Annotated in this window: 52 protein-coding genes and 1 tRNA gene (2 of these 53 running past the window's edge); 35 read left to right on the top strand and 18 right to left on the bottom strand. The window is 62.1% G+C overall.

All coding sequences use genetic code 11. From position 1 onward, the window contains the following. The 12 genes from tolB to NHAM_RS17970 all read left to right on the top strand — a co-directional run. A protein-coding gene (gene tolB, locus NHAM_RS18025; protein WP_041358336.1) for a Tol-Pal system beta propeller repeat protein TolB crosses the window boundary here: on the top strand, positions 1-1,246 show its 3' portion. The gene continues 80 nt to the left of window position 1, outside the view; only the last 1,246 of its 1,326 coding nucleotides appear in the window; its start codon lies beyond the left edge, outside the window; the stop codon is at positions 1,244-1,246. A gap of 316 nt (positions 1,247-1,562) precedes the next feature. Next, complete coding sequence (locus NHAM_RS18020; protein ID WP_041359235.1) at positions 1,563-3,893, top strand: EAL domain-containing protein; 2,331 nt, start codon at positions 1,563-1,565, stop codon at positions 3,891-3,893. A gap of 216 nt (positions 3,894-4,109) precedes the next feature. Then, on the top strand, positions 4,110-4,853 hold the full coding sequence (locus tag NHAM_RS18015; RefSeq protein ID WP_011511881.1) for an N-acyl amino acid synthase FeeM domain-containing protein: 744 nt from the start codon (positions 4,110-4,112) through the stop codon (positions 4,851-4,853). A gap of 306 nt (positions 4,854-5,159) precedes the next feature. Then, positions 5,160-5,654 carry a peptidoglycan-associated lipoprotein Pal gene (pal, locus tag NHAM_RS18010; protein ID WP_011511880.1) on the top strand — a complete coding sequence of 165 codons (495 nt, stop codon included), beginning with the start codon at positions 5,160-5,162 and terminating at the stop codon, positions 5,652-5,654. A gap of 324 nt (positions 5,655-5,978) precedes the next feature. Next, positions 5,979-6,947 (top strand): tol-pal system protein YbgF, encoded by a 969-nt coding sequence (ybgF, locus tag NHAM_RS18005; protein WP_041358334.1) that lies wholly within the window; start codon positions 5,979-5,981, stop codon positions 6,945-6,947. A gap of 290 nt (positions 6,948-7,237) precedes the next feature. Continuing rightward, a complete protein-coding gene (gene tilS / locus NHAM_RS18000; RefSeq protein ID WP_011511878.1) occupies positions 7,238-8,275 on the top strand; it encodes a tRNA lysidine(34) synthetase TilS in 1,038 nt (345 codons plus the stop codon). 499 nt (positions 8,276-8,774) lie between these two features. Continuing rightward, complete coding sequence (gene ftsH / locus NHAM_RS17995; protein ID WP_011511877.1) at positions 8,775-10,691, top strand: ATP-dependent zinc metalloprotease FtsH; 1,917 nt, start codon at positions 8,775-8,777, stop codon at positions 10,689-10,691. Between the two features lie 348 nt (positions 10,692-11,039). Then, the gene (ppdK, locus tag NHAM_RS17990) at positions 11,040-13,853 is read left to right on the top strand and encodes a pyruvate, phosphate dikinase (RefSeq protein ID WP_011511876.1); all 2,814 of its coding nucleotides are present in this window, start codon (positions 11,040-11,042) and stop codon (positions 13,851-13,853) included. 307 nt (positions 13,854-14,160) lie between these two features. After that, on the top strand, positions 14,161-15,561 hold the full coding sequence (locus NHAM_RS17985; protein ID WP_011511875.1) for a cell wall hydrolase: 1,401 nt from the start codon (positions 14,161-14,163) through the stop codon (positions 15,559-15,561). Between the two features lie 190 nt (positions 15,562-15,751). Further along, complete coding sequence (locus NHAM_RS17980) at positions 15,752-17,005, top strand: MFS transporter (RefSeq protein ID WP_041359234.1); 1,254 nt, start codon at positions 15,752-15,754, stop codon at positions 17,003-17,005. A 48-nt stretch (positions 17,006-17,053) separates the two neighbouring features. After that, entirely contained in the window at positions 17,054-18,040 is a 987-nt protein-coding gene (locus tag NHAM_RS17975) for an MDR family oxidoreductase (protein WP_011511873.1), read from the top strand. 120 nt (positions 18,041-18,160) lie between these two features. After that, positions 18,161-18,751, top strand: coding sequence for a hypothetical protein (locus tag NHAM_RS17970; RefSeq protein ID WP_011511872.1), 591 nt, complete (start codon positions 18,161-18,163; stop codon positions 18,749-18,751). Between the two features lie 215 nt (positions 18,752-18,966). Here NHAM_RS17970 and NHAM_RS17965 read toward each other — a convergent pair whose 3' ends face one another. The 4 genes from NHAM_RS17965 to NHAM_RS17950 form a co-directional block, all read right to left on the bottom strand. Further along, positions 18,967-21,066: a TonB-dependent receptor gene (locus NHAM_RS17965; protein ID WP_011511871.1), complete on the bottom strand. Its 2,100-nt coding sequence runs from the start codon at positions 21,064-21,066 to the stop codon at positions 18,967-18,969. 9 nt (positions 21,067-21,075) lie between these two features. Beyond that, on the bottom strand, positions 21,076-21,615 hold the full coding sequence (locus NHAM_RS17960; RefSeq protein ID WP_011511870.1) for a hypothetical protein: 540 nt from the start codon (positions 21,613-21,615) through the stop codon (positions 21,076-21,078). Continuing rightward, on the bottom strand, positions 21,563-22,300 hold the full coding sequence (locus NHAM_RS17955) for a hypothetical protein (protein ID WP_011511869.1): 738 nt from the start codon (positions 22,298-22,300) through the stop codon (positions 21,563-21,565). The genes NHAM_RS17960 and NHAM_RS17955 overlap by 53 nt, the downstream gene beginning before the upstream one ends. A 248-nt stretch (positions 22,301-22,548) precedes the next feature. Continuing rightward, positions 22,549-22,633: transfer RNA gene (locus NHAM_RS17950), tRNA-Leu, on the bottom strand. Positions 22,634-23,053: 420 nt separating this feature from the next. Here NHAM_RS17950 and NHAM_RS17945 point away from each other — a divergent pair. Further along, positions 23,054-23,608: a disulfide bond formation protein B gene (locus NHAM_RS17945; protein WP_049769442.1), complete on the top strand. Its 555-nt coding sequence runs from the start codon at positions 23,054-23,056 to the stop codon at positions 23,606-23,608. A 114-nt stretch (positions 23,609-23,722) separates the two neighbouring features. Here NHAM_RS17945 and NHAM_RS17940 read toward each other — a convergent pair whose 3' ends face one another. Continuing rightward, positions 23,723-23,977 (bottom strand): PsiF family protein, encoded by a 255-nt coding sequence (locus tag NHAM_RS17940; protein ID WP_011511867.1) that lies wholly within the window; start codon positions 23,975-23,977, stop codon positions 23,723-23,725. A 252-nt stretch (positions 23,978-24,229) separates the two neighbouring features. Here NHAM_RS17940 and NHAM_RS17935 point away from each other — a divergent pair, with 252 nt between their 5' ends. Beyond that, a complete protein-coding gene (locus NHAM_RS17935; RefSeq protein ID WP_011511866.1) occupies positions 24,230-24,703 on the top strand; it encodes a hypothetical protein in 474 nt (157 codons plus the stop codon). Between the two features lie 6 nt (positions 24,704-24,709). After that, on the top strand, positions 24,710-25,381 hold the full coding sequence (locus tag NHAM_RS17930; RefSeq protein WP_049769371.1) for a DsbA family protein: 672 nt from the start codon (positions 24,710-24,712) through the stop codon (positions 25,379-25,381). A gap of 7 nt (positions 25,382-25,388) precedes the next feature. Here NHAM_RS17930 and NHAM_RS17925 read toward each other — a convergent pair whose 3' ends face one another. Beyond that, the gene (locus NHAM_RS17925; RefSeq protein ID WP_011511864.1) at positions 25,389-25,811 is read right to left on the bottom strand and encodes a group III truncated hemoglobin; all 423 of its coding nucleotides are present in this window, start codon (positions 25,809-25,811) and stop codon (positions 25,389-25,391) included. Then, a complete protein-coding gene (locus NHAM_RS17920; protein ID WP_041358329.1) occupies positions 25,808-26,002 on the bottom strand; it encodes a hypothetical protein in 195 nt (64 codons plus the stop codon). The genes NHAM_RS17925 and NHAM_RS17920 overlap by 4 nt, the downstream gene beginning before the upstream one ends. A gap of 103 nt (positions 26,003-26,105) precedes the next feature. On the opposite strand from NHAM_RS17920, the gene NHAM_RS17915 reads away from it, so the two are divergent. Further along, positions 26,106-26,558, top strand: a complete 453-nt coding sequence (locus NHAM_RS17915; RefSeq protein WP_011511863.1) for an RrF2 family transcriptional regulator — start codon at positions 26,106-26,108, stop codon at positions 26,556-26,558. 75 nt (positions 26,559-26,633) lie between these two features. Here the strand turns inward: NHAM_RS17915 and NHAM_RS17910 are convergent, their stop codons facing one another. From NHAM_RS17910 to NHAM_RS17895, 4 genes are all read right to left on the bottom strand, one after another. Further along, positions 26,634-27,605: a S1C family serine protease gene (locus NHAM_RS17910; RefSeq protein WP_011511862.1), complete on the bottom strand. Its 972-nt coding sequence runs from the start codon at positions 27,603-27,605 to the stop codon at positions 26,634-26,636. A gap of 133 nt (positions 27,606-27,738) precedes the next feature. After that, the gene (locus NHAM_RS17905; RefSeq protein WP_011511861.1) at positions 27,739-28,296 is read right to left on the bottom strand and encodes an HNH endonuclease; all 558 of its coding nucleotides are present in this window, start codon (positions 28,294-28,296) and stop codon (positions 27,739-27,741) included. Between the two features lie 283 nt (positions 28,297-28,579). Next, complete coding sequence (locus tag NHAM_RS17900) at positions 28,580-30,106, bottom strand: PAS domain-containing sensor histidine kinase (RefSeq protein ID WP_011511859.1); 1,527 nt, start codon at positions 30,104-30,106, stop codon at positions 28,580-28,582. 170 nt (positions 30,107-30,276) lie between these two features. Next, on the bottom strand, positions 30,277-30,930 hold the full coding sequence (locus NHAM_RS17895; RefSeq protein WP_011511858.1) for a DNA-3-methyladenine glycosylase family protein: 654 nt from the start codon (positions 30,928-30,930) through the stop codon (positions 30,277-30,279). Between the two features lie 46 nt (positions 30,931-30,976). Between NHAM_RS17895 and gluQRS the strand changes: the two genes are divergently transcribed. Both gluQRS and NHAM_RS17885 read left to right on the top strand, forming a co-directional pair. Then, positions 30,977-31,849 carry a tRNA glutamyl-Q(34) synthetase GluQRS gene (gluQRS, locus tag NHAM_RS17890; RefSeq protein ID WP_011511857.1) on the top strand — a complete coding sequence of 291 codons (873 nt, stop codon included), beginning with the start codon at positions 30,977-30,979 and terminating at the stop codon, positions 31,847-31,849. 121 nt (positions 31,850-31,970) lie between these two features. Next, a complete protein-coding gene (locus tag NHAM_RS17885; RefSeq protein ID WP_011511856.1) occupies positions 31,971-33,227 on the top strand; it encodes an ATP-binding protein in 1,257 nt (418 codons plus the stop codon). Here the strand turns inward: NHAM_RS17885 and NHAM_RS17880 are convergent. Next, positions 33,154-34,047 carry a YihY/virulence factor BrkB family protein gene (locus NHAM_RS17880; RefSeq protein WP_011511855.1) on the bottom strand — a complete coding sequence of 298 codons (894 nt, stop codon included), beginning with the start codon at positions 34,045-34,047 and terminating at the stop codon, positions 33,154-33,156. The genes NHAM_RS17885 and NHAM_RS17880 overlap by 74 nt on opposite strands. 145 nt (positions 34,048-34,192) lie before the next feature. On the opposite strand from NHAM_RS17880, the gene NHAM_RS17875 reads away from it, so the two are divergent. The 5 genes from NHAM_RS17875 to NHAM_RS17855 all read left to right on the top strand — a co-directional run bounded on the left by NHAM_RS17875 (position 34,193) and on the right by NHAM_RS17855 (position 37,922). Beyond that, a complete protein-coding gene (locus NHAM_RS17875; RefSeq protein ID WP_011511854.1) occupies positions 34,193-34,390 on the top strand; it encodes a twin transmembrane helix small protein in 198 nt (65 codons plus the stop codon). Positions 34,391-34,433: 43 nt separating this feature from the next. Continuing rightward, a complete protein-coding gene (locus tag NHAM_RS17870; RefSeq protein ID WP_011511853.1) occupies positions 34,434-35,006 on the top strand; it encodes a cob(I)yrinic acid a,c-diamide adenosyltransferase in 573 nt (190 codons plus the stop codon). A 234-nt stretch (positions 35,007-35,240) separates the two neighbouring features. Then, a complete protein-coding gene (locus NHAM_RS17865; RefSeq protein ID WP_011511852.1) occupies positions 35,241-35,990 on the top strand; it encodes an electron transfer flavoprotein subunit beta/FixA family protein in 750 nt (249 codons plus the stop codon). Next, a complete protein-coding gene (locus tag NHAM_RS17860; protein ID WP_011511851.1) occupies positions 35,990-36,934 on the top strand; it encodes an electron transfer flavoprotein subunit alpha/FixB family protein in 945 nt (314 codons plus the stop codon). Before NHAM_RS17865 ends, NHAM_RS17860 begins: the two co-directional genes overlap by 1 nt. 106 nt (positions 36,935-37,040) lie before the next feature. Continuing rightward, a complete protein-coding gene (locus NHAM_RS17855) occupies positions 37,041-37,922 on the top strand; it encodes a 3-hydroxybutyryl-CoA dehydrogenase (RefSeq protein ID WP_011511850.1) in 882 nt (293 codons plus the stop codon). A gap of 13 nt (positions 37,923-37,935) precedes the next feature. Here NHAM_RS17855 and tlpA read toward each other — a convergent pair whose 3' ends face one another. Continuing rightward, entirely contained in the window at positions 37,936-38,619 is a 684-nt protein-coding gene (tlpA, locus tag NHAM_RS17850; protein WP_041358327.1) for a thiol:disulfide interchange protein TlpA, read from the bottom strand. A gap of 96 nt (positions 38,620-38,715) precedes the next feature. Here tlpA and argH point away from each other — a divergent pair, with 96 nt between their 5' ends. The 4 genes from argH to NHAM_RS17830 all read left to right on the top strand — a co-directional run bounded on the left by argH (position 38,716) and on the right by NHAM_RS17830 (position 42,871). Continuing rightward, complete coding sequence (argH, locus tag NHAM_RS17845; RefSeq protein ID WP_011511848.1) at positions 38,716-40,113, top strand: argininosuccinate lyase; 1,398 nt, start codon at positions 38,716-38,718, stop codon at positions 40,111-40,113. 224 nt (positions 40,114-40,337) lie between these two features. Further along, on the top strand, positions 40,338-40,583 hold the full coding sequence (lptM, locus tag NHAM_RS17840) for an LPS translocon maturation chaperone LptM (RefSeq protein ID WP_245269936.1): 246 nt from the start codon (positions 40,338-40,340) through the stop codon (positions 40,581-40,583). 12 nt (positions 40,584-40,595) lie between these two features. Next, complete coding sequence (gene lysA, locus NHAM_RS17835; protein WP_011511846.1) at positions 40,596-41,861, top strand: diaminopimelate decarboxylase; 1,266 nt, start codon at positions 40,596-40,598, stop codon at positions 41,859-41,861. A 449-nt stretch (positions 41,862-42,310) separates the two neighbouring features. Continuing rightward, entirely contained in the window at positions 42,311-42,871 is a 561-nt protein-coding gene (locus NHAM_RS17830; RefSeq protein WP_011511845.1) for a c-type cytochrome, read from the top strand. Between the two features lie 939 nt (positions 42,872-43,810). Here NHAM_RS17830 and NHAM_RS17815 read toward each other — a convergent pair. Next, positions 43,811-44,218: a DUF59 domain-containing protein gene (locus tag NHAM_RS17815; RefSeq protein WP_011511844.1), complete on the bottom strand. Its 408-nt coding sequence runs from the start codon at positions 44,216-44,218 to the stop codon at positions 43,811-43,813. 707 nt (positions 44,219-44,925) lie between these two features. Between NHAM_RS17815 and NHAM_RS17805 the strand changes: the two genes are divergently transcribed. After that, positions 44,926-45,675, top strand: coding sequence for a hypothetical protein (locus NHAM_RS17805; protein ID WP_011511842.1), 750 nt, complete (start codon positions 44,926-44,928; stop codon positions 45,673-45,675). A gap of 948 nt (positions 45,676-46,623) precedes the next feature. Then, positions 46,624-46,785, top strand: a complete 162-nt coding sequence (locus tag NHAM_RS17800; protein WP_245269935.1) for a hypothetical protein — start codon at positions 46,624-46,626, stop codon at positions 46,783-46,785. 1,085 nt (positions 46,786-47,870) lie between these two features. Here the strand turns inward: NHAM_RS17800 and NHAM_RS17790 are convergent. The 3 genes from NHAM_RS17790 to NHAM_RS26900 all read right to left on the bottom strand — a co-directional run bounded on the left by NHAM_RS17790 (position 47,871) and on the right by NHAM_RS26900 (position 50,028). Beyond that, complete coding sequence (locus tag NHAM_RS17790) at positions 47,871-48,938, bottom strand: CobW family GTP-binding protein (RefSeq protein ID WP_011511839.1); 1,068 nt, start codon at positions 48,936-48,938, stop codon at positions 47,871-47,873. Positions 48,939-49,159: 221 nt separating this feature from the next. Then, positions 49,160-49,432 carry a hypothetical protein gene (locus NHAM_RS17785; protein WP_011511838.1) on the bottom strand — a complete coding sequence of 91 codons (273 nt, stop codon included), beginning with the start codon at positions 49,430-49,432 and terminating at the stop codon, positions 49,160-49,162. A 428-nt stretch (positions 49,433-49,860) separates the two neighbouring features. Then, a complete protein-coding gene (locus NHAM_RS26900; protein WP_198136952.1) occupies positions 49,861-50,028 on the bottom strand; it encodes a hypothetical protein in 168 nt (55 codons plus the stop codon). A 462-nt stretch (positions 50,029-50,490) separates the two neighbouring features. Here NHAM_RS26900 and NHAM_RS17775 point away from each other — a divergent pair, with 462 nt between their 5' ends. Beyond that, positions 50,491-51,759: a hypothetical protein gene (locus NHAM_RS17775; RefSeq protein WP_011511836.1), complete on the top strand. Its 1,269-nt coding sequence runs from the start codon at positions 50,491-50,493 to the stop codon at positions 51,757-51,759. 66 nt (positions 51,760-51,825) lie between these two features. Here NHAM_RS17775 and tsaA read toward each other — a convergent pair whose 3' ends face one another. Beyond that, positions 51,826-52,275 carry a tRNA (N6-threonylcarbamoyladenosine(37)-N6)-methyltransferase TrmO gene (gene tsaA / locus NHAM_RS17770; RefSeq protein WP_157043673.1) on the bottom strand — a complete coding sequence of 150 codons (450 nt, stop codon included), beginning with the start codon at positions 52,273-52,275 and terminating at the stop codon, positions 51,826-51,828. Between the two features lie 827 nt (positions 52,276-53,102). On the opposite strand from tsaA, the gene coxB reads away from it, so the two are divergent. The 5 genes from coxB to NHAM_RS17745 all read left to right on the top strand — a co-directional run. Further along, positions 53,103-53,960: a cytochrome c oxidase subunit II gene (gene coxB / locus NHAM_RS17765; protein WP_011508859.1), complete on the top strand. Its 858-nt coding sequence runs from the start codon at positions 53,103-53,105 to the stop codon at positions 53,958-53,960. An 82-nt stretch (positions 53,961-54,042) separates the two neighbouring features. Next, positions 54,043-55,656 carry a cytochrome c oxidase subunit I gene (gene ctaD / locus NHAM_RS17760; protein ID WP_011508860.1) on the top strand — a complete coding sequence of 538 codons (1,614 nt, stop codon included), beginning with the start codon at positions 54,043-54,045 and terminating at the stop codon, positions 55,654-55,656. A gap of 111 nt (positions 55,657-55,767) precedes the next feature. Next, positions 55,768-56,706 carry a heme o synthase gene (locus tag NHAM_RS17755; protein WP_041358582.1) on the top strand — a complete coding sequence of 313 codons (939 nt, stop codon included), beginning with the start codon at positions 55,768-55,770 and terminating at the stop codon, positions 56,704-56,706. Positions 56,707-56,722: 16 nt separating this feature from the next. Beyond that, on the top strand, positions 56,723-56,887 hold the full coding sequence (locus tag NHAM_RS17750) for a hypothetical protein (protein ID WP_011508862.1): 165 nt from the start codon (positions 56,723-56,725) through the stop codon (positions 56,885-56,887). A 5-nt stretch (positions 56,888-56,892) separates the two neighbouring features. Next, positions 56,893-57,043, top strand: the beginning of a protein-coding gene (locus tag NHAM_RS17745) for a cytochrome c oxidase assembly protein (RefSeq protein WP_011508863.1). 500 nt of this gene lie beyond the right edge of the window; 151 of the gene's 651 nt are visible here — the first part of the coding sequence; its start codon is at positions 56,893-56,895; its stop codon lies off the right edge, out of view.

Raw genomic sequence — 57,043 nt, 5'->3', positions numbered from 1 at the left:
CGGACAGGCGCGGGTGCAGATCGACCAGGGCAATGTGGCGCCGCTCCCGATCGCCATTCCGAATTTCGTTGCAGGCTCGCCGTCGGATAGCGAGGTCGGCGCCGGCGTCGCCAAGGTCATCACCAACAATCTCAAGCGCAGCGGGTTGTTCGCGCCGATAGACCAGGCCGCGTATATCGAGAAGATCACCAATATCGACGTGCCGCCGCAGTTCGCCAACTGGAAGACCATTAACGCGCAGGCGCTGGTGACCGGGCGTATGACGCGCCAGGGCGACGGGCGGCTCAAGGCCGAGTTTCGCCTGTGGGACGTCGCGACCGGCCAGCAGCTCGCAGGCCAGCAATATTTCACGTCGCCGGAATACTGGCGGCGGATCGCGCACATCATCTCGGATCAGATCTACGAACGTCTGACCGGCGAGAAAGGCTATTTCGACAGCCGCGTCGTGTTCGTCGACGAGTCCGGGGCCGCACAACACCGCATCAAGCGTCTGGCGCTGATGGATCAGGACGGCGCCAACGTGCGCTATCTGACGCGCGGCGCCGACCTCGTGATCACGCCGCGCTTTTCGCCCTCGACCCAGGAAATTACCTACATGGAATTCGGGCAGGGCGATCCGCGGGTTTATCTGTTCAACATCGAAACCGGACAGCGCGAAATCGTCGGTAACTTTCCCGGTATGTCATTCTCGCCGCGTTTTGCGCCCGATGGTCAGCGCATCATCATGAGTCTGCAGCAAGGCGGAAACTCGAACCTGTTCGTGATGGACCTTCGCTCGAAGTCGACCACGCGTCTGACCGACACGCCGGCCATCGACACGTCGCCGTCCTATTCGCCCGACGGCGGCCGCATCTGCTTCGAGTCGGATCGCGGCGGCAGGCCCCAAATCTATGTGATGGGGGCGACCGGCGGTGCGGCGCAGCGCATCTCGTTCGGCGAGGGTTCCTACTCGACCCCGGTCTGGTCGCCGCGCGGCGATTACATCGCCTTCACCAAGCAGGGTGGCGGCCAGTTTTCCATCGGCATCATCAAGCCGGATGGTTCGGGCGAGCGGATCCTGACGTCGGGATTTCACAACGAGGGCCCGACTTTCGCGCCGAACGGCCGGGTCCTGATGTTCTTCCGCGACCCCGGCGGCAACAGCGGGCCGTCGCTCTATACGATCGACGTCTCCGGCCGCAATGAATTGAAGGTTCCCACGCCCGGTTTCGCATCCGATCCGGCATGGTCGCCCCTGCTCTCATAGTCCGGCGCGCCGCGCGGGGGCCATGCACACCGGCCCGCGGCCGGAACAGTTTGCCTGGTGGAGTGAATCTGACATTCGTGACCCGCCTGGCCGCGTGTCCGGGACCCGAATGTTAAATCCCTTCGATTCTAACATTTGCAAGAACGCTCGCTGAAACGGGATGCGAACGTAGAATCGGACCGCTAGCCTCCTGATTCAGGAGGCAAATTCGACTTTTCGGCGATCGCCTCAAGGTCTCGCTAACGATGTTCGCTCAGAAAGGCTTCATTAGCAGTCGGTAACACTGTGCGCCCGAGAAAGGATGCGCGCATACCCGATGCAATTGGCCGATCACCATCGCCACACGGATCATACGATGTCGCCAGCGATATATGCGGCGCTCGTGGGTTCGCTATTCCAGAATCCGGCGCCGATGTTCGCCGGCGCGGTTTGTGCGGCGATTGCCGCCGTCATGACCGCGTTGAAGACCGGCAATCATCTGCTGTGGCCGTGCGCGGTGCTTCTGGTCATGATCGGCGCGCTCCGCAGCTTCGACATGGCGAAATACAAGAGCCGCGGTTCGGACCTGACCGTGGCCGAGGCAGCGCGCTGGGAGACCCGGTATCAGATCGGAGCGGTGCTCTACGCGATTGTGCTCGGCGCATGGTGCGCCATCGCGCTTCTGATGACCGACGATGCGGTCGCGCATATGATCTGTATCTCGGTCACCACGGGATACGTGGCGGCTGGCGCCGGCCGCGCTTATGGGCGCCCGTGGATTTTCCACGTGCAAATTCTGCTGACCTGCGGACCGATGGCGGGGGCGATGGTGCTGCACGGCAACCCCTACTACGTGGGGATGGCGCTTCTCACCGTGCTGTATTTCCTCGGCCTCGAGAGGATCACGACGAGACTGCAGGAGATTTTCGTTCGCGCTCTGATCGCACGGGAACGCGAAGCGGCCATAGCCGGCCAGTTCGACACCGCGCTGAACAACATGCCCCATGGCCTGTGCATGTTCGGCGCCGATGGCCGCCTGGGCGTGATGAACTATCGCTTCGGCGAAATGATGCATCTCGCCGACAGCTTCGTGCATCGCCGCGTTGGTGCGGCGGATGTCATCGCGGCATGCGTGGCGGTAGGAACGATGTCACCCGAAAACGGAAGCACGATTATCTCGGAGATCGAGAATTCACAGGCCGGCGCAATCGTGACCGCCGACTTGGATAGGGAACGCGGTCGGGCGCTGTCGTGGACGTTCCAGCCAATGGTCGGCGGAGGCACGGTCGTTCTCGTCGAGGACATCACGGAGCGGCGCAAGGCGGAAGCCAAAATCAGCCATCTCGCCCGCTTCGATTCGCTGACGGAACTGCCCAACAGGCTCAGCTTTCGCGACGAAATCGAACGCCTGCTGGCGATCGCAAACAGCGAGTCGCGGTTGTCGGCGCTGCTGTTCATCGATCTCGATCAATTCAAGCAGATCAACGATACGCTCGGCCATCCCTGCGGCGATCGCCTGTTATGCATTGTCGCCGACCGGCTCCGCGGAATGCTGCGCCCGGACGATTTCGTCGCGCGATTCGGCGGCGACGAATTCGTCGTGTTCCAGCAAAACATTCAGTCGGCGGAGGAGGCGGCGGCGCTGTCCCGCCGCGTCGTCGAACGGCTCACCGAGCGATACGAGATCGATCGCCACCTGGTCGAGATCGGCGCCAGCATCGGTATCGCGCTGACATCGCCCGGCGTCACGGCCGACAACCTTCTCAAGCAGGCCGACATGGCGCTCTATCGCGCCAAGGCGGGCGGCCGCGGAACCTTCTGCTTCTTCCGTAACGAGATGGCGGAAATCGTCGAAGCGCGCCGCGTCCTCGAACTCGATCTGCGCAAGGCGCTGGCCAAGGAAGAGTTCGAGCTGTTCTATCAACCGTTGGTCAATCTGAAATCGGGACGGATCACCACTTGCGAGGCGCTGCTGCGCTGGAATCATCCCACGCGCGGAATGGTGTCACCGATCGATATCATCCCGGTGGCGGAGGAGATCGGCCTGATCGTCGATCTCGGTCGCTGGATTTTGCGCAAGGCCTGCATGGAATGCATGACGTGGCCGGACGCTGTCAGCGTCGCCGTTAATTTCTCGTCACAGCAGTTCCACCAGCGCGATGTCCTGAGCGAAGTCCGTTATGCACTCGAGGTCTCCGGCCTTCCCGCGCACCGCCTTGAAATCGAAATCACGGAATCGTCCTTGCTGCGCAACACCCAGTGGACGCACGATGCGCTCACGCAGTTGCGCTCGGCGGGCGTGAGGATTTCGCTCGACGATTTTGGTACCGGCTATTCGAGCCTCAGTTATCTGCACAATTTCCCGCTTCAGAAAGTCAAGATCGACCGCTCCTTCCTCGAGGGGATCGATGCAGACCGGCCGCTGACGCTGCTGCGCGGGGTGGCGCGGCTGAGCGCCGATCTCGGCATGTCCGTCGTCGTCGAAGGCATCGAAACCAACGAGCAGCTCGAACTCATCAGTGCCGACGGCACGGTGACGGAAGCGCAGGGCTATCTGTTCAGCCGGCCGGTGTCTGCGGCTCGCATCCGTCAACTGCTGGATGCCTCCCATGGGCGCCATCTGCGTGACGACAATGTGAAGGTCCTCCCGTCCCGGTCGATCGCTTGAAATTTTTTTCCACAATACGCCCGCTGCGCCGAATTGAATTCTTCTAATCCGAGCGGACCCTGCGCCGGGAGAAGCGGACCTGCGCCGGGAAATGTGAATGTGAAGGATATCGTGGATACCGGTTAACATTAATGCTCCGTTATCTTTGCACATCCGTTAGCAAAGCGTTAACCTTCGGCTGCCGGCTGGAATTCAAGGTGGCTCGGGGGTGTTCCAATGAGCTCAGCTCAACAAGCAACCGCCAAACCTGCGGAACGTGGCATCGAGCTTCTCGATCGCATCGATTATCGTTTGGTGGAAACTTCAGCGGATAAGGATACGATCTACCGTCTTCGCTATCGCGCCTACCTGAATGAAGGTGCGATCGAGCCCAACCGCGACCACAAAATCACCGATCGTTACGACGATATGCCGAACGCCTGGATTTTCGGCGTCTACCTGGATGGCGCGCTCGCCAGTTCCATCCGTCTCAGCATCTCATCGCCGGAACATCCTCTCTGTCCTTCGGTGGATGTGTTCCGCGACTATCTTCAGCCGGAGGTCGATCAGGGCAAGGTCATGGTCGATCCGACCCGCTTTGTCGCGGATCCGGAACTCGCGGGGCAATTTCCGGAGTTGCCGTACCTCACGCTCCGGCTGTGCTTCGTCGCCTGCAGCTTCTTCAATGCCGATCTCGGTCTGGCGACTGTCCGTCCTGAGCACCAAACGTTCTACAGGCGCCTGTTCAATCATCAGCCGCTGAGCCCGCCACGCCTCTACCCAGGTTTGATCAAGCCGATTTGCCTGATGGCGGTCGATTTTCCGGCGTCGCGCGAAAAGGTCTTCGCCCGCTATCCTTATCTGCGTTCGAGCTATTTCGAGCGGCGGATGCTGTTCGAGCGCAGGGCTGGAACCGTGACGCCCGTACTGACCGGTCCTTCGTTTCCGTTCGCGCGGGCCTCGATCGTTCCGAGGTCCTGATCCGGTGCCGGACTTCGGCCCCGAGGGGTCCGGGGCTGCCGGCTGTATCCAGTGCATGCAAATGACCGGATATTGCCGATCATTGCGTTGTCGGGGCGGATTTGCGGATTCGCAGGGTCCGAAAACCGGCTGTCGGTTCACCCTCGCGCCACATTTGCAACTCATTAACCATCACGGGGGCTTCTTCCGAAAACGTGGCATTTGATGCAGTCGGGCAACGTCTCATCAAGGTTGACGGAACGTTCGCTTAACCATCGCCCTGTAGAGCGGATGACAGTGGAAAAACGTGAGCGTGGAGGCTCCGGAATGTTACACCAGAAGCGATTCATCCGGGGAATGAAGCTGGCTGCCGTGCTCGCGGTGGCGCTGTCGATGGGCGCCTGTGCCAACAAGAATCCTTTGGATGGTGCCGGCGGGATGGCCAATGCGGCGACCCCGGGCAGCCAGCAGGATTTCGTGGTCAATGTCGGCGACCGCGTTTTCTTTGAGAGCGACCAGACTAATCTGTCGCCGCAGGCGATCACCACCCTGGAGAAGCAGGCGCGTTGGCTGCAGACCTACAATCGCTATTCCTTCACCATCGAAGGCCATGCCGACGAGCGCGGCACCCGCGAGTACAACATCGCGCTCGGCGCGCGCCGCGCGCAGACGGTTCGTTCTTTCCTGGCGTCGCGTGGCATCAACCCGAGCCGGATGCGGACCATTTCCTACGGCAAGGAGCGCCCGGTCGCGGTCTGCAACGACATCTCCTGCTGGTCCCAGAACCGCCGTGCCGTCACGGTGCTGAACGCCAGTTCCTGAAGCTTCGCGCATCCTGGATTTCAGCCGGCGCCTTCGGGCGCCGGCTTTGTTTTGCGCCGGGACTGCCAGGGCACCTATTCCGGATTTGATGGGATCAAATCCGGGCTCCAGCCTTTTATTTTGACGCGGTTTGACGCGAGCCGATAGCCATCCTCGGGTCGAGCCCGAGCACATGTTTCGCTCGAAAACGCTATACGAAGGAGACGGGCCAGGAAGATCGTCGTAAAGTGACCGGTGGTGTTGGACCAGGTCACATTTTCGGCGTACTCAGGTTTTCAATGGGTGCGCTTTCGATGTGACGTTCATTTCAATCGTCAGGCCAAAATGTCATCCATAGCCCCGATGCTTGCGCGCGCAGCGGCCGTTGCCGCGACGCTTTTGCTGTCGTCACACGCCTTCGCGCAATCCGACTTCGGCGACCCTGAAATCCGCATTCAGCAACTGGAAGAGCAACTGCGAACGCTGACCGGACAGAACGAGGAACTGCAGCACCGGAATCGAATGCTCGAACAACAGTTGCAGCAGTTGCAGCAGTTGCAGCCGGGAGCCGCGCCGCCCGGCGTCGCGGCGGCTGCGCCGGTGCAACCAAGCCCGGGTTACCGCCAGCCGGCCTACGATCAGCGCGGAGGGGAGGGGCCCGTCGCGCAGGAACAGGCCGTGACCGTGCCTGCGCAAGGCCATCGCGGCGATGCTTTCGATCCCAGCCAGAATCCCAACGCGCCGGGTGTCCCGCGCGCGCTGGGCGGCGGACAGATGCCGATGCCGGCGGAAGCCGCGGGCTCGCCCGGAGGTCGGGAAGCCGGCGCACCGCTCGACCTTGCCAATACCAGTCCACGGCGTCCGGGGGGGTATCCGACGCCCGACTCCGCTCCGCCCAATACCGGCGGTTTGACAACGCTGCCGCCGTCGGCGACGCCGCGCGACGAATTCGATCTGGGTATCGGCTACATGCAGCGGAAGGACTATGCGCTCGCCGAGGAAACCATGCGCAATTTTACCCAGAAATACCCGTCCGATGCGCTGACGGGCGATGCGCAGTACTGGCTCGGCGAAAGCCTGTTTCAGCGCCAGAAATATCGTGAGGCGGCTGAAGCTTTTCTCGGCGTCACCACGAAATTCGACAGCTCGGCGAAGGCGTCCGATGCCTTGCTGCGGCTCGGACAATCGCTGGCCGCGCTGAAAGAAAAGGAGGCCGCCTGCGCCGCGCTCGGCGAGGTCACGCGCAAATATCCCCGCGCTTCGGCGGGCGTGAAGCAGGCCGTGGACCGCGAGCAGAAGCGGATAAAGTGCTGAGAAACTGACGCCGGCTTACATCCGCGTTCTGCCGGTGTAGGCTTTGCCGATGCGCCTGGAGCCTTTCCGCTTTTGATAGAATTCAGAAGCAGGGCTCTATGATTTTGATTTGATGCGTTTTCTTCACGCGAACCGGTATCCGCTTCGCTCGAAAACGCTATAGAGCGGGATGAGAACAAAGTGTGCAGCGGTTTTCCGCCCGCATCCGGCTTCTCAAAATGTTGGAATCGATCATGCTCATGATTTTGGATCGATTCGATCCAAAATCATTGTGATCCAGGCATTGCGGCATGATCGAGGACGACGCCTCGCCGATTTCGGCAACGGAAGCGAAGCTGCTGTTTGCGGACTGGAAAGCTGCCCATGCGCTCGTCCTTGGGGTATCCGGCGGCCCCGATTCCACGGCGCTGATGTGGCTCGCGGCGCGCTGGCGGCGTGCCATGACGCGCGGCCCCGATCTCATCGCCGTCACCGTCGATCACGGCCTGCGGCCCGGCTCCGCGCGCGAGGCGCGGGACGTCAAGCATCTCGCAACCTCGCTCGGGATGAGGCACCGCACCGTGCGCTGGAGCGGCGCGAAGCCGAAATCCGGGCTGCCCGCAGCGGCGCGAGACGCCCGCTACCGCCTGCTGGCGAAAACCGCCCGCGCCAATGGCGCATTGCATGTTTTTACGGCCCACACCCGCGACGATCAGGCCGAAACGGTTTTGATGCGGATATCGCGCGGCAGCGGCATTACCGGCCTCTCGGCGATGGCGCGCGAAACGATGCGCGATGGCTTCATCCTGGCCCGCCCGCTCCTGCACGTTTCGAAATCGCGGCTGATCGCGACGCTCGAAAAGGCCGGTATTGCCTATGCGGAGGATCCGACCAATCGCGACGTCAGCTTTACGCGTCCGCGCCTGCGCGCCCTGATGCCGGCACTGGCGGAGGAGGGATGCGATGTCCGCAACCTGGCGCGTCTGGCATCGCGTCTGGCGCGGGCCAATACGGCGCTGGAACTTCTCGCCGACGGCGCCGAGCGTTACCTCGCCCTGCAGGATCGCGGCGCGCCGCGTCCCGGCTTTCAAACGAAGGCCTTTGCCGCCTTGTCCGAGGAGATCAAGGTTCGATTGCTGCTGCGGGCGATCGATCGGGTCGGCTGCGAGGGACCGGCCGAACTGGGCAAGGTCGAGACCCTGCTGGGGGCGCTCGACCGCGTGGCCGCTGATAATGGCGGTCACGGACGCCGTATTCTGCTGAGAAGGACGTTGGCGGGGGCGCTGGTGACGCTCACCTCCGAGCGGATCAGCGTCGAGCCGGCGCCGCCGCGGCGGCGAACCGGCTGATGCGGCCTGGCGTCGCGGGAGGCGTTAACCGTTGCGCAGAAAATGCCGGTCATGATTGGGCCGGAACAGGTTTCATCGCGCCCCGAGTTCCATCATGCGTTAACATGCACTAGAGCCTTTTCGCTTCTGATGGAATCAGAAGCGAGGCTCTATGGTTTTGATTTGACGCGTTTTCTTCACGCGAACCGGTATCCACTTCGCTCGAAAACGCTCTAAATGATCAGAATGTCCGGCTTTTTGCCGGCCCGTCTCTTGAAAGGTGAAACAGATCAAAGAGGTGATGGACACGACAGCCCTGATCCTGACGCGTTGAGCGGCTTTATGTCAACTTTTCCTATCGACTCGTCCTGGCCGAATACGTTTTTAATAATTGTCTGGCGCGGTTCTCTTGGCAGAGGCAACCGCCGCGCCTAGATTGTATACGTGTCGGCCTGCCCCATCTATGGGTGTCGATGCAAGGATATCCGGCTGCGATCCGCGCGGCCTCGAAGGAAGATCGATGAACGCCAATATGCGCAACTTCGCCCTCTGGGTCATCATTGTCTTGCTCCTGTTGGCATTGTTTACGCTGTTCCAGAATCCCGGTCACCAAAAGACCGCACAGGATATTTCCTTCTCGCAGTTGTTGACGGACGTTGATCAGAACAATGTTCGCGATGTCGTGATCCAGGGGCAGGATATTCACGGCACCTTCACCAACGGCTCCAGCTTCCAGACCTACGCGCCAGCCGATCCGGGGCTGGTGAAAAAGCTCTATGACGCCAAGGTGCAGATCACCGCGAAGCCGCCCGGCGAAAGCGTGCCGTGGTTCGTTTCGCTGCTGGTCTCGTGGTTGCCGTTCATCGCGCTGATTGGCGTGTGGATTTTTCTGTCGCGCCAGATGCAGGGCGGCGCCGGCAAGGCGATGGGTTTCGGCAAGTCGCGCGCCAAGATGCTGACGGAGGCTCACGGCCGGGTCACATTCGAGGACGTCGCGGGCGTCGATGAGGCCAAGCAGGACCTGCAGGAGATCGTTGAGTTCCTGCGCGATCCCAGCAAATTCCAGCGCCTCGGCGGACGGATTCCGCGCGGCGTGCTTCTGGTCGGCCCGCCCGGCACCGGCAAGACGCTGATCGCGCGCGCGGTCGCGGGCGAGGCCAACGTGCCGTTCTTCACCATTTCGGGGTCGGACTTCGTCGAGATGTTCGTCGGCGTCGGCGCGAGCCGCGTCCGCGACATGTTCGAGCAGGCCAAGAAGAATTCGCCCTGCATCATCTTCATCGACGAAATCGACGCGGTCGGCCGTCACCGCGGCGCCGGTCTCGGCGGCGGCAATGACGAGCGCGAGCAGACGCTGAACCAGTTGCTGGTCGAGATGGATGGCTTCGAGGCCAATGAGGGTGTCATCCTCATTGCCGCGACCAACCGCCCCGACGTGCTCGATCCCGCGCTGCTGCGTCCCGGCCGCTTCGATCGTCAGGTCGTGGTGCCGAACCCCGACGTCGTCGGCCGCGAGCAGATTTTGAAGGTGCATGTCCGCAAGGTGCCGCTGGCGCCCGACGTTAATCTCAAGACCGTTGCCCGCGGTACGCCCGGTTTCTCCGGCGCCGACCTGATGAATCTCGTCAACGAGGCGGCGCTGACGGCCGCCCGCCGCAACAAGCGCATGGTGACGCAGGCCGAGTTCGAGGAAGCCAAGGACAAGGTGATGATGGGCGCCGAGCGCAAGTCGCTCGTCATGACCGAGGAAGAAAAGATGCTGACGGCCTATCACGAGGGCGGCCATGCCATCGTCGGCCTCAACGTCGTCGCGACCGATCCGATCCACAAGGCGACCATCATTCCGCGCGGCCGAGCGCTAGGCATGGTGATGCAGCTCCCCGAGCGCGACAAGCTGTCGATGTCGCGGGAGCAGATGACCTCGCGGCTCGCCATCATGATGGGTGGGCGCGTGGCGGAGGAAATGATTTTCGGCCGCGAGAAGGTCACATCGGGCGCATCGTCGGATATCGAACAGGCCACTCGGCTTGCACGCATGATGGTGACGCGCTGGGGTCTGTCAGAAGAACTCGGTACCGTGTCTTACGGCGAAAACCAGGACGAGGTGTTCCTCGGCATGTCAGTCTCGCGCACGCAGAATGCGTCGGAAGCCACGGTGCAGAAGATCGACAAGGAAATCCGTCGCTTCGTCGAGGAAGGCTACAACGAGGCGACGCGTATCTTGACCGAGAAGCGCGCCGATCTCGAAGCGTTGGCGAAAGGCCTGCTTGAATTCGAGACGCTGAGCGGCGATGAGATTACCGATCTGCTCAACGGCAAGAAGCCGAACCGGGAATCGGTGCTGGAGCCGTCGGGCCCGCGCACCTCGGCGGTGCCGCCGGCCGGAAAACCGCGCCCGCGTCCGGATCCAGGCCTCGAACCACAGCCGCAGGCCTGAGTGCCGGTCATCCGGCGGATCGACTGACGAACTGCAAACGAAAAAGCCCGGCGTAAGCCGGGCTTTTTCACGATCTGCACCGTACCGCGAGGGTGGAATCCTGGAGCGTTTTCGAGCGGAGCATGTCCTCGGGCTCGACCTGAGGACGCATACGGTTTGCGTCAAGAAAACGCTCAAATAAAATAGAGCCTCGCTTCTGTTTCCATCGGCAGCGGGAAGGCTCTAAGGCGAGCGGAATCGTGCGGAGATCATCTGGCAGCGGAAACGGCGTCCGCGCAGCTTGCGCGGTGTCGTCAAAACGTGGTGTAAGGCGCGCACGCTTTCCTTCACGTGGAATGGTTTCATACCATGGCCAAAGCCGCCTCGAAGTCCAAGAAGCCTGCAGCGAAATCAAAACCATCTGCAACACCTCGGGCGAAGGCTCCAGGTTCCGGCGGCGCGCGCAAGGCGACGAATAAGGCAGCAAAGGCGGCGGCGCCGGTGAGGGACAAGTGGGTCTATACGTTCGGGGATGGCAGGGCGGAAGGTAAAGCGGAGCTGAGGGAGCTGCTCGGCGGCAAGGGCGCCAATCTCGCCGAGATGGCCAATCTCGGTTTGCCGGTGCCTCCCGGTTTCACGATTCCGACCTCGGTATGCGCGTTTTTCTATGCGCACGACAAATCCTATCCGAAGGAACTGAAGCAGCAGGTCGAAAAGGCGCTGGACCACGTCGCAAAGATTACCGGAAAGGTGTTCGGCGACGCCAAGAATCCGCTGCTGGTCTCGGTACGATCAGGCGCCCGTGCGTCGATGCCCGGCATGATGGACACGGTGCTCAATCTCGGCCTCAACGACAAGACCGTCGAGGCGCTGGCCGCGATGTCCGGCGACCGGCGATTTGCCTATGACAGCTATCGCCGCTTCATCGCCATGTACTCGGATGTCGTGCTCGGCTTCGCGCATCATCATTTCGAAGACATTCTGGATACCTTCAAGGACACCAAGGGCTATTCGCTCGATACCGACCTGACCGGCGACGACTGGATCGAGGCGGTGGGTAAGTACAAGACGGCCGTTGCACGCGAGACCGGCAAGGATTTTCCGCAAGATCCTCATGAGCAGTTGTGGGGCGCGATCGGCGCGGTGTTCTCGTCGTGGATGAATGCGCGGGCGGTCACCTATCGCCGCCTGCACACCATTCCGGAATCATGGGGCACCGCCGTCACCGTGCAGGCCATGGTATTCGGCAACCTGGGCGAGACATCGGCCACCGGCGTGGCGTTCACGCGCAATCCGTCGACCGGCGAGAGCAGGCTCTACGGAGAGTTTCTCATCAACGCCCAGGGCGAGGACGTGGTGGCGGGCATCCGCACGCCGCAGGACATCACCGAGGCGGCGCGCCAGGAGTCCGGCTCCGACAAACCGTCGATGGAAATGGCGATGCCCGAAGCTTTCAAGGAGCTGACGCGCATCTACACCCAGCTCGAAAAGCACTATCGCGACATGCAGGACATGGAGTTCACCGTCGAGGACGGCAGGCTCTGGATGCTGCAGACCCGCAGCGGCAAGCGCACCGCGCGCGCCGCCCTGCGCATCGCGGTCGAACTCGCCAATGAGGGCCTGATCTCGAAGAAGGACGCGGTGGCTCGGATCGATCCGGCCTCACTCGATCAGTTGCTCCATCCGACCATCGACCCCAACGCGACGCGCGACGTGATTGCGACCGGCCTGCCGGCCTCGCCCGGCGCCGCGGCCGGCGAGATCGCGTTTTCCCCGGATGAAGCGACCAAGCTGCAGGCCGACGGACGCAAGGTTATCCTGGTGCGGATGGAGACCAGCCCGGAAGACATCCACGGCATGCACGCCGCCGAGGGCATCCTGACCACACGCGGCGGCATGACCTCGCACGCGGCGGTGGTCGCGCGCGGCATGGGCAAGCCCTGCGTCTCCGGCAGCGGCAGCATCCGCGTCGACTATGGCCGCGGCACCATGACCGTCGGCGACCGCACCTTCAAGGCCGGCGACGTCATCACCATCGACGGCTCGCTTGGCGAGGTGCTGGCGGGGCAGATGCCGATGATCGAGCCGGAACTGTCGGACGAGTTCGGCACGCTGATGGGCTGGGCCGATCAGGTGCGCAAGCTCGGCATCCGCGTCAACGGCGATACCCCCGCCGACGCGCGCACCGCGATCAAATTCGGCGCCGAAGGCATCGGTCTGTGCCGCACCGAGCACATGTTCTTCGAGGAGACTCGCATCCGTACCGTACGCGAGATGATCCTGGCCGAAGACGAGCAGGCGCGCCGCGCCGCGCTGTCGAAGCTGCTGCCGATGCAGCGCGCCGATTTCGTCGAGCTGTTCGAGATCATGAAGGGCCTGCCGGTCACGATCCGGTTGCTCGATCCGCCGCTGCATGAGTTCCTGCCGCATACGCAAGCCGAGATCGAGGAAGTCGCGCGTGCGATGAATACCGATCCGCGAAGGCTGGCCGACCGCGCCCGCAGTCTGGCCGAATTCAACCCGATGCTCGGCTTTCGCGGCTGCCGTCTCGCGATCGTCTATCCTGAGATCGCCGAAATGCAGGCGCGGGCGATCTTCGAGGCCGCGGTCGAGGCCGGCAAGCGCACCGGAAAGGCCGTCGCCGTCGAAGTCATGGTGCCGCTGATCGCGACCAAAGCGGAGTTCGATCTGATCAAGGCGCGGATCGATGCGACCGCGCAGTCGGTGATGCGCGAGACCGGCGGCAAGCCGACCTATCAGGTCGGTACCATGATCGAACTGCCGCGCGCCTGTCTTGTGGCAGGAGAGATCGCCGAGACCGCGGAATTCTTCTCGTTCGGCACCAACGATCTGACGCAGACCACCTTTGGCATCAGCCGCGACGACGCGTCGAGCTTTCTCGGCACCTATATCGCGAAGGGGATTATGGAGATCGATCCGTTCATCTCGGTGGACCGCAACGGTGTCGGGGAACTGGTGAAGATCGGCGTCGCGCGCGGCCGCAAGACCCGGCCGAACCTCAAGGTCGGCATCTGCGGCGAACACGGCGGCGATCCGGTTTCGGTGGCATTCTGTCACGAGATCGGATTGAACTATGTGTCGTGCTCTCCATACCGCGTGCCGATCGCGCGCCTTGCCGCCGCGCAGGCGGCGCTTGGAAAGACCCTCGCAAAGAGGGCGTGATCGCCTGTCTCGATTCGGGAATTTTCTGGCCGCATCGTGGATAACAGTTGCGCCTTTATTTCTTCGCGCGCATGTCCGCACGCGCCGTTCACCGCCGCCGGCGTTGACCTGATCTTTACCATTCGACCGAAGTCGTTGTTTACCAACGTTTGCGGTATCTGCGCGCGACCGTGGATGCGCCCTTGCCTGTGGTGCGCGTGCATCGCCAATTAACGCCCTCGCAACTTTAATTGGATATTACCGAAATCGATCGAAATGCACCAAATGTGCGGATCGATCGCGTGTGTGGCGTTGCGTGAGCGTATCGATGTTTGTGTTGCTTAACGAGCTGAAGAGCGCGCGTGTTGCGCTCTTCGGCTTCGGTCTCTGCTTCTTCGCATTGATCCCGAACGAAACCGGCTATCAGGATATCGCCTCGCTGCTTGCGCGGCAGCCCGGCGTTGCCGAACGCTGGCAGAAACGTGTTTTCGCCTCCGCCGTCAGCTCCATTCAGGTCGCGACCTTCAGCTTCGGACGTCCCGTAGGCACCTCAGCGCCGCACGCGGCCACGCTCCTGCTTGCAAGTATCGATGGTCAGAACGCCGGCGCGATCGCCCGCAACCGGCTGACGCGACCGCCGCCGCGCTATCGGGCTTCGGATTTCCCCAAGGTCGATCGGAGGCTGAAAGGCGACCGTCTGACCATTGCGGCGCCGGCGGCGCCATCCGCTGCGCCGCTAGGCTCGCCGCCGCTGGATCCCGCGACGTCCAACGCGTCGGTCGCGGGCGCGAAGACGGCGACAGCCGCGGAGCCTGCGGCCCTCGATCCAGAGCTGGCGGAAGCCCTGCAGGCACCGCCGCTGCCGCAGTACGATATTTCGCTGTCGCTCGAGGCGCGGCCGCTCGACGATCTCAAGCGGCATAACGAAGCCGACGATGCAGCCATCGACCCGCAGCCTTCCACCGACGGGTTCTCCATCAAGACGGCAAGCCTGTATTTCGGCGGTTCGTCGCTGGGTGTCGCGAGCGGCGTTTTGGAACGCTGGCAGCCCGGCGAGGAACCGATGATCGTGACGCCGGGCCCGGCGGCGGATCCCGACATGAAGGCATCGGTGCCGTCCCAGCAGGATTCGGCGAAGGCTGGTGAAACCGTGGTCGGCAAGGGCGAGGTCAAAACGCCGGCCGAGCGGCTCGGCCTGCAGAACGAAAAAAAACGCGCCAAGCAGGAGAAATGCCTGGCTGAAGCGGTTTATTTCGAAGCGCGCGGCGAAGCGGTCCGCGGCCAGATCGCGGTGGCGCAGGTGGTCATGAACCGCGTGTTCTCGGGCTACTATCCGACCACCGTATGCGGCGTGGTCTATCAGAATGCGAACCGTCATCTGGCCTGCCAGTTCACGTTCGCCTGCGACGGCATTCGCGACGTCGTCACCGAGCCGGACATGTGGGATCGCGCCCGCCGGATCGCGAAGGCCACGCTCGACGGGCGGCTGTGGTTGCCGGAAGTCGGCAAGTCGACGCACTATCACGCCTATTGGGTGCACCCTTCCTGGGTCCACGAAATGAAGAAGATGTACCGCACCGGCGTTCATACCTTTTACCGTCCGCGCGCGTGGGGCGATGGTCGCGATGCGCCGAGCTGGGGCACGACGGCTCAGACCGCCGAAATCTCCGCCAGGCTGGCCGAGGTGGCTCGTAGCTCGGCTGAACTTGGTGGCTCGGTCCGGCGGTAGGGCCGTGGCAAGCGGGTCCCGGGTTCCACATAAATCAATCACCGCAGGCTTGCGCCGTGACCTTTACTGTCCAGCGCGAGCTGACATTTTCATGCAGACGCATTAATTTACACGTTCGGCCGATGCCGGCCGGATGGCGCTGATGGCCGAGCCGCCGTGTGCGTCGGCATCGGCAAATGGACGTTTTTCGATGGCGACAACCGAAGAGAGCGTTCGGCGTCTCGGGCGCGAAGCGGGATGGCGCACGCCGCTGGTGATCATCGTCTGCGGCTGCCTGATCGGGATGCTGACGTTCGGGCCGCGTTCGGCCTTCGGCTTTTTCATGCAACCCATGAGCAGCGAGTTTTCGTGGGGCCGCGACGTTTTCGCGCTGGCTTTCGCGGTTCAGAATCTGCTGTGGGGAATCGGCCAACCCTTCGCCGGCGCGATTGCCGACAGGTTCGGCAGCGTGCGCGTGATTTGCATCGGCGCGTTGATGTATGCCGCCGGCCTGTTGGTGATGCGCTATGCGGGCACGCCGTTGTCGCTCAATATCGGCGCCGGATTTTTGATCGGTTTCGGCCTGTCCGGCTGTTCGTTCAATCTGGTGCTGTCGGCGTTCGGCAAGCTGTTGCCGGAGCAATGGCGTGGCATCGCGCTGGGCGCCGGCACCGCGGCGGGATCGTTCGGACAATTCGTGTTCGCGCCGTTCAGCGTTGCGCTGATCGACAATTTCGGCTGGCAGCCGGCGCTGATCGTGTTTGCGGTGCTCATGCTGTTTGTGGTGCCGTTTGCGCTCGTGTTGTCGACTCCGCCAAGCGATACCGGCAGTACGGCTGCCGCCGCACCGGAACAATCTTTCAAGAGCGCGCTGGCGGAAGCCTTCGGCCACCGCTCCTATGTCCTGCTGGTGCTCGGCTTCTTCACCTGTGGATTCCAGCTCGCCTTCATCACCGCGCACCTGCCGGCCTATCTGGTCGATCGCGGCCTGTCGGTTCAGACCGGCGGATGGGTGCTGGCGGCGATCGGCCTGTTCAACATCATCGGCTCGCTGAGCGTCGGATGGCTCTCGACCAGGATGCCCAAGCGCTACATCCTGTCGGCAATCTACTTCATCCGCGCGCTGTCGATCGTGGTCTTCATTTCAACCCCGATGACGACATTCTCCGCGGTCGCGTTCGGCGTCGTCACCGGCCTGACCTGGCTGTCCACGGTGCCGCCAACCACGAGTCTCGTGGCGCTGATGTTCGGCACCCGCTGGCTCGCGACGCTCTACGGCTTCGCGTTCTTCAGCCATCAGGTCGGCGGGTTTCTCGGCTCGCTGCTGGGCGGCGTAGTGTTCGACCATTTCGGTTCCTACACCCCGGTCTGGTGGTTGTCGGTGCTGTTCGGCGTGCTGTCCGCATTGATCAATCTGCCGATCGTCGAAGCCCCGGTCCGGCGGGCGGTTGCGCAGCCTGCATAATGGGTTCAATCTTCCGGAAGGCTCGTCCAAGCCTCGGAGAGCGGCAGCGTGGCGACATTCAAGGCGATCCGGATCGATAAGGCCGAGACAGGCACGACGGTCGCGCTGACCCAATTCGACGAGGCCGAATTGATGGACGGCGACGTCACCGTTCGCGTCGAATGGTCCACGCTGAACTACAAGGACGGCCTTGCGGTCACTGGCAAGGCGCCGGTGGTGCGGCGTTTTCCGATGATCGCAGGCGTCGATTTCGCAGGCACGGTCGAGCAGTCGTCGCATCCCTCCTGGAAGGTCGGCGACAAGGTTATCTGCAACGGCTGGGGCATGGGAGAAACCCATCTCGGGGCCTATGCGGAAAAGGCCCGCGTCAAGGGCGACTGGCTGGTGGCGCTGCCCGCGGGCCTGACGGCGCGCGACGCCATGGCGGTCGGGACGGCGGGCTACACCGCGATGCTGTCGGTGCTGGCGCTGGAAAAACATGGCCTGACGCCGAAGGACGGCTCCGTGATCGTGACCGGCGCCGCCGGCGGTGTCGGGTCGGTGGCCATCGCCGTGCTCTCCAGGCTCGGCTATCATGTCATCGCCTCCACCGGACGCATGTCGGAAGCCGGTTATCTCAGGGATCTCGGTGCGTCTGAGGTGATCGACCGCAACGAACTGTCCGGCCCGGCCAAGCCGCTGGCGAAGGAACGCTGGGCGGGGGGGATCGACAGCGTCGGGTCCACCACGCTCGCCAACCTGCTGTCGATGACGAAGTACCGGGGTGCCATCGGTGCTTGCGGGCTCGCGGGAGGCATGGACCTGCCGTCCTCGGTGGCGCCATTCATTTTGCGGGGGGTGTGTCTGCTCGGCATCGACTCGGTGATGTGCCCGATCGAGCTTCGGAACACCGCGTGGACGCGGCTGGCAACCGATCTGGATCGGGCCAAACTGTCTGAAATCACCCATGAAATCGGTCTGGACGACGTTATCGAGGCCGGCGCCCGGATTCTCGCCGGCGAGGTTCGCGGGCGCATCGTGGTCAAAATTCTCTAGGGATGTTCAGACTTTACCAACCAAGCTGCTCCAATGTTGCCACGGTTGGTATGGTAAGCACGGGGTAAAGGCGTCAGCCATCGGCGGGTACCCCGCGCTCGAGTTTGTCGGAGTTGCAGTATGCTCACGCGTTTCGTGTCAGGAGCCCTGGTTGCAGGTGCGATTGCGGCACCGGCAATGGCCGGTCACATCATGACTGCCGACGAGGCTAGGCGGTTCGTAGCCGGCAAGGTTTTCGCCTTCACCTGCTTCGACGGCACACGCGGCGCCGGCCGGGTGTTCGAGGACGGCGGCGCGGCCGGCGCGGTGCAGTTCAGCGGCTCGGGTCCGGTTCGCCACATGAGGCTGCCGGGCAATACGCTTCAGGTGCGTGGTCAGGCCGTTTGCGCCTCGATCAAGGGTCTTCCGTTCGAGCCGTGCTTCAACCTCGACAAGAAGAACGATCGCAGCTTCCGCGGTTCGGTTTCCGGCATGGGCTTTGCCTATTGCGACTTCAACCATCAGGGTGGCAGGCAGATGCTGCTGGCGCGTGCCGCCGCGCGTCCCCACGCCCGCCGCAAGGTTTCGCGCACGGCCGACGCGTCGAAGACAGAGGTGACCGCGCGTGTCGAGACCCCGCGTGTCGAGAGCGCCAGGCTCGACCCCGTCAAGCCGGAAGCGAAGCCGGCCAAGGTCGAAGGTGCCTTGGGGCTTCGCCGTTCCACCGAGTGATGCCGGCCGGGCGCATCGACTCGTGCCGGGTGGTAGCGTTGCTACGCGCTGCCCTCGTCCGATCGGCGGGCATGGCTGGAGTCAGCCCTATAGCGTTTTCGACCGAAGCATGTCCTCGGGCTTGACCCGAGGATGGATACCGGTTCGCGTGAAGAAAACGCGTCAAATCAAAATCATAGAGCCTCGCTTCTGATTCCATCAGAAGCGAAAAGGCTCTAGAAATGATATTCCAGCCCGGCGTAGACCGTACGGCCTGCGGCCGGGAAGCCGACGGCATAGTCGTACTTGCTGTTGAAGAGATTGGTGGCGCGCACATAGCCGCTGATGCCGTGACCAAAGGATTGGCGGATCCGCGCGTTGACCACCGCATAGTCGGGAAGCGCCTGCCGCACGGCGGCGTTCGATTTCGAACCCACCGATTGGTCCATGAAATAGGAGAGGTCGCTCGACACCTGCAAGCCGGGATAGGGTTCATAGGCGACCAGCATATCAACAACATGGCGCGGCCGGTAGTCGACGGGTAATCCCGACGACGGATAGCGCATGTCGAGATAGGTATAACCGGGCCGGAACGTCAGTGTCGACAGCGGCGAATAGACACCCGAGACCTGAACGCCGGAGATGACGACGTCGCGGTTGACGAAGACCTGATTGATCTGGTCGTTAAGGATGAAGTTGTGCACATCGTTGTGGAACGCGCTCGCGCGTAACTGTGCTCTCGGCGCGATCGTCCAGGCGAGGCCGGCTTCATAGTTGTCCGATTGTTCGGGGCGCAGCGCCGTGTTGCCCTGTTGCGGGTTAAAGAGCTGGTCGATGGTCGGAAAGCGAACCTTGCGGGCATAAGTGCCGAAGGCGAGCAGATCCGGCGTCAGGTCGTAACTGAGGCTTGTCATCCACTGCGCGCCCGTGTTCGTTGCATCAGGCCGCTGAAACCAATGCTGGCTATAGCCCATCGTCAGATGCAGTCGCGGCAGCGGATCGACGCGATATTCGGTAGCGGCCGATGTGGTCGTCAGCTCATGCGATTCATCCAGGGTGCGCCAGCCAAAGGTGTTGCCGCCACCCGCGCCAGAACCACCACCACCACCACCACCACCACCACCGGAACCACCACCACTGCCGCCGCCGGAGCCGTTACCTTTTTTAGGGAGAACGACGTCGCGGATCATGCCTGACAGATCGTCCGCTTCCCGGCGGATCGCCACGTTCGACGTGAGGTTGCCGAAAGCGCCAAGATCGTAGCGAAGTTCGGTTTGGCCGCCGCTGACCTTGGTGCGGATCATCTCGTCGAACGTTTTGACGGAGGGGTTGCTCATGGTCGTGTAGGTGGCGTCGTCGAAACGCCTATCGCGGATGTCGAGCTGATTGAGATAACCCGTAAAGCGCAGCGCGAACGGGCCGTCCGGCTCGTAGGCGGCATCGAATTGCGCCGACTGTCCCTCGATCGAGTCGAACCGTTCGAAATTCTGCCCTGGGGTAAACGGATTCCCGGATCCTGAAGCGATCGTGTTCGGTGCCAGACCTTGGTAACCCTTCAGGTAGCTGAGAGTTGCGCCAAGCCGCCAATCGCCGACGTGGGTGCCGAAATTGGCGAAAAGGTTCGACTGCTCGTTATCGCTGTTGGATCGATAACTGCCGTCAGGCAGGAGAAAAGCATCGCGATCCGTGTGGCTGCCACTGACGAAGAAATCGTAATTCTCAAAACCGCCAGACACGGTGCCGTAGCCGCGACGCGCACCACCGCCACCGACCTCGGTGCCGACATCGCCATGAATCCCGTTCGCGCCCTTCTTGGTGATGATGTCGATGACGCCGGCAATCGTTCCTGGCCCATAAAGAACCGAGCTTGGACCCTGGATGATTTTGATCTGATCGATGTTCTCGGTCGGGATCAGGGAAGGATCGAACTGGCCATCGACAGCGGAATTCAGCGGAACGCCGTTGAGGAAAATCTGCGTTTGCCGCGGCGGCAGGCCGCGTATCATGATACGGGGAATGCTCTGGCCGCCGCTCGTGACGACAACACCCGGGACCGCGCGAACCGCTTCGTCAAGACTGCGCGCGCCCTTTTGCGCGATCTGCTTGTCGGTGACGGTCGTTGCGTTTTCAACCGTCGCCTGGTTGGATACCTGCCCGGTGACGATACCGTCGCTAACCGAATGAGGTCCGCTCTCTGTCCGGCCGGGCGTCCGCCCGGTGACGACGATTGCGCCAAGCATATAAGGTTCGGTACGCTTCTGGTTTTCTTCGTCGGCCTTAGCGGGGGTGATCACAGCGGACAGCCCCAGGATCGCGGTGACAACGTGTCGTGTCATCGTTTGGATTCACTTTCTGCCTGCACGCATCAGCACGAATGCAGCGAAAGCGCCGCCGGCCAGGCCGAACAGGAAATGGCTGGATAGCGGAAGGAGGAATCCGACGCCCCGAAAGCCGGCGCCGAAGGAGAGAATGCCGATGAACTTGGCCGCGTTCGCGACGCCGGCGGAAAAGCCGATGCGCAAAAGCGAACTGCGCCACGCCGGGCCGAGCAACCCAAAAGAATCGATGATCAACCCCGGCAGCAGATAGATCAGAGCGCCGTGAGGACCGATGTTACCAGCGGCGAAGCCGACAACGGCGGCGCTGCAGACGGCGGCGGAGGCCGCCCACGGTAACCCTGTGACACCGCGCGCCGCCACCACTATCGCCATCACGATCAGGCCGCGCCAACCGGGCAGATGCAGCGGCAGCCGCAGCCAGGCGTCGACCGCCCAGACCAGCCCGCCGGCGATCAGACAGATGCCGAAACCGGAAGCTACGCTGACCGCCGCGTCAGTACTGCCGAAGAATATCCTTTGGGGCGAGCTGCCATTGACACTGCTCATTGGGGTTTCCTGTTGGTTCGACGAGGAGAACCGCCCGGCCATCGATCATGACGCCGCGCGGCCAGGGGTTGACGCTGATGCGGTCGGATGCGTCCACCGGCTCGCCGCTATGGACCTGGCGAATGGCATCGATTCCGGAGTGGGTCAGAAGATGGGCACCCGTCACAATGCCGCGGGTTTCGCGCAGACCCGGCCGCCAGGCGATGCGACCGTCGCGACCGCTCTTGCGCAGGCCGACCGCGGCAAGCGCGCCGATCACGCCGCCATGATCGCCGGTCAGTCCCTCGAGAAACAGCCCCTCGCGGCGCGCCAGATCGCGCGCCTGGTCCTGGGTGAGGATTTCCTTTTTCGCCTTGAAGCCGAAATCCTCGACAACAGGCCGGACGTCGGACCAGGCCGCGATGCACAATCCGGCATCGGATCCGACGGCGCTGTTCTCCAGCAGATAGGTCCGGCACATATTCACCAAGGCGGAGGTGTCGCCCGACTGCAGTTCAACCCGCAAACACAGCGAGCTGTTGTGCGATGTGTAGGGAATACGGCGATCGAAGAGCAACTGATGGCGGGTAATCTCATCGACCCGTGCGATCCCGGAGGCGGCAATCAGCGCACCCAACTGCCGCGAGAGGTAGCCCGTTCCATGGCTTTCAAGATTATCGGTGTCGTCGATGCCAACGAGAATCACGACCTGGATCCAATTCAGAATGACGCGCTCGACCCTGCGCGAAAGCCAAATTTATCAACCAAAAAAAGCAACTATTATTCGTCTGTATCCATGTAGATATAACGAGTCAAGCAACTCATGCTCGCAAGAAAGGCTTCCGGTGCGCGGGTGATTGTCTCGGAGACCAAGATCCGGGTTATCGGGGCAAACGCCGATCCGCGTTCGCCCGGCCAACCCGCCCCAATGTCTGAAAAAAATCAGTTCGGGAATGGTGCCCCTGGCCGGAATCGAACCAGCACTCCTTGCGGAACTCGATTTTGAGTCGAGCGCGTCTACCAGTTCCGCCACAGGGGCATTCGCGGGCCGCGCCGAAAGAGGCGGGGACCTTGCGAAGCGGGCGGACTATAGCGGTCGTTCCCTGCCGGTCAACCCGGCGCGGCAAGCTGTGGTAGTGGTCTGAGGGATGCTTGCCACCTTGACCCGGTGATATGGGGCATGCCATGCGCAGCGCCACATCTTGCCGTCGTCCCCGCGCGCGCGGGGAGCCATAATCCTGGACGTTTATGGTGTAATGGGCGGATCGTCGTCGCGAGCATCACGAGGCCGTGCCTTAATGGTGACGACACGGCGTATGGGTCCCCGCGTGCGCGGAGACGACGGCCGGAAACACCGCAGTGTGATGGTCACCGGCTCGACAGCGGCAAGGCCCGAGGTTACGACGCATGGCGCAAGCGAAGCAGCCAGCCGGAGCCAGCCGTGAACCCCGATGCCGCCGTGAAATCCTCCTCTGTGGTCCGCGGCAAAAAAACCGGCTTCGCCGCGGCGCTGGCCGTGGCTCTCATCGCTGCGGCGACGATCGCAGGCGCCTGGTTCTTCCAGTTCGCGCTGGACATCCAGCCGTGCCCGCTCTGCCTCGAGCAGCGTTATGCTTACTATCTTGCGGTCCCCCTCGGCCTGCTCGTGGCGTTTGCCGCAGCGAAGGGCGCGCCACGTTGCCTCATCATCCCGGCTCTCGCCGTTCTCGTGCTGGCCGCACTCGGCAATGCCGGACTCGGCGCCTATCATGCCGGCGTCGAATGGGGTTTCTGGCCGGGACCGACCGATTGCACCGGGCCGGTGCTCGATCTCGGCAAGGCAGGCCTGCTCGACAACCTCGACAAGGTGAAGGTCGTGCGCTGCGACGAGGTGCAGTGGCGCTTCCTCGGCCTGTCGCTTGCCGGCTACAACGCGCTGATCTCGCTGCTGATGGCGGCGATCGCGGGGTGGGGTATCGCGGCTTTGGCAGGCTGGGTCAGGGCAGGGTGGGGTCAGGTAACCTCGGCCAGCTAATTTTTGGCCAGGTAAGCTTGATCGAGGCATCAACCGCTCTTGTGCGGACTGCCGGATGGCAAGCCCGATAGTGTCGGTGGTGGTTGACCGACCGACACTATCGGACGCGCCGGATCAGTTCGGCTTGGCCGCCTTGGACTTGCACTCGGAGCGGAATTTCTTGCGCTCCTTGCCATGCAGGCCCTTGGCGTCGGCTTCCTTCGAGCATTCGAGCGAAGCCGCGGTGTGCGGCTTCTGGACCTTCTTGGTGGCGGGCGCCATCTTTGAAGCCGGCGCGGGCGTCGCGGGCGCCATGGTTTGTGCGAATGCCGTTCCACCAAGCAGCAACGATGCGGCGACGATCGCGATGACGCGGGAAGACATGGTCATGAGAAACCCCTTGGGTTGTTGAGGGCGTCACCGTCGCGGAGCCCGGCTGAACGGCGGCTGAACGGAATCGGGGCGACCTGAACCATGCGGCCGATTTTTTTAGACCGCCGGTTCGGGCGCGCCGTTGAAACGGCGGGCGGCCGCTCGAGCGCGACCAGCAAAAGTGGATTCTGGTTTCGCCAAACCGCTCACACTTTGGCGGATCATGCGCTAGGATATCGGCCCCATCCTCGATGTCCCGGGAGGACAGACATGACAGGTCACCTGAAATTGCTCGGCGCCCTGATGGCATCCGGCCTGCTTGCGCTTTCGGTGTTGCCCGCCAGGGCGCTGACCGCACAGGAATGCAGCGCGAAGTATCAGGCCGCGAAATCCGCTGGCACGCTCAACGGCCAGAAGTGGAATGATTTCCGCAAGAGCCAGTGCGGAGCGGGCGGAGCCGCCGCAGCAGCACCTGCTGCGACTCCGGCCGGCGCTCCGGCGGCAGCCGCAGCCAGGCCTGCGCCGAGGACCGCGACGGCGCCCGCCGCGCCGGTCGGCAATGCGACCTTCCCGTCGGCGGTGTCGCCGAAATATGCCAACGAGTCCGCAGGCAAGGCGCGCGAGCACACCTGCCTGGATCAATACAAGGCCAACAAGGCCACCAACACCAATGGCGGGTTGAAGTGGATCATGAAGGGCGGCGGCTACTACAGCGAATGCAACAAGCGGCTGAAGGGCGTTTGATCGACAATGCTCAAATCGCAAGACCGGACCAGCATCACGACGACCAGACGCCGGATGCTCGGCGCCCTCAGCCTGGGGGCGGCAATGGCGGGGCTGGGGCGCGCACCGGCGCTTGCCGACGTCCCCGACGAGGTTCTGACCGAGGCGCGAGTGTTGCGCGATCCGGAGATTCCTCCGGCGGGCAACGAGCACGGCGACGTCACCATCGTCGAGTATTTCGATTATAACTGTCCGTACTGCCGCAAGCTCGCGCCGGAACTGGCGCAGGTGGTGCACGACGACGGCAAGGTCCGGCTGATCTTCAAGGACTGGCCGATCCTCGGGCCCGTCTCTGTCTATGCGTCACGTCTGGCGCTGGCGACAAAATACCAGGGCAAGTTCATTGCCGCCCACGAAGCCCTGATGAGCACCAGTTCACGATTGACCGAGCCGCGCATCCGCGATCTGCTGGCCGGTGCGACGATCGATGTCGATCGCGCGCTGAAGGACATGGCCGCCAACGCCGGCACGATCGATACCATTTTGAAGCGCAACAACGATCAGGCGGCCGCCTTCGGATTCAACGGGACGCCGGCGTTCATAATCGGAAAATTCCGCGTGCCCGGCCCGCTGACGATGGCGCAGTTTGATCAGGCCATCGCGGATGCGCGCAAGGCGGCAGCCGCGAAAAAGAAGTGATGCGGCGTCAGGTCGGGCCCGCCGATGCCTGCGGCGGCCACGGCCGGTCGGGTCGATAGAATACCGCGATTTTCAGGCTCTCCGCGATGCGCTCGGCCTTTTCCATGAACGCAGCACGGACCGTATCGTCGCAAAGCTCGCCGCAGGTCTCGTCGAACAGCGCGAGCCATTGGGTGAACAGCTCCGGTCTCATGCCGGGTATCACCATGTGCTTCATCATGGGATTGCCCTTGTAGCGGCCGGTGGTCAGCATTACCGACGACCAGAATGCGTACATCTTCTCGAGATGATGGGGCCAGTTGTCCTTGATCTTGTTCTCGAAGATCGGCCCCAGTTCGGAATCGGCGCGCACCTTCGTATAAAAGGCGTCGACCAGCCGGACGATACCGTCCTCGGACACATGATCCATTTTTTCGAACGCGAGCGTCATGCGAAGAAAGCCATAACGATGACCCCGGCTACTGTCCAGATCAACGAGTTGACCAACATGCGGACCAGGTCGGAATAATCGCTGGGGTTGTTGCCGTGGATTCCGACGGCGTTGCAGACGAGCGTTCCCGGCAGCAGAAAGGGCTTTGCAATGCTATCACTGATCGTGTGGCTTTTGCTCGCGGAGCTCATGGAACCTCCCTTCAAAAGGATAACACCGCTATACATCCGCGGTTGCCTAAAAGCAATATTTAAAATATAGCTTTTATGTGACGGCCCCAACGGGAGACATGGCATGCGACTCACCACCTATTCGGACTATGCGTTGCGGGTACTGATGTACCTCGCGCTCAAATCCGACGGGCTGTCGACAATCGCCGAGATCGCCGGAAGCTACGATATTTCCGAGGCCCACCTGATGAAGGTGGTTCATCAACTGGGTGTGGCCGGATACATCGAGACGGTGCGCGGCCGGGGCGGCGGGTTGCGCCTCGCCAAGCCGGTCGAGGCGATCAGCCTTGCCGAGGTCATTCGCACCACCGAGCCTGATATGGCGATCGTGACGTGCTTCAAGCCGGTCAATGCGCCCTGCATGATCAATCCGAGCTGCGTGCTCAAGCGCGCGCTGGAGCGGGCGCGGGAAGCGTTCATGGAGGTCCTTGAAGGGTATACGCTGGCCGATCTGGTGGCGCCCCGCGCGCGTCTTGCGAGCCTGCTCGGCATTCCGCCGGGTGCGTCGCCGCAATAAATGCGGGATGAGGTCGACTGGATCGTCACCACCCGGTAGGCCCGGTATCGACGTGGTGAAACGAGCGGCGCCGTATCAGTGGAGCTGCGGCTTCTTCAGCATCCGGTCGCGGTCGGTCGATGCCACCACCACGTCGAAGATGTCCCCCTCGCGATAGAGCGTCAGCGGCACGTCGACGCCTGCGGGACCCAGTGCCCATAATTTTCGGTAGAACTGCGCCTGGTCCGACACCTTTTCTCCCTTCACCGCAAGGATCACGTCGCCGGTGCGGAGTTCGGCGCGGGCAGCCGGTCCCTTCGGCGCAATTCCGACCGCGACGATTCTGTCCTCGATCTCGGTGGCGTAGATGCCGAGCCAGGGCCGGGCCGGCTTGTTGACCCGTCCGAATTTCCGCAGGTCGTCGAGCGCAGGCTTCAGCAGATCGATCGGCACGTTCATGTTGAGATGCTCGCTCTGGCCGCCGTGCTCGCGCTCGAGTTGCAGCGAGCCGATCCCGATCAGTTCGCCCGCCGCCGATATCACGCCGGCGCCGCCCCAGTTGGGATGGGCCGGGTGGGTGAAGATGGCGTCGTCGATCAGGTATTCCCAGTAGCCGGCGAACTCCTGCTTGGCGGCGATACGGCCGGCGAGCGAGCGGGTCCGGCCGCCGACGCCGCCCACCACGACCCGGTCGTTCAGTCCGGCCGCGGCCGACGAACCCAGCGGCAGCGGCTCGAGGTCGAGCCGGCCGAGCGCCTGCACCAGACCGAAGCCGCTCTCCCGGTCGATGCCGAGCGTGTCCGCCTGCACCACGCGGCCGTCGGCGAGATGCAGCCACACCGTTTCCGCCTCGGTGATGAGGTACCCGATGGTCAGAACGAGGCCGTCGTCGATCACGACGCCGTTGCCTGCGCGCTCGGCGCCGAGGGTGTCCGCGGTAAAGGCGTCGGCCGGAATGATCGAATGCAGCCCAACCACCGCGGACAGCGCGCGGTCCAGATCGAATTCGTAGTCGCCATGGTGTGGCTGCGCCGCGGCCGGCACCTTCCACTCGGTCAATGAAGCCATGCGGATTTCTCCGTTCGACGCAGACCCGTGCGGCCGTCCTGTCGCCGATCAGAAAGGCAGCCGTACAAACGATCTTATGCGCCAAACGTTCGCGGCGAAAGCGGCATGACGGCACCCAGGCGGCCTGCCGATCTTACGGATCGAGCTCGGTATCCCAATAGAGATAATCCAGCCAGCTATCGTGCAGATAGTTCGGCGGGAACAGCCTGCCGTTGCGATGCAGTTGATGCACGGTCGGCGCGAACGGCGCCTGGCGCGGAAACATCCCCGCCTGACGCGGCGTCAGGTTTCCCTTGCGCAGATTGCACGGCGAGCAGGCTGCGACGACGTTATCCCACGTGGTCTGGCCGCCCTTGCTGCGCGGGATGATGTGGTCGAAGGTGAGGTCCTCGCTCGCCGTGCAGTACTGGCACATGAACCTGTCGCGCAGGAACACGTTGAAGCGGGTGAAGGCGGGATGGGTCGACGGTTTGACGAAGGATTTCAGCGACACCACGCTCGGGAGCTGAATTTCGAACGAGGGGCTGCGTACGGCTCGGTCGTAATGTTCGACGATATTGACACGCTCAAGGAAGACCGCCTTGATCGCGTCCTGCCACGACCAAAGGGACAACGGATAGTAACTCAGCGGCCGGAAGTCCGCATTCAGGACCAGCACCGGCCAGCCGCCTTGGGAGACATGCGCGTTCAAATAGCGCCTCCAGAGCCCTTCCCGGCAAAGCGAACGCCGGTTTGCCGCGGAAAATGCATCCAATAGCTATGACCGAGCGCATCCTGATCGCAAAACCGGCACCTTTGCGGAGCGCGTCCGATCTCCATGTCGGCCGCTTCGGCTTTTGAGGCGGCTAGCGCCGGCATACTACAGGCAGCGTGACAGGATTGTGAAGAGTGCAAGCCCTGCTTTTCCGGCAGGACACCGTTGCCCCGCTGGTCGGAACCTTCGCGGGTCACGGCCATACCTGCCGCAAAGGCGTTCAATACGACAGCTTGGCGAGGGCCTGGCTGAGTTCGTGAATGGCGTAGGGTTTCCGGAGAATGTGAAAATCCGTCTGGCCTCCGGCGAGCGCCTCGCTGTAACCGGAGGCCAGCAACACCGGCAAATGCGGATGTGTCGCGCGAAGCGCCTTCGCCAGACCGAGGCCGTCCATTTTTCCCGGCATTACGATGTCACTGAAAACCAGATCGACGCTATTGCGTTCGATCTCCAACAACGCCGCTTCGGCATTGTTGGAGATCCGCACACGATAGCCGAGCTGTTCGAGCAATCCGGCGCTCGCATTCGCGACATCCGGATTGTCCTCGACGAGCAGGACGGTGCCGCTTGCGTCGCGGTGGCCCTGCCCGTTGCCCTTGGCATCCAGCGTTTCGGTCGGCGGAAGATAGATCGTAACCACGGTGCCGCGGCCAAGCTCGCTGTCGATGCCGACATGGCCGCCGGCTTGATGAGCGAAACCGTGCACCTGCGATAGTCCGAGACCTGTTCCCTTCCCGACAGATTTCGTCGTGAAGAACGGATCGAATACTCTGGCCAGGATGTCCGCCGGGATACCGTGGCCGGTATCCTCGACTGAAATCGCAATGTAGCGTTCTTCAGCCTCGTCCGTTGGGACTATGTTTCGCGCCCGCACGACGACGTGTCCGCCGTTTGTCATGGCGTCGCGTGCGTTGATGACCAGATTGAGCATCGCCGTTTCGAATTCGGTTGCGTCAATCGTGACGCGCCACAAGTCGTCAGGCGTGTCGATATGCAGGGCGATGGTGTTGCCAAGGCCGCTCTCGAGAACGGCGGCGATCGATCGAATGCGATCCGCGACGGCGGTCGGCAACGGGTTGACGCTCTGCCGCCGGGAGAATGTCAGGAGCTGCCGGGTGAGCGCAGCTCCGCGTTGGGTCGCGGTCTCGATGGCGTGAACCGCCCGCATGGCCCTCGGGTCGTTCTCGACGATTGTTTTCAGGGTCTGGATGTTTCCGCTGACAATCATCAGCAGATTGTTGAAGTCGTGAGCGACGCCGCCGGTGAGCTGGCCGAGCGCGTCCATCTTCTGCGATTCCGCGAGCTGCCGCTGCACGCGCTCGAGTTTTTGCTGGGCCTCGTGGCGTTCCGTGATGTCCCGCGCGATCTTGGCGAAGCCGATGAGGTTTCCGGAGTCGTCGCGGATGGCGTCGATGACGACGCTGGCCCAGAAGAACGATCCGTTCTTGCGAACCCGCCAGCCTTCCTCATCGTAATGCCCGGTGTCGCTGGCAATTTGCAATGCGCGGGCAGGGCGCCCCGCAGCGCGGTCCGCGTCGGTATAAAACCGCGAAAAATGCTGACCGATGATTTCGTCGGGGCGATAGCCCTTGATGCGTTCCGCGCCTGTATTCCAGTTGGTGATGATCCCCGTGGGGTCCATCATGTAGATCGCGTAGTCGATGACACCTTCGACGAGAAGCCGAAACCGGTGTTCGCTGTCGAACAGGTCTTTGGCGTTCTTGTCGTGTTTTGACGTGTCCGGCATTTAAGCCTCGCAGTCCTCGCGGAGGATAACCGGCTCGCAATCGATGTGTTCCAGCCGGTCGAGGCTCTGGGCCTGAACGGATGGCGTGGCCTTGCCGGCCTCGATCCTCGCCTGAAAATCATGCGGTTGACCACGCTGCGCTACCGCTGGTGAGGTCCCGGCAAGTCCGTTCACTTCGGTCCAGCGATTACGCCTTCGCGGTTCTTGATGACCTTGTAATACGCCCACCACAGATGCGCGGCCGCTCCGCGCAAGGGTCGCCATGGCTCCGCGAGCGGCACCATCTGTTTCGGCGTGGGCCGCGTCGTTAGCCCGAGGCCGACCTTGATCGCCTCCTGAAGCGCGACATCGCCCGCGGGCCAGGCATCGCCGTGGCCCAGACAAAACAGCAGATAGACATCGGCGGTCCACGGTCCGATGCCGCGATGCCGGACCAGCGTGGCATGGGCGGCGTCGGCATCCTCCTCGGCGAGCACGTCGAGGTTGAGCCGCCCCGCAGCGATCTCGCGCGCGAGCAGTTTCAGCGTGGTGATCTTTGCCGCCGACAATCCCAGCCGGCCGAGCCGGTCGGCGCGCGCTTTGCCGATCGCATCGTGATGGAACGGCGCGAAGGCGGCGCTGAGCCGTCCCCAGATCGCGCCAGCGCTCGCGGTCGACAGTTGCTGGCCGCAGACGATCGCGGCGAGGCCTTCGAAGCCAGGCTGGCGTTGGCGCAGGGCGGGAAGGCCGGTGCGATCCACGATCGGCCTCAGTCGCGGATCCTGCTTCACCAGCGCGTTGACGGCGTCGTCGAGATCGGATTGGGTTTTCAGGTGGACGGTCATTAGTTAGTAGTTCTGCGTCACGACCCGGTTATGCAAGCAAGAACCGATGCCGCCACCCGTTTTCCGTTTTGCGCCGTCGCCGAACGGCTTTCTGCATCTCGGGCACGCCTATTCGGCGTTGCTGAATTTCGAGTCCGCGCGAGAGGGCGGGGGACGTTTTCTGTTGCGGATCGAGGACATCGACGCAACACGCTGCCGTCCCGAGTTCGAAGCGGCGATCGACCAGGATCTCGGCTGGCTTGGGATTACCTGGGAGACGCCGGTGCGGCGGCAGTCGGACCATTTTGCCGATTACCGTGCAGCGCTCGACCGGCTGGCCGCGATGGGGTTGCTCTATCCGAGCTTCGAGAGCCGTGCCGGGATTGCGGGGTTGGTGAAGGCGCGCGAGGCTGATGGTGTCTGGCCGCGCGATCCTGACGGCGCACCGCTCTATCCCGGCGCGGCAAAATCGCTTTCCGCCACTGAGCGCGAGCGGCGGCTGCGATCCGGCGCGGCTTATGCGCTGCGACTTGATATGGACGCCGCGTGCCGGCTCGCCGGCGATCTCGCGTGGACCGAGCGGGGCTCCGGCCCCGACGGGGAAACCGGCGACATCGTTGCATTGCCAAAAGCCTGGGGCGACGTCGTTCTCGCGCGCAAGGACACGCCGACCAGCTATCATTTGTCGGTGGTGATCGACGATGCCCTGCAGGGTGTTACCGATGTGGTGCGCGGGCAGGATCTGTTCTGGTCGACCGCCGTGCACCGCCTGCTGCAAAAAATCCTCGACCTGCCGCAGCCCGTCTATCGCCACCATGGTTTGATCCGCGATGGCGCCGGGGCGAAGCTGTCCAAGGCGTCCGCCGCGACCGGCCTGCGGGAATTGCGCGCCCGGGGGATGACGGCCGGGGAGGTCCGCAACCTGATCGGCCTGCCCTGAAACTGCCGCAACGCCGCTGCCTTGGTTCGCTGTAAAGCATCTTCGCATGACAAAACCATCCTCGACGTGACTCCTGCGGCCGGGCCGTGGCATGCTGGCGCGGGGCTGGGGGAAGGACATCATGGCGCCGACATCGCGCGCGTTGCGCAAGCCGCGGAAGCCTAAAATGCGGCCGGCGAAAGAGCGCAGTTCGAAGAAAACCGCGAAGCCGGCGAAGACCAGACGAGCGTCTCCGCAATCGCCGTCCGGCATCGTCGAGGCCGCGCTGGCGGCGTTCGCCCACGAGGTGCGCACGCCGCTCACCGGAATTCTCGCCATCAGCGATCTGCTTGCCACCTCCGATCTCGGTGAGCGCGAGCGGCGCTGGGTCGAAACCATCAAGGCCGGCGCCGACCATCTCGCCAGTCTGGCGACGCTGTTCGTCGATGCGGCGCGAAGCCGTCAATCCGCGCCCGGCGGGCGGCAGGATTTCTTCGATCTGCGCGCGCTGGCGCGCAACGCCGGCGATTCGCTCGCCGGCCGCGCGACGGCCAAGGGCCTGCGCTCGGCAATCGAAATTTCCGACAAGCTGCCGGTGTTCGTGACCGGCGATCCCGTTCGCCTGCGCGCGGCGCTGGAGAATCTGATCGACAATGCCGTCAAGTTCACCGAGCAGGGTGTTGTCGTGCTCAAGGCCACGGCGGCGCGGCGGCCAAAGGGAAAAATCGGCGTGTCGTTCGCGGTGTCCGATAGCGGCATCGGCCTGTCGCTCGCCGAGATCAGACGGCTGTTCCGGCCGTTCTCGCAGGCCAATGTCTCGATTGCATCGCGCTTCGGCGGCGCCGGCCTCGGGCTGTCCTCGGTGAAGCAACTGGCGCGCGCGATGGGCGGGGACGTGACAGTGACGCAGCGGCGCGGCGGCGGCACCACGTTCACGTTTACCGTCCTGCTGGCGCCAGCCAGGGGGCCGGCGACGCCCCAAACCGGCGAAGATCCCGATGCGTCGCTGGATTTTTCAGACGGATTGCGCATCCTCAGCGTCGAGGACAATCCGTTCGGCCGCGTCGTGCTCAACACAATTCTCACCGAACTCGGCCATCAGGCCGAGTTCGTCGGACGAGGCGAGGACGCCGTCAAGCGCATCGCGCAAGGAGGCTTCGATGCGGTGCTGATGGATATGGTGTTGCCCGGCATCAGCGGGATCGAGGCGATCGGGCGTATCCGGGCCCTTGGTGCACCGGCCGGGCGGATCGCGATCATCGGCGTTTCCGGCAGAAGCGACGACGAAGCGGCATCGCGCGCGGCCGGCGGCGATGCGTTTCTGGTCAAGCCTGTTTCTCCGCGGGCTCTAGCGACTGCGCTGCTTGAAGCGAAACGCCGCGCGGCAGCCGCGACTTGATGATGGCCGCGTTCAATTCGCCGCCGAATACGAAGATCGCGGCGATGAAGTAGAGAAACACCAGTGCGATGACGACCGAGGCCAGGCCCGCATACATTGTGACGTAGTTGTTGGCGAAGCGTGCAAGATAAAGACCGAAGCCGATGCCCGAGGCCAGCGACGCCAGCATGGTGAAGATGATGCCGGGGATGATTTGCAGGAAGGATCGCCGACCCGCCGGCAGCCACGCGTGCAGGATCACGAGCGCGATGAACATCGCAATGACGGTGATGCCGTAGCGGGCGATGTTGAGCAGGCTCTCATTCGATTCGACGATCAGCGGGATGTAGCGCTTCGCGGCGGCTATGATCAGCGGACCGAGCACGATCAGGAACGCCATCGCCAGCGCCGTCACCGCGGCAACCAGCGTATAGCCGATCGATTCCAGCCGCAGCCAGTACCAGCGGCGCGGCTCGATCACCGCATAGGCGCGGTTGAGCGCGACCCTCAGGCTTTCGACGCCGTTCGACGCGAAGTAGACCGCGAGAACCGCGCCGACGGTCAGCGCATCGCGGCGCGTCGTCGTCAGCACGTCATGGATTTCGCCGGACAACGCGTTGGCGACCTGATCCGGCCAGATCTGGATCATCAGTTCGGCCGCCTGATCGGCAAGCCCCTTGGACCCCAGGAAGCCCGCCAGCGATGTCAGGACGATAAGAAACGGAAACAGCGCCATCAGCGCGGATAGCGCGATATGGCTCGCGATCGCCCAGCCATCGTCGGCAAGGAACGTGTAGAAGGCATCCGTCCCGACCCTGTAGACGTAGCGGATATGTCTCACATTTCACCCTGGTCAAGGCCGAATGGCGGCTTCGCCGGCGCCGTTTACTATCTGATATCAATACATAAAAGGCCAGATTGTTGCGCAGGGCTGAATCTCGTTGCAAGCAATGGCGCAGTCGCGGCTGTGGTGATATATAAAAAAAATGACAGCATTCCTGAGCACGATTTTGATTCCGGTCGCGGTGGCCTCGGTCGCCGCAGTGTTGCTGATGGGCTTGATCAACATGATGCGCGGCGGCAGTCCCAGCCGCTCGCAGAACCTGATGCGATGGCGGATTTTTCTGCAGTTCGTTGCGATCGTCATCACCATGGTGACGATCTGGATGATGGGGCAGTCTTGATGATGGGGCAGTGACGGATTGATGAACCGGCACCGGAGGGCCGATGGTCGTTCTCAACCGAATCTACACGCGTACCGGCGACGACGGCACCACCGCGCTCGGCACCGGTGAGCGCCGCCCGAAATACGACCTCCGTGTCGGCGCCTACGGAACCGTGGATGAGACCAACGCCGCGATCGGCGTAGTCCGGCTGCATCTTTCCGGCGCGCCCGATCTCGATGGGATGCTGGGCTGCATCCAGAACGATCTGTTCGATCTCGGCGCCGACCTGGCGGTACCCCAGCGCGAGGGCAAAGCCGAACGGCTGCGCATGGTGTCCAGCCAGGTGGTGGGTCTGGAGAATGACATTGACAGACTCAATGCCGGGCTTGCCGATCTGACATCGTTCGTGCTGCCGGGGGGGACGCCTGCCGCCGCCTATCTGCATCTGGCGCGAACCATTTGTCGCCGGGCGGAACGCATGATGGTAGAACTCGCCGCGCAGCCCGGCGAGTCGGTCAACGATGCCGCGGTCCGGTATATGAACCGGTTGTCGGATTTCCTGTTTGTGGCCAGCCGCTTCATGAACGACAAGGGCGAGGGCGATGTCCTCTGGGTACCGGGACAAAACAGATGACCGCGAACCCGAACTAGGGACCCCGATTTTTGGCCTTCGCGCGTTGACCGCCGGAAACGGGACCTTTATAGCGTTTTCGAGTGATCGTGGGTACCGGCTCGCGTCAAGAAAACGCGTCAAAACAAAAGGCTGGAGCCCGGCTTTGAGGCCATCAAAGCCGGAATAGCTCCAGGTTCCGCGCCGAAGCTCACACTCCCGGTTGATCCAGCCAAAGCTCGGTTCGAGAGAGGGTCGATGAAGATTCTGGTGCCGGTCAAGCGGGTTGTCGATTTCAACGTGCAAATCCGCGTCAAGGGCGACGGGTCCGGCGTCGATCTCGCCAGAGTCAAGATGTCGATGAACCCGTTCGACGAAATCGCGATCGAGGAAGCCGTGCGCCTTCAAGAGGCCGGCAAGGCGACCGAAGTCGTGTTGGTGTCGATCGGCCCCGCTGAAGCCGCGGAAACGATCCGCACCGGTCTCTCCATGGGTGCCGACCGCGGTATTCTGATCAGGTCCGAAGCCCCTGTCGAACCGCTGGCGGTCGCCAAGCTCCTCAGGGCTGTTGTCGAAGAGGAAGGCCCCGGCCTGATCATTCTCGGCAAGCAGGCCATCGACGACGATTCAAACCAGACCGGCCAGATGCTGGCGGCGCTGCTCGGATGGGCGCAGGCGACCTTCGCGTCGAAGCTCGAAGTCGACGGGGCCTATTTCAAGGTGACGCGCGAAGTTGACGGCGGTTTGCAGACGGTCAGGCTGAAAGGGCCGGCGATCGTGACGACGGACCTGCGGCTTAACGAGCCGCGCTATGCCACCCTTCCGAACATCATGAAGGCAAAGAAGAAACCGATCGTGGAAAGGGCCGCCGACCTGTACGGCGTTGATCTCGCGCCTCGCCTCGAAGTCCTCAGGACAACCGAACCTCCGGGCCGCAAGGCCGGCGTCAAGGTCAAGGACGTCGCCGAACTGGTGTCCAAGCTCAGGAACGAAGCCGGGGTAATCTGATGACCACGTTGCTGATTGCCGAACACGACCACGCATCGCTGAAGGATGTGACCAACAAGGCGCTGACCGCGGCCGCCCAACTCGGCGCGCCGGTCGACGTGCTCGTCGCGGGCGAAAATGCCGGGGGCGCCGCCGAAGCCGCCGCGAAATTGAAGGGCGTCGCGAAAGTGCTGCTCGCGGACAGCCCGGCCTACGCCCACGATCTCGCCGAGCCGCTCGCCGCGCTGATCCGCTCGCTGGCGCCGGGTTACGACGCATTCGTTGCGCCGGCGACGTCGCGCTTCAAGAACGTGATGCCGCGCGTCGCGGCGCTGCTCGACGTGATGCAGGTCTCCGAAATCATCAAGGTGGTCGCGCCCGATACCTTCGAGCGTCCGATCTATGCCGGCAATGCGATCCAGACGGTGAAGTCCAGGGATGCCAAGAAGGTCATCACGGTGCGGACCTCGACCTTCGCCGCAACCGGCGACGGCGGCAGTGCTCCGGTGGAGGCCGTCGCCGCGGCGGCCGACCCGGGCTTGTCGAGTTTCGTCGGCGAGGCGGTCGCCAAGAACAATCGCCCCGAACTGAGCTCGGCCAGGATCATCGTCTCCGGTGGTCGCGGCATGCGCAGTCGCGCGAACTTCACCAAATACCTCGAGCCGCTGGCGGACAAACTCGGCGCCGGCGTCGGGGCCTCGCGCGCCGCCGTGGATGCGGGCTACGCGCCGAACGACTGGCAGGTCGGTCAGACCGGCAAGGTCGTGGCGCCGGACCTTTACATCGCGATCGGTATCTCCGGGGCGATCCAGCACCTCGCCGGCATGAAGGATTCCAAGGTGATCGTGGCGATCAACAAGGATGGGGATGCGCCGATTTTCCAAGTGGCCGATTACGGCCTGGTGGCGGACCTGTATCAGGCGGTTCCCGAACTCACCGAAGAACTTGGAAAGCTCGGACGCTAACGATGATCTGAGGAATGCTCGCCGGAGCAACGGACTTCGGCCGGTGTTTGTGCAAGAATGGGGCGAGCCGCGGTCTGCGCGGTTGAGGACCCGGTGAGATGGTAAAATGGCGGCAATGATCAGAAAAGTCGGCGTGATCGGTGCGGGTCAGATGGGCAACGGTATTGCGCATGTGGCGGCCCTCGCCGGGCTCGACGTGGTGCTCAACGATCTTTCCGCCGATCGGCTGAAGTCGGCCATGGCCACCATCAATGGCAACCTGTCGCGTCAGGTGTCGAAGAAGATCATCACCGAGGATGCCCACCAGAAAGCGCTGGCGCGGATTGGACAAACGGACGCTCTCGACGGGCTTGCCGATTGCGATCTGGTGATCGAGACCGCCGTCGAGAAGGAGGAGGTCAAGCGCAAGATCTTTCACGATCTGTGCGCGGTGCTGAAGCCCGAGGCCATTATCGCCTCGAACACGTCATCGATCTCGATTACGCGGCTTGCCGCGTCCACCGATCGCCCGGAGAAGTTCATCGGCATTCACTTCATGAATCCGGTGCCGCTGATGGAACTGGTCGAGCTGATCCGTGGCATCGCGACCGGTGATGCGACCTTCGAGGCGGCCAAGGAATTCGTCACCGGACTCGGCAAGCAGATCGCCGTGTCCGAGGATTTCCCGGCCTTCATCGTCAACCGCATTTTGCTGCCGATGATCAACGAGGCGATCTACACGCTGTACGAAGGCGTCGGCAATGTCGAGGCGATCGATGTCGCCATGAAGCTCGGCGCGCACCATCCGATGGGACCGCTCGAGCTCGCTGATTTCATCGGTCTCGACACCTGCCTGTCGATCATGCAGGTGCTGCATGAAGGGCTCGCCGACTCCAAGTACCGGCCCTGTCCGCTGCTGGTGAAGTACGTCGAGGCCGGATGGCTCGGCCGCAAGAGCCAGCGCGGCTTCTACGACTATCGCGGCGAAAAACCGGTTCCGACGCGCTGAAAGCAGAACGACTTTAAGGCGCCAACGATGCCTGAATCAGATCGATCGCGTCGGGGCTGTCCCATTCGGCCGGCCCGGCCATGTTGCCGATTTCGCAACCGTGGCCGTCGATCAGCACCGAGGTGGGCATGCCGAGCGCCAGACCCACGCTTTTAAGATCCTGAAAGACTTCGGCTTTTGCATCATGAAAATTGCCGAGGCGGGTCAGGTTGGCATCTTTCAGAAAGGCTTTCGGCTTGTCGGCATCGCGGGTATCGATGTTGACGGCGATCACAGCGAATTTATCGCTCCCGAGTTTGCTCTCAAGCTTGTCCAGCGCAGGCATCTCTTTGCGGCAGGGCACGCACCAGGTCGCCCACAGGTTCAAGAGAACGGTTTTTCCCTTCCAGTCCGAAAGCTTTTTGGCTTGGCCATCACCGTCCATGAAGGCTAGGTCCGGCATCTGACGCGGCTTCGACGCCATCGTCAGGGATGCCACTTCGCCGATGGCCCGGTGGGCGAGCTTTTTGGAGAGTTCGACAGCGGGGCCACAGGGCACACTGGCGTTAGCCCCGTATCTCGCGGACTTCAGGTGCCCGGCGCCCAAAAGCAAGGCCGTGACCACGGCGACGACGGCGACCGCGACCAGTGGGCCTATGGGAAGCCTGCTTTCGGCGCGGCTGGGCGACGGGGTGGTTTCAGTCATATCGTTTGTCATCCTGTATAAGATGCGGGTATGCAGGCTTCGGCTTTAGACGGTTGGAACGAACCGGGTGAATCGATTGTCCGGCAGTCATGAAATGAGCGGCGCGGCATGAGCAACAAGATGTGGGGCGGCCGGTTCGGCGAAGGTCCCGACGCGATCATGGAAGAAATCAACGTCTCTATCGACGTAGATCGCCATCTCTACGCCCAGGACATTGCCGCGTCCAAGGTCCACGCTGCCATGCTTGCCGCTCAAGGCATCATTACGGCGGATGATGCAAAAAACATAGACAAGGGTCTAGACACGATTTTGTCAGAGATCCGCAATGGTACCTTCGACTTTAAGCGGGCGCTTGAGGACATTCACATGAATGTGGAGGGTCGGCTCGGGGAGATGATCGGCGCTGCAGCCGGACGATTGCATACCGCGCGTTCGCGCAACGATCAGGTTGCGACCGATTTCCGCCTCTATGTCCGCGACGTCATCGACGAGACCGATGCGGCGCTCGCGGCCTTTCAACATGCCCTGCTGACGCGCGCGCTAGAGCATTCCGGGACGGTGATGCCGGGCTTCACGCATTTGCAGACCGCGCAGCCGGTCACCTTCGGTCATCATCTGATGGCCTATGTCGAGATGGCGGCGCGCGATCGCGGCCGGTTTGCCGATGCGCGCAGGCGCCTGAACGAGAGCCCGCTTGGGGCGGCGGCGCTCGCGGGCACGTCCTTTCCGATCGATCGCGACGCTACCGCCAAGGCACTCGGTTTCGATCGCCCGATGGCGAATTCGCTCGATGCGGTCTCCGATCGCGATTTCGTGCTGGAGACACTCTCGGCCGCGGCGATCGCATCCATACATCTGTCGCGCTTCGCCGAGGAGATCGTGATATGGACCTCGCCCCTCGTCGGCCTTGTGCGGCTCTCCGACAAGTTCACCACTGGCTCGTCGATCATGCCGCAGAAGCGCAATCCCGACGCCGCCGAACTGGTGCGCGCCAAGACCGGCCGTGTCGTCGGCGCGCTCACGGGGCTGCTGATCGTGATGAAGGGACTGCCGCTGGCCTATCAAAAGGACATGCAGGAAGACAAGCAGGGTGCGATGGAGGCGTTCGGCGCGCTCTCGCTGGCGATCCGCGCCATGACCGGCATGGTCGCCGACCTTGTGCCGGATGAGGCGCGAATGAAGGCCGCGGCCGGTGACGGCTATGCCACCGCGACCGATCTCGCCGACTGGCTGGTGCGGACGCTGAAGATGCCGTTCCGCGATGCGCATCATGTCACCGGGCGGATCGTCGCCGCCGCATCGAAGCAGGGCGTGGCGCTGCATGAACTGGCGCTTCAGGACATGCAGGCGGTCGAGCCGCGCATCACCCGCGATGCGCTTGCGGTGCTGTCTGTCGAGGCGTCGGTGAAAAGCCGGACGAGCTATGGCGGGACCGCGCCGAAAAACGTCCGCTCGCAAGCCAACGCCTGGCTCAAGCGGCTGGAAAAAGAGCGAAAATTGGGCTGACCCACAAAGTCGACTCGAATTTTTCTGACCTTCCGGTCTCGCCAGAACAGGGCATTCTTTGTATGGTGCCGCCGATTGGGGATATCGCCGTGAACAGCACTTCAAGCTTCGTCTCCGCGAGATGGACACTAGAGCGTTTTCGAGCGAAGTGGATACCGGTTCGCGGGAAGAAAACGCGTCAAATCAAAATTATGGAGCCCGCTTCTGATTCCGTCAGAAGCGGAATGGCTCTAATTTTTCTGACAGTCGCCGCGCTGGCGCTGGCCGGTTGCGGGCGCAAGGGTGGCCTCGATCTGCCGCCGACCGCGTCGGAGCAGTCGCGTGCCGCAGCGGCGGCGGATGACCATGACCGCGAAGCAGCGACCAAGGGCAGCCTGTCCGATCCATCGTACGGCATGAACAGTGATCCGGCGGCGGCCAGGGGCACCAAGAAATCCTTTATCCTCGACCCGCTGCTCGATAGCCACTGAGGCGCGACGCTCATGCGCCACTTCGATTACCGCGACGGCGTGCTCCACGCCGAAAGCGTGAATCTTTCGGCGCTGGCCGAGGTCGTCGGCACGCCGTTCTATTGTTACTCGACCGCGACGCTGGAGCGGCACTACCGTGTGTTTGCCGATGCTTTCGCAGGAGTGGACCATCTGGTCTGCTACGCCGTGAAGGCCAACTCCAATCAGTCGGTGCTGCGGACGCTGGCGAAGCTCGGGGCCGGAGCGGACGTCGTGTCCGGCGGGGAATTGAAGCGCGCACTGGCGGCGGGCATTCCGGCAAGTAAGATCCTGTTCTCGGGCGTCGGCAAGACCGACGCCGAACTGCGCGCGGCGCTGGCCGTGGACGTTCTCTGCATCAACGTGGAATCCGAGCCCGAACTCGACCTGCTGTCGAAGCTTGCGTCGGAAGCCGGGCGCACGGCGCGCATCTCGATTCGCGTCAATCCCGACGTCGATTCCGGTACCCATGCCAAGATTTCGACCGGCAGATCGGAGAACAAGTTCGGCATTCCGATCGCACGAGCGCGTGCGGTCTATGCCCACGCGGCAAAACTGCCTGGCATCGCGGTCACCGGCGTCGACATGCACATCGGTAGCCAGATCACCGATCTTGGCCCGATGGAGGCGGCCTTCCGTCTGCTGGCGGATTTCGTCACCACGTTGCGCGCCGACGGCCACACCATCAGCCACGTCGATTTCGGCGGCGGCCTCGGCATTCCCTATTACGAGGACCGTGCGGCACCGCCGGAGCCGCTCGCCTATGCCGAGATGGTCAGGCGCGTGACCCACAATCTCGGCTGCACGCTGATGTTCGAGCCGGGCCGCATGATCGTCGGCAACGCCGGCATTCTGGTGACGCGCGTGATCTACGTGAAGCATGGCGACGCCCGGAATTTCATCATCATCGATGCCGCCATGAACGACCTGATTCGCCCGACGCTGTACGAGGCCTATCACCAGATCATACCTGTGCGCGCGGCGCCGAAAGATGCCCCGGTGATGGTTGCGGACGTAGTCGGTCCGGTCTGCGAAACCGGGGATTATCTGGCGCTCGGGCGCAATCTGCCGGAGCCGCAAGCCGGTGATCTTCTCGCGATCATGACCGCGGGCGCCTACGGCGCAGTGCAATCCGGAACCTACAACACCCGCGCGCTGATCCCCGAGGTGTTGGTCAAGGACGACCAGTATGCGGTGGTCCGCCCGCGCATCGAGGTCGAGCAGCTCATTGCTATGGACATGTCCGCGCCCTGGCTATGATCGCTGCGGCCTCGACTCAATCCGATCGAGCAGTCCATGCAGCAAGCTCAAATCGCTGCTTAAGCTGCTCCACATCGAGCGCGGCCTTTCGATCCCGGTTGTCATCGTCAAATAGCGCCGGTGCGCTGCACCATGAAGGTGCTTTCCGGCGGCGTTGCAAGGACCCGGCAAGCCGCGCTTGGCGCAACAGAAAAAGGCCCAAGGGTGCCTGTCAAAGGCACCGTTCGCAGTGCAAAATCCGTCAGCGTCAGGCGTCGGGTGAACCGTTGCACGACAAACATCTATTTGATATGTGTGTGCCCGCCGCTCCCCTTAGGCACGCAAAACGGGCTAGAGTGGGGCTGTTACAAGATCGATGAGCCGGGGGGTGCCGCTGCCATCGATCTTTTCAGTTCGTCCGGGGTATCCCGGGTTTCTTTGGCTCCTCTACCGCTGGGAGTACTTCAGTAATGACCTCTGGGAGTGATACAGTGCATTCAAACCGGACCAACGCTATTCTCGGCGCACTGCTGGGAACATTGTTGTTTGTGCAAGTAGTACGCATCATCGACGAGTCGTTCAGCGGACCAGAGAAGTCGCACTCTGAAGCTGCTCATAAAGCCGATGCCAAGGAAGCCACCGCCAAGACCGAGCATTCGGCGGCGGCTGACGCGGCGTCGTTCAATAAGGCGCTTGCCAGCGCCAATGCCGAGCGCGGTGCCGGGCTCGTCAAGCAGTGCCAGATTTGCCACAACACCGAGGAAGGCAAAGGCCCCAAGATCGGCCCTGACCTCTATAACATCGTCGACCGGCCGGTCGCTTCGCAGCCGGGCTTTAACTACTCCGCAGCCTTGAAGGCCAAGGGCGGCAAATGGACCTTCGCCGAGCTCAACGAATGGATCAATGATCCGAAGGGCTACGTCAAGGGCACGTCCATGAGCTTCGCCGGCTTGAAGAGCGAGAGCAAGCGCGCTGACCTGGTGGCGTATCTCGCAACGCTCTCGAAGAACCCTGTGCCGCTGCCGAAGTAGGCGGCCTAACGCAGGCATGACTAAACAGCAGGAACGACCTGCTGAAGTTAAGCCTGTCAAAACCCATGGCGCTCGCGAGCATCCCGCTCGCGGTTGCCGCCACGGGGGCGGGGCGGTTAAAGCGAGCCAGAATGTTTGGCGGGTGGCCGCAAAGTTCAGCCCGTCAAAAGGTGAAGAATGGGCATGTCGTCTGCGACAGCTTCGATCGATACAGTTCGATCGGTTCTGCGATCAGGGCGGGGGTGTGTTTGCGTCTGATTTCATTTATTTTGGTTCGATCGTTTTATAGTTGACGACGGCCGGATATCCCGGTCTGGCCCCCTTCGAGCAAGCGGCGCCGTTTCCCGCGAATACCCTGCCTTCTGTATCTGTGATCGACCGGGCGGACTGCCCTGTGAGTTGCAGCGTCTATCCGGCGCCGCGCGCGCCGGCCTGCTGCATTCGTGGCGCCATCTCCTGTGCCGAACTCGAGCGCCGTCCGGTGCTCGCCTGCGATCCAGTACGCCGCTAAGGGCGTCATAGCGTGCGCTCAACGGCTCTCCCGCATGGGGCCTGACGCCCGGAAGCCGTCGGCGCCTTGTGGGAATTGTGATCAGGGCACCGTCGGCGGGCCCGCAATGTCGCTGGCAATAACCTCCTGCCAATGGGCGGGCGCGAAGCGCAAGCTTGACTTGTTGCCCCGCAAGAGGACAGCCGTGCTGGTCCTTTATAGGTCCGGGCTTGTTTCCAAAGAGACTGCCACCGCCACGCGAATACGGCTCTGCCGCGCCGGCTTATTCCGCCGAGAGCTTGGGCTCGATCCGCAAGCTCCCACGGCTGACACGCAACTGCGCGCCGGGGAGGGCGGCAATAGGTCGTTTGCAAGCGCCTGACGCGTGGGCCCCTGCTGAATTGCAAGCCGAAAACCTGAATCGATACGACTGGGTGATGATCCGATCATCACCACATGTTGAGCACCGTGCGCGCCTCGTCCGACATGCGGCTGGGATCCCACGGCGGCTCCCAGACGATCGCGACCTTGGCATCGCGCACGCCGGATACGCCCGCGACCGCGTTCTTTACCTGGCCCGGCAGTTCCGCCGCGGACGGACAAGCCGGCGACGTCAGCGTCATCTCGATATTGACCATGCGGTCGTCATCGATGATGATTTTATAAATCAGACCAAGCTCGTAGAGGTCGGCCGGAATTTCTGGATCGTAGACCGTCTTGAGTGCGCCTACGATTCCCTCTCCCATGCGCTCCATTTCGTCCGTCGGGATGCTGGGTGGCCGATTCACCGCATCGGCGGCATCAGCGCCAACCGGGGAAACGCTTTCGGTTCCAGCTATGTTCGCGTCGTCCATCATAAGGAAACTCCTGCGCTTTGGCGAACGGCCCGCGCCCAAGATTTGGCCCGCGTGCTCTAAATAGGTTCCGTTCGGATTTGTGTTCCGCTCGAACGTCGTCAAAGCGTTCGCCAATGCAGCCATAAGGCAACGCATCTACTCACATAACATAGTGCAGTTGCAAGCCTTCTCCAAGTGGCAAGAGGGCGCTCGATGTGACCTCTCCGGCGTCGGAGCCCGAGCCGTGCCGACGTCGATTCGCCAGCGCGGGATGGGGCGGGATAACCGCTGCCCTTCATGACCGTGTATTGGTTCCGTTATGGCTGGCCGCCATTTCTCTCAACCTCGACCCTCTCAACCGAGGGGAGTGATTTGACATTCGCGTCCTACCTGGCCGTGCGTCGGCGACGCGGACGCGGACGCGGACGCGGACGCGGACGCGAATGTCGAATTCAAAAGTTATATTTGCTGGCGGCCGACTCGGTTGGTGCCGGCTCGCCCGCCGATTTCAAAGCGGAATCGTCGCTCGCATCTCCAGGCATCTGTTTCGGAATAGAGTTGACGCGAACGTTCTTGCCGTGATAGATTTTGACTACACCAATTTAGCATGGTTGGATCGTTGGACTAAGATACGCAGTCGCCGGAGTGAGAAGTCGGCGGAACGAGTTCGCATCGAAAGTATTGTTATTGATGTGAGGAGCGCGTAGTCCCAACCAGAGGAGCCCTTCATGTGCGACTACAGTCTGCATCACGTTTCTTCGCGGCCTGCCAAGGTCGCCGATAAGCTGGTTACGATGGAGCTTGCAAAATCAAACGTGCGCGGCTTTGCCGCCGTTGGCGAGCTCGGCCCCAAGCTTGTGATTCATGATAGCCCGCCCGAATTGGCGGTCTGCCTGTTGCCTGGAACGGAACTCGCCTTTGACGAGAACGTTCAGTACGATTGCCCTCGCAGCTTTTTTGGCATGAGATTCTCGGGTAAGGCTCGCGTGGACCATAAGGTCGCGAGCTTCCGGAAGGTCGATGAGGATAATCCATACGTTCAGCACGACGCGCTGGAATTCCCGAACGGGCAGGTTCTGAAGATTGCGCAGCTTACCGCTGGGCAAACCGCGACGGTGCTGCAGCTGCCTGTCAATGCGCAACATGATGAGCATGAGCATGAGCACGTCGGGCATCGGCGCGTGCGCGAGTCGCGCCTTGCCTTGAACCGGGGTCCGGCTAGGCAGGGAATGTTGGTGCCGAGTCAGGGTGCGGTGATGTTGTGGGATACGTTTCGCGGCAAAGCCATTGATCTTTCGATCTCGTTGACGGAGTCGTTCCAGCGTTTAACGGCTCCCAAGCAGCCTTCGCTTCTTGAAGCTGAATTGGTTGCAGCCAGTGAGGTGAGCTTCGAGAATGGTGTGCCAACGGTCACATCGTCGAAGACGCCTTCGGCTCAGAAGCCAGAGAAGAAGGTTACGGCTAGGTCTGCCGCCTAACTAGGGCGGTTGAAGATATTACGAATTTAAAGAGTAGTGTTCGTCTGCGACCGCGGTGAAGCGTGCCGATCTCGGAAACGAGGCAGCGCTTACCGCGGTCGTTGTGTGTCTGGCCGTCTGACGCGAACGACGACGTTCTTCGTGAAAGACCTGAGAAAAGTCAGTTTATCCAACAAGAGCTCGTACGGTGGAGCACCTAAATAGCGCGGGGCATCCGAACCTTGCTCCAGCACGCGTGTTCTGCCCAGTTTCAATTACGTCCTGTGACTGATTCATCGATCTGGCGGTAAGCGAACCGCAGCGTGCATTTGCCGGCGTACGGCTTGGTGCGGATCTTCGGCAGTAGGCTGGTGAGGCCGGTCTCCAGATGCCCGGTCTCATGGACGCGTTCAGCAACTCATGAAAAGGGTGTTGATAAATCGGCCTTGCGTTGATAGCGCGCGTTGCGTTGAGCGGTTGGCGCCAGAAAAAGTGTTGATAAACGGACTCGACGCCTCGCACCTCGGCACTATTGTCCAGTTAAGGGCGTCGCAGCGATCGCTCATATCCGGCCGCCATCCTTACGCAGACCCTCGATCCTTACGTTGCGCGGGACGCGGCGAGCAGGACGATCCCGTCCTTACCGCACGGTTCGTCGACCATCGCCAACAGAGCTGAAAACTACTGGGGGCAGTGCATAATTATCAGACACGCTGCGAAAAGCACGCGACGTGCGACATGACGCCACCCGGCCGCTGGCGTATCATGGGTGCGAAGAACCGTGAATGCGAACAAGTCTCGTCGAGCGGCTCGCCGTATTTGGGACAACTAACATCCCGGCCGCAAATAGAGTTGAAGCGAAACCCGAGGCCGCTTAGTATAGCGCACTCGCTGTTTGGTCACATTCAACAACATCCGGGAAAACGCCCTAGAATGCATGCTCTACTGAGAATCGTCGGAGTCATCACCTTGGTCGCCGGACTGGGCTTTATGGGGCAGGGCTTCCGCTTCTATAGCTTTCCCGCCGATAGTATCATGGTCAGGCATACGGAATGGGTCTACTACGGCGCTGCGATGGCTGTGGTCGGTTTTCTGCTGATCATTTTCTCACGGCCTTCCGAGGAACCGTAGAGTCGGGGTGTTGCGCGGGTAGAGCGGAGGGGCATCTGCTTTCGTTGGCATGGATGTGATTTGTCCCGGGGCCGAAAGGGATGCTGGTTGGCGGACATGCACTCTTACCCCAAACGCTCCGGATGATCATCCAAGAGAACTCCAGAACGCACCCAGTCGAACGCCTGATGGTAGAACCTCTTAAGGATGGCTGGACGGCGCAGTGGCGCGCGATTGAATCGAGTGCGACCGCATTCGTTGCCTTCCCGATTCGGCGATGCCACGGAGGCCGAGATCAACATTTTCTGTCGCAAGCGCCTGTCGGGACCCGTGATCGTATGTTGGCACGGGCGTTGGTTTCGACGGGGTAAGGTACTGCGTCGATGGGGGGAGGCCGGCTCAGGCGCGCTTGATCCGGTGGTGCCGTTCACTCGCTACGAGCGCGAGAAGCCCGGCGAATTGATCAACCTTCAATCAAGCGGCGGCTTGCGGTGTGTCCCTTCTGATCTGCTGTCGTGAACCGCACGGGATACCCCAAGCCTCGGGCGGCCATGTGTATCGTGGTGTGCTCAGGCCGGCGCGGGACTGAGCCGTGCCTGGGGGCATCCGCCCATTATGACCGTCGTGCGCCGGCGGCGCTGATGAGCGCGAACGATGGTTGAGTCGATCGTCAGTCATTCCAGGTGGGCTTCGCGCGCCAACACCACAAGCATGTCGTCCAGCCCACCATCTCGCATCCAGCGATGGTGGCGCTTCCTTGCGCGAATGGATCCATGCCGCACCGTTCGAAATACCGTGCCGCCGCGATGCCAGCATGACCTTGTGACTTCAAACATCACAAGAACTCCGGCCGCCATCGGCGGCAAGCCCCCAGTTTCGAAGCTCAAGGCTATGCTTCTCCGCCGGCATCGCCGCTGCCAATGGCGCCGCTCTGCCCGCTCGTCCCGCCGCAGCGCACCCGTCCCGGTTCGGAAAACGGCTGCACCCTTTTCAGCGGGCTGGCGGATGCCGGCACGGTCGAACAGATTGGGCTGACGATCACGCCGCGTGCGGCATCTGGGGGCGTGCGTGCGCTCCCGAGGGCAGTGCGCTGAGGGTCGCTTATATCAGGCGATACAGCTCTCGAACCCGTCGGCGATCGTCTTTTCCGGCAAATTACGGCCGATGAAAACGATGCGACTTTGGCGCTTTTCGTCTTCTTTCCAGGGCCGCTGATGGTCGCCGTCAAGAATCATATGGACGCCCTGGAACACGAAGCGCCGATCTTCGTCCTTGAAGGAAAGGATGCCCTTGCTGCGCAAAATGCTCGGGCCTTCCTTCTGTACCAGGTCTTCTACCCACGGGAAAAACTTATCGGCGTCGAGCGGCTTGTCGGTTTTGAGCGAAATCGATTGCATTTCCTCGTCGTGGTAGTGCTTGAGCCCGCCATGCTGGTCCTCGTGGTCATGATCATGATCATGGTGGTCATGGCCGTTGCCATGATCGTGATCGTGGCCATGGTCGTGATCGTGGCCATGGCTGTGATCCTTGGCGTCGAGGAAGGCCGGTTCGAAATCGAGAATGCGGTCGAGATCGAAGGCGTTGCGTTCCAGAATCTCGTTGAGCGGGATCTGTGCCCGTTGGGTCCTGTGCAGCTTCGCGTAGGGATTGATGCCGCGGATGCGCGCTTCGACCTCTGCCAGTTCGGCGGCCGAGACGAGATCGGTCTTGTTGATCAAGATCACGTCGGCGAAGGCGATCTGGTTCTTGGCTTCCGGAGCGTCCTTGAGCCTGTCGTTGAGCCACTTGGCGTCGGTGACGGTGACGACCGCATCGAGCTTGGTCTGCTTTCCGACATTCTCGTCGACGAAGAAGGTCTGCGCCACCGGCGCCGGATCGGCGAGGCCCGTGGTCTCCACGATGATGGCGTCGAACTTGCCCTTCCGCTTCATCAGGTCGCTGAGGATGCGCATGAGGTCGCCGCGCACGGTGCAGCAGATGCAACCGTTGTTCATCTCGAACACTTCCTCGTCGGCGCCGACGACAAGGTCGTTGTCGATGCCGATCTCGCCGAATTCGTTGACGATGACGGCGTATTTCTTGCCGTGCTGCTCCGAAAGGATGCGGTTGAGCAATGTGGTTTTGCCGGCGCCGAGATAGCCGGTCAGCACGGTGACCGGGATTTTGTCAGACATTTTGTTCCTCCGCTGGTCTGTCTATATAGGCATCCAGCCGTCTCGTATCAATTACCGTGAGGACTCGTTCCTCGGCGTCGGTCTTGCCGGCTGTCGCTTGTATAGCGGCCCGCCTTTATCTAGAGCGTTTTCGAGCGAAGTGGGTACCGGTTCGCGTGAAGAAAACGCGTCAAATCAAAATCATAGAGCCCGCTTCTGATTCCATCAGAAACGAAAAGGCTCTAGTTACGATCTGTTTCCTGCTTCGCTGCATCCGGCTGCGTATCGTCGGTTTCGCGCGTGAGTAGCCCGGCGCTCAACAGCCCGGCAATGAACATGTCCGGGCTGAGCGTTGAAACGTGAACGCCCTCCTGGTACATGCGATCCGCAACCGCTTCCATGTACACCTCATCGCTGAGGTTTTGTTCATTCCAGCTCGACTCACGCAGGCGTCGGATCGCCTCGACCGACGTTCCGGCCTCGATCAGCAGCCCCTGGTTGGTACGGTATCGCATAGGTTATTCTCTCCTTAGGCAACTGTTTCTGCGTCTCTGGCATTGGCCTTATCACAGGCTACCACGGCTTGTTCATGAGACGATCTTATCAGGCTGGTGCGCGGGAACTGTTTGTCCGGACGTCGCGTCCGCCACGACCGAGCCGTTGCTATGAAGAAATTCTGATCCTGTCGACTGAAAATATGATTTCACCGTTGCCCCTGATGGGGCCTGCGCCTCCGACGTCGGCAACCAAATGGTGAAGATCGTGCTCGCTCGGCGCGAGCCGCCGTGCGTTGCGGTTGATCGATCCGAAAAATGCCGGGGTAAGAAATTGCGATCGTGGCCACTCTCTATCGCGGCGCTACCGGTTCCCGGGCGCCCAGCACATCCCGCAATCCGATTTTCAGGCCTTGATGCGAGAGTGCGCACTCCCGCGCAACTCCAGATCACTCCGCGAGCACAACCATTTCGCCTTCGATGACCTGATATTCGGCAATAAGATCTGGACTGGCTTCCGAATCCACCGTGATTTCCGCGTCAGGAAGGCACTCCTTGACCACTCGGACAGCCTCGGCCTGGTCGGCGATGGCGACAAGGATGAATTCCTGGCGCAATGCGCCACTGGCGCCTCTGCCAGGCCTCACGGAACTGATCTTCCAACCTTTTATCATAGCTCAGTATGACATGGATTCGCGCGCGCGTATATATCCGTTCGGCAATCGCTTTTCGCGCCACGGTCGTTCGCTTTACCATTGCTTTTTTAAGGATGATCCAGTTGCCGCGGATCGAGACGACGGGCGGATTTCGAACATGGTGCGTTGCGGCAACGAAAGCCTGGCCGCCTCAGGCGATCGCGTGCGTCTATTGGTATAAATGATATAAGCCCGCCGTCGGCCTCGAAGTGCGAATGAAGTACGGCGCATCGCCGCCAAACCCGTCACTGCTCACGCGGGTGCATAATCCTCGCTGTTTTCGAGCGTATCGCGCGTTACTTTTGTCGGCCGGACACCATTGCCATTGAACCGGAAGTTCCGCGACGGTAAACGTGCGGCCTTCGCCCGAAGAGGTCATCCCATATGTCGGAAACTGCGCTGAGCGCGCTCGTCAACGTGTTGAACCGCCCCGTCCATCTCCCGAAGGTTGATCAGAGCGGATGCCTCTTCGTCGGGGAGCAGCCAACGCCATTCGTGACGCCAAGACTGGAAATCGAGGGGAGCGACCGATCGGCCTTGGAGAAGGAGATCGTTTTCATCGAGGCGTCCGCAGCGGTCGGTAAGAGCACGTTGGCGAGGGAACTGTCGGCGACACTCAAGGTGCCGATCCTTGACCTGGCCAATGTCCCCGTTTCCGCCGGTTCTCTCCGGACTTTGCTGGCTGATCTGGAAGCCGCCGACAAAAGCGATCCCATAACCGCGTTTCATGAGGGGAAAATTCCAGTCATCGTGGACGCTCTCGACGAAGGGAGGTTGTTGTCGAACGAGACGGGAATCGAGCAGTTTCTGGTATCCACCGCCGAATTCTTGCGGAGCGACCGGCATGTTACCTCGCGGCCCAAGCTGGTTTTCCTGGGGAGGTTCGAGTCGCTCGAGCTGGCGCGGCAGCACTTTGAGCTCACCGTGCCCGGGATTACGCACGTCACGGCTAACGTCGAGTTCTTCGACAAGGAGGGAGCCAGGCAACTGATCCATGCCTATGCCGCGAGCGCCGCTAGACCAGGCTCGCACTATCTGCAACACCCGGAACACGCGCAGGATTTCATAACCACCTACTTTGAGGCAATCGAAGCCGCGCTTGGTCTGCCGGAGGGAGAGCTTTGGCAGAACGAACGCGGCAAGGTATTCGCCGGATTCGCCCCGGTGCTTGCGGCGGTGGGGTCCATCCTGGCCGTGATCGATGATTTCACCACCGTTGCCAGAAACCTCAAGGCAAACCGTGGCCGCGAGGCATGGGGAGTAGTTGAGGCGGTCTTGTACGAGATACTGTGCCGCGAACAGGATAAGTTGCGGGACCTGCTGTGCGAGCAATGCGAGGCGGCGCTGCCGAACGCCGTTTATGACGTTGAGGAGCAATTGGCGTTGCTCGCGCAGTATATCGAGTCGAAGCCGCTCGAGGGCGCCGGCCGCGTCAGGCTTCCGCCATCCGACATGGAAAAATACAGAGAAATGGTCCGAACCTATCTGCCGCATCATCCATTCCTGCGACGGCATGAATTTGGGGATGCGGTATTGGGTATGAACGCGGTGTCACGCGCCGTTTATCACCACGGGACGATTTCCCGGGATCGGCTGATCAGCCTGTCGCGACAATGGCGTCAGTCGGGGCCAACGCGTCGGTCGTCGCGTTGATCGCGGGAGGCATGAGGGCTGCGAAGTCGCCGGTGGCTGCCGAGCGATAGTCTCATGCAAATGCGGCTATGTCGTTGGCGGTGTTAAGCGGCCCGTTGCGATCATCCACCACTGCGGCATCCGCAATCCGGTGACGGCGTCAAAGTCGTCATAGGGTTTGATATCGAGAACGGGCGTGCCGTCGTAGGCATCCAGTGCCTTGACGGTCAGAACGTTGTTGTCGCGTTTCAGCAACTCGACGACGGCCAGTCCGATCGGATTGGGCCGCTCCGGGCCGCGGGCGCAGAACACACCCACTTCCGGCAGATCGGCGCGGTGCCGGGGATGCGTGGTTAACGGAACGGGCTTGCCGACGAGTTGATCCATCCAAAACAGGATGATCAAGTGCGACCATTCCTCGATGCCGGTCAGGGTCGCCGCAAGGTCCTCGCGCACGACGATTTCAGCGACGATGTCGCGACGGGATATCCGCACGCTGTTTGTGAACCGGCTGCGCACGGTGGCTATGGATTGCATGCAAATCGTCATTTAGGACTACCGGGGTGTGGGATGATTGAGCCGGAGATATTGTCCGGCTGGAAGGTATCTGCGGTTCGTGGCCTCTGCCGGGCGCACTTTTACAATTACATTGCTCGAGGTCGAGCGTCCCGTGATTTTCGTACCTTATCGAAGCTCTTGCGCGAGGCATGGAACCCCAGTTTGACCGGCCTTGTCATCCTGACTGCTTATGATCGTGTCAGTCGGACTCAAGATTGTGCCCATTCCGTTCGCTGGTTGCGATGTCGAGCGCGCAGTGGAGGCATGCGATTCCCGCAGCGTGAGATGGAATGTGTCGCGAGCTTGCGCTTGAAGACTATGTCTTTAAGGCCTTCAAGTCTCAAGGCGATGAGCGTTGCATTTGCGCTTCGGCAAACGGTTTTCAAACAACCTGCCGCATGTGTCGCCGAACAGCTATCCAGCTTTCGAACCTGCGTATCTCATTACAGCGACCGCATTGCGCTGTATGACCGGTCGAGCGATGACTAGAACTTGGTACTTGGTCAAGAAAGAGTAAGGAGTCCGGTTGCTGATTGCGCGATCGAAACTGATCTCAAACTGATTGTCGACGCGCACCTTCACGTATTGACTTAGAAACCTCGACGAGACGCTTGATGCTGGCCGCAGAGATGCAATCAGTTCGCGTGATCGAATGGCTTTCGTCGTTGCCGCATAGCAGCATGAACGAGGCTTGCATCTTAAAATATACTCCTTTAAGAAAACGGCCGGTACGTAACGCGCTTGTTGGGCCCGTATCGAAGGTCGCCAGGTGCTGGTGCAGATTTATGACAAGGAGCGCGAGCGGCATGAAGATGTCGAAGGGTCAGATTGGTCGCCGGTTTAGCCGCCGGTTTCTGGGGGTAGCGTTTGGAATGGCGGCGCTGGCCGCTGGTGGATCGGTTTCTGCAGAGGAACTGGTCGGTCAACCGAATGCGTGGGGGCTTGACCTTCAAGCGGCGGCGTCGCCGGTGATGGAAAGCATCGCGAAGATGCACAGTGGGCTTGTGGTCGTGATCACGCTGATCACGCTGCTCGTGACGGCGCTTTTGGTGGTGGCGATGTTGAAGTTCAACGCGCGGGCCAACCCGGTGCCGTCGAAGACGACCCACAACACGATGATCGAGGTTGCGTGGACGATCATCCCGGTTTTGATTTTGGTTGGCATTGCGGTGCCGTCGTTCCGGCTGCTGTTCGAGCAGCTTGACATTCCGAAGGCCGACCTGACGGTGAAGGCGACCGGCAAGCAGTGGTACTGGAGCTACACCTATCCGGACAATGGCAAGTTCGAGTTCGACTCGCTGATGGCGGAGGACAAGAAGCCGCGGATGCTGGCCGTCGACAACGAGATGGTGGTTCCGGTGAACAAGGTGGTCGTGGTTCAGGTGACCGGGGCCGACGTGATTCATTCTTTTGGAGTTCCTGCGTTCGGCATCAAGGTGGATGCGATTCCGGGCCGTCTCAACGAGACCTGGTTCAAGGCCACCAAGACCGGCATGTTCTACGGCCAGTGCTCGGAGTTGTGCGGCCGGGATCACGCCTTCATGCCGATCGCGGTGCGGGTGGTGAGCGAGCAGGATTTTGCGGCCTGGGTTGAAACCGCGAAGAAGAAGTTTGCTTCGAACCCGGCGAACGCGGTGGCCTCGGCTGCCGACGTGATGCACTAGGCGCCGGCGTCAGGAGATTTTCTGACGAGGGCGACAACTTAAGGTTCGAAGGACTTCAAGGGACGAAAGACAGGATTAGACAATGGCAACAGCAACTGCTCACGATCATGCGCACGACGACGACCACGCGCACCACCCGACCGGGTGGCGGCGCTTTGCGTATTCGACCAATCACAAGGACATCGGGACCATGTACCTGGTGTTCGCCCTCGTTGCGGGGCTCATCGGCGGCCTGATGTCGATGGGCATCCGGGCGGAGCTGATGTTTCCCGGCGTGCAGGTTTTCCATCCTGCTCACGAGTACAACGTGTTTGTGACCAATCACGGCCTGATCATGATCTTCTTCATGGTGATGCCGGCGATGATCGGCGGCTTCGGCAACTGGTTCGTGCCGCTGATGATCGGGGCGCCGGACATGGCGTTTCCGCGCATGAACAACATCTCGTTCTGGCTGCTGCCGGCGGCGCTTGCGCTGCTGCTGATCTCGACGTTCGTGGAGGGCGAGCCGGGCTCCAGCGGTGCTGGCACGGGCTGGACGCTGTATCCGCCGTTGTCGACGAGCGGTCATCCGGGTCCGGCGGTGGACTTCGGCATTCTGTCGATCCATCTGGCCGGTGCCTCCTCGATTCTCGGCGCGATCAACTTCATCACCACGATCTTCAACATGCGCGCGCCTGGCATGACCATGCACAAGATGCCGCTGTTCGTATGGTCGATCCTGGTCACCGTGTTCCTGCTGCTGCTGGCGCTGCCGGTGCTGGCGGGCGCGATCACGATGCTGCTGACCGATCGTAACTTCGGCACCACGTTCTTCGCTCCCGATGGCGGCGGCGATCCGGTGTTGTTCCAGCATCTGTTCTGGTTCTTCGGTCATCCCGAGGTGTACATCCTGATTCTGCCCGGCTTCGGCATGATCAGCCATGTGATCTCGACCTTCTCGAAGAAGCCGATCTTCGGCTATCTCGGCATGGCCTATGCGATGGTCGCGATCGGCGGCGTCGGCTTCGTGGTGTGGGCGCACCACATGTACACGGTCGGCATGGTGTCGTCGGCGCAGGCCTATTTCGTCGCGGCGACCATGGTGATCGCGGTGCCGACCGGGGTGAAGGTGTTCTCGTGGATCGCCACCATGTGGGGCGGCTCGATCGAGTTCAGGGCGCCGATGCTGTTTGCGATCGGCTTCATCTTCCTGTTCACGGTCGGCGGCGTTACCGGCGTGGTGCTGGCCAATGCGGGCGTCGATCGCGTGATGCAGGAAACCTACTACGTCATCGCGCACTTCCACTACGTGATGGGCATTGCCGCGGTGTTCGCGATCTTCGCGGGCTGGTACTACTGGTTCCCGAAGATGTCCGGCTACATGTACAACGAGACCATCGCCAAGCTGCACTTCTGGTTGATGTTCATCGGCGCCAACGTCCTGTTCTTCCCGCAGCACTTCCTCGGACTGCAGGGCATGATGCGGCGCTCGGTCGACTATCCGGATGCGTTCGCGGGCTGGAACGAGATCTCGTCCTACGGTGCCTTCATCGCAGGGTCCGGCGTCCTGGTGTTCCTCTACGGCCTGATCGATGCCTTCGCGCGCAAGCAGAAGGCTGCGGACAATCCGTGGGGTGAAGGCGCCACCACGCTGGAGTGGACGCTGTCGTCGCCGCCGCCGTTCCACCAGTTCGGAACGCTGCCGAAGGTGCAGTAAGCAAGTCATGTGACTGTGCGCGGCGCGCCTGGTGCGCGCCGCGCACCCAACAAAGCGAACTGTATGCGGCGCGCTCGCCGCGCCGCGTACCTCAACAAAGTGAGTTGTGTCTTGCCGGTAGTCGATCAAAACGCCATTGAGCTGCCGCCCCGGATATCGGAGGCGAGCGTCGCCGATTACTTCGCGCTGCTGAAGCCACGGGTGATGTCGCTCGTGATCTTCACCGCGCTGGTCGGACTGATGATTGCGCCGGGCCATGTACACCCGGTGCTGGGCTTCACCGCGATCCTGTGCATCGCGGTCGGCGCCGGTGCCTCCGGCGCGCTGAACATGGCGCTCGAAGGCGATATCGACGTGCTGATGTCGCGCACGGCCAACCGGCCGATCCCGCGCGGCCGCATCACCCGCGGCGAGGCGATGGGGTTCGGCCTCACGCTGTCGTTCTTCTCGGTGATGACGCTCGGCGCCCTGGTCAACTGGTACGCCGGGGGATTGCTGGCCTTTACGATCTTTTTCTACGTGGTGATCTACACCATGGGGCTGAAGCGCCGGACCGCGCAGAACATCGTGATCGGCGGCGCCGCCGGCGCACTGCCGCCGGTGGTGGCGTGGGCGGCGGCGACGGGGTCGCTGTCGGTCGAGCCGCTGCTGCTGTTTTTGATCATCTTCTTCTGGACGCCGCCGCATTTCTGGGCGCTGGCGCTGTTCCGCTCCGACGATTATGCGCGCGCCGGCGTGCCGATGCTGCCGGTGGTCGCCGGCCCCGATGCGACGCGGCTGCAGATCCTGCTCTATACCATCGTGCTGGTGGCGATCGCCGCCGCGCCCTGGCCGCTCGGCTATTTCGACTGGGTTTATGGCGTCACCTCGCTGGTTCTCGGCGCCGGCATGCTGGTGCTCGCGATCAATGTCTATCGCCATCGCACCGGCAGCACGGCGCTGCGCGCCACGCGACGCCTGTTCGCATTTTCGATCCTCTATCTGTTCGCGCTGTTTGCCGTTCTGCTGCTCGATGTGCTTGCGAAGGCCGTCGCGCCGTTGATCTGGTAAGGGGGCGCATGGAGCGATGGACAACAAGCCGAAGCCGGACGAGATCGTTCTCACCGAGGCGCAGAAAAAGCGCCGGCGCGAGCGCTCGATCGCGATCGCCTGCGCGCTCGGAATCCTGGTCGTGCTGTTCTTCGCGGTCACACTCGTCAAGGGGCCGGGCGTCATCGTCCGTCCGATGTGATTGAAATGACCGACGCGCCACAGCACCCGCAGCAACCCGCCACCGGGACTCCCGCCACGCCGAAGGCCGCGCCGCGCGTGGGCCGCGACGTGAGGATCGGCGCGACCTGCGGCCTGCTGGTCGCGCTCATGGTCGGCGCCGCCTACGCCGCGGTGC

It is taken from the genome of Nitrobacter hamburgensis X14 (genome assembly GCF_000013885.1).
In the GTDB taxonomy this organism is placed as follows: Bacteria; Pseudomonadota; Alphaproteobacteria; order Rhizobiales; family Xanthobacteraceae; genus Nitrobacter; species Nitrobacter hamburgensis.
Note: the sequence above shows the minus strand (reverse complement) of the source record. Positions and strands in the feature narration are given on the sequence as shown.

What these genes read in the sequence shown, in the direction of transcription:
- NHAM_RS18020 (WP_041359235.1), top strand. Translation starts at nt 1,563, where the DNA reads ATGCAATTGGCCGATCACCATCGCCACACGGATCATACGATGTCGCCA.
- NHAM_RS18015 (WP_011511881.1), top strand. Translation starts at nt 4,110, where the DNA reads ATGAGCTCAGCTCAACAAGCAACCGCCAAACCTGCGGAACGTGGCATC.
- pal (WP_011511880.1), top strand. Translation starts at nt 5,160, where the DNA reads ATGTTACACCAGAAGCGATTCATCCGGGGAATGAAGCTGGCTGCCGTG.
- ybgF (WP_041358334.1), top strand. Translation starts at nt 5,979, where the DNA reads ATGTCATCCATAGCCCCGATGCTTGCGCGCGCAGCGGCCGTTGCCGCG.
- tilS (WP_011511878.1), top strand. Translation starts at nt 7,238, where the DNA reads ATGATCGAGGACGACGCCTCGCCGATTTCGGCAACGGAAGCGAAGCTG.
- ftsH (WP_011511877.1), top strand. Translation starts at nt 8,775, where the DNA reads ATGAACGCCAATATGCGCAACTTCGCCCTCTGGGTCATCATTGTCTTG.
- ppdK (WP_011511876.1), top strand. Translation starts at nt 11,040, where the DNA reads ATGGCCAAAGCCGCCTCGAAGTCCAAGAAGCCTGCAGCGAAATCAAAA.
- NHAM_RS17985 (WP_011511875.1), top strand. Translation starts at nt 14,161, where the DNA reads ATGTTTGTGTTGCTTAACGAGCTGAAGAGCGCGCGTGTTGCGCTCTTC.
- NHAM_RS17980 (WP_041359234.1), top strand. Translation starts at nt 15,752, where the DNA reads ATGGCGACAACCGAAGAGAGCGTTCGGCGTCTCGGGCGCGAAGCGGGA.
- NHAM_RS17970 (WP_011511872.1), top strand. Translation starts at nt 18,161, where the DNA reads ATGCTCACGCGTTTCGTGTCAGGAGCCCTGGTTGCAGGTGCGATTGCG.
- NHAM_RS17965 (WP_011511871.1), bottom strand. Translation starts at nt 21,066, where the DNA reads ATGACACGACACGTTGTCACCGCGATCCTGGGGCTGTCCGCTGTGATC.
- NHAM_RS17960 (WP_011511870.1), bottom strand. Translation starts at nt 21,615, where the DNA reads ATGAGCAGTGTCAATGGCAGCTCGCCCCAAAGGATATTCTTCGGCAGT.
- NHAM_RS17940 (WP_011511867.1), bottom strand. Translation starts at nt 23,977, where the DNA reads ATGACCATGTCTTCCCGCGTCATCGCGATCGTCGCCGCATCGTTGCTG.
- NHAM_RS17935 (WP_011511866.1), top strand. Translation starts at nt 24,230, where the DNA reads ATGACAGGTCACCTGAAATTGCTCGGCGCCCTGATGGCATCCGGCCTG.
- NHAM_RS17930 (WP_049769371.1), top strand. Translation starts at nt 24,710, where the DNA reads ATGCTCAAATCGCAAGACCGGACCAGCATCACGACGACCAGACGCCGG.
- NHAM_RS17925 (WP_011511864.1), bottom strand. Translation starts at nt 25,811, where the DNA reads ATGACGCTCGCGTTCGAAAAAATGGATCATGTGTCCGAGGACGGTATC.
- NHAM_RS17920 (WP_041358329.1), bottom strand. Translation starts at nt 26,002, where the DNA reads ATGAGCTCCGCGAGCAAAAGCCACACGATCAGTGATAGCATTGCAAAG.
- NHAM_RS17915 (WP_011511863.1), top strand. Translation starts at nt 26,106, where the DNA reads ATGCGACTCACCACCTATTCGGACTATGCGTTGCGGGTACTGATGTAC.
- NHAM_RS17910 (WP_011511862.1), bottom strand. Translation starts at nt 27,605, where the DNA reads ATGGCTTCATTGACCGAGTGGAAGGTGCCGGCCGCGGCGCAGCCACAC.
- NHAM_RS17900 (WP_011511859.1), bottom strand. Translation starts at nt 30,106, where the DNA reads ATGCCGGACACGTCAAAACACGACAAGAACGCCAAAGACCTGTTCGAC.
- NHAM_RS17895 (WP_011511858.1), bottom strand. Translation starts at nt 30,930, where the DNA reads ATGACCGTCCACCTGAAAACCCAATCCGATCTCGACGACGCCGTCAAC.
- gluQRS (WP_011511857.1), top strand. Translation starts at nt 30,977, where the DNA reads ATGCCGCCACCCGTTTTCCGTTTTGCGCCGTCGCCGAACGGCTTTCTG.
- NHAM_RS17885 (WP_011511856.1), top strand. Translation starts at nt 31,971, where the DNA reads ATGGCGCCGACATCGCGCGCGTTGCGCAAGCCGCGGAAGCCTAAAATG.
- NHAM_RS17875 (WP_011511854.1), top strand. Translation starts at nt 34,193, where the DNA reads ATGACAGCATTCCTGAGCACGATTTTGATTCCGGTCGCGGTGGCCTCG.
- NHAM_RS17870 (WP_011511853.1), top strand. Translation starts at nt 34,434, where the DNA reads ATGGTCGTTCTCAACCGAATCTACACGCGTACCGGCGACGACGGCACC.
- NHAM_RS17865 (WP_011511852.1), top strand. Translation starts at nt 35,241, where the DNA reads ATGAAGATTCTGGTGCCGGTCAAGCGGGTTGTCGATTTCAACGTGCAA.
- NHAM_RS17860 (WP_011511851.1), top strand. Translation starts at nt 35,990, where the DNA reads ATGACCACGTTGCTGATTGCCGAACACGACCACGCATCGCTGAAGGAT.
- NHAM_RS17855 (WP_011511850.1), top strand. Translation starts at nt 37,041, where the DNA reads ATGGCGGCAATGATCAGAAAAGTCGGCGTGATCGGTGCGGGTCAGATG.
- tlpA (WP_041358327.1), bottom strand. Translation starts at nt 38,619, where the DNA reads ATGACAAACGATATGACTGAAACCACCCCGTCGCCCAGCCGCGCCGAA.
- argH (WP_011511848.1), top strand. Translation starts at nt 38,716, where the DNA reads ATGAGCAACAAGATGTGGGGCGGCCGGTTCGGCGAAGGTCCCGACGCG.
- lptM (WP_245269936.1), top strand. Translation starts at nt 40,338, where the DNA reads ATGGCTCTAATTTTTCTGACAGTCGCCGCGCTGGCGCTGGCCGGTTGC.
- lysA (WP_011511846.1), top strand. Translation starts at nt 40,596, where the DNA reads ATGCGCCACTTCGATTACCGCGACGGCGTGCTCCACGCCGAAAGCGTG.
- NHAM_RS17830 (WP_011511845.1), top strand. Translation starts at nt 42,311, where the DNA reads ATGACCTCTGGGAGTGATACAGTGCATTCAAACCGGACCAACGCTATT.
- NHAM_RS17815 (WP_011511844.1), bottom strand. Translation starts at nt 44,218, where the DNA reads ATGATGGACGACGCGAACATAGCTGGAACCGAAAGCGTTTCCCCGGTT.
- NHAM_RS17805 (WP_011511842.1), top strand. Translation starts at nt 44,926, where the DNA reads ATGTGCGACTACAGTCTGCATCACGTTTCTTCGCGGCCTGCCAAGGTC.
- NHAM_RS17790 (WP_011511839.1), bottom strand. Translation starts at nt 48,938, where the DNA reads ATGTCTGACAAAATCCCGGTCACCGTGCTGACCGGCTATCTCGGCGCC.
- NHAM_RS17785 (WP_011511838.1), bottom strand. Translation starts at nt 49,432, where the DNA reads ATGCGATACCGTACCAACCAGGGGCTGCTGATCGAGGCCGGAACGTCG.
- NHAM_RS17775 (WP_011511836.1), top strand. Translation starts at nt 50,491, where the DNA reads ATGTCGGAAACTGCGCTGAGCGCGCTCGTCAACGTGTTGAACCGCCCC.
- tsaA (WP_157043673.1), bottom strand. Translation starts at nt 52,275, where the DNA reads ATGCAATCCATAGCCACCGTGCGCAGCCGGTTCACAAACAGCGTGCGG.
- coxB (WP_011508859.1), top strand. Translation starts at nt 53,103, where the DNA reads ATGAAGATGTCGAAGGGTCAGATTGGTCGCCGGTTTAGCCGCCGGTTT.
- ctaD (WP_011508860.1), top strand. Translation starts at nt 54,043, where the DNA reads ATGGCAACAGCAACTGCTCACGATCATGCGCACGACGACGACCACGCG.
- NHAM_RS17750 (WP_011508862.1), top strand. Translation starts at nt 56,723, where the DNA reads ATGGACAACAAGCCGAAGCCGGACGAGATCGTTCTCACCGAGGCGCAG.